The organism is Pseudoalteromonas sp. JC28, from assembly GCF_013319255.1.
GTDB lineage: Bacteria > Pseudomonadota > Gammaproteobacteria > Enterobacterales > Alteromonadaceae > Pseudoalteromonas.
The window spans coordinates 461,372-519,042 of the sequence record NZ_QOKX01000007.1; the positions used below are offsets into that span (position 1 = coordinate 461,372).

Sequence of the window (57,671 nt, forward strand, 5' to 3'; positions counted from 1 at the left end):
TGGTGTCAAACGTGTGATTAAAGCCTTTGAGTACATCTAAACAATAGCCATAAAAAAACCTGCATCCGCAGGTTTTTTTATTTTATCACTCGAAGGTGAGAACCTTTTTTCTTTTCAGGTTCCGGCTTAGTCTCTGGCGATTGTGAGACTTCCGTCTCTTCTACCAAATCAAACTCTTCATCTTCAAAGATTTCTTCTTCAGGTGTAAATACCGTGCCTTCACCATTTTCTCTTGCATAGATAGCCAATACCGCACCGTTTGGCACATATACCTGCATCGGTTGACCACCAAACCGAGCGTTAAAGCTCAGCGCTTGATTGTCCATAGAGAAATTCGTCACAGCAGACGGGCTTACGTTCAACACAATTTGCCCTTCTTGCACAAATTGTGTTGGAACCTGTACCGAGGGAAAGTCTGCGTTCACCACTAAATGCGGTGTACATTCGTTATCAACAATCCACTCGTAAAACGCGCGTAGTAAGTAAGGACGATTAGACGTCATTACGATCTGATCTCACGCTCTGCATCCGTTAGCGATGCTTGGAATGAGTCACGCTCAAATAAACGCAGCATGTATTCTTTTAGCTCTTTGCTACCAGCACCATTCAGCTCAATACCAAGCTGTGGTAAACGCCAAAGTAGTGGAGCTAAATAACAATCAACTAAGCTGAACTCTTCACTCATGAAATAAGGTGCTTCATTGAAGATAGGTGCTACAGCTAGTAGTGCTTCGGTTAACTCTTTACGAGCTTGTACAGCTTCATCACCACCCGCAGAGACCTTTTCAGCAAGTGAATACCAGTCAGTTTCAATGCGGTGCATCATTAAACGACTACGACCACGCATTACTGGATATACAGGCATCAGAGGAGGATGCGGGAAGCGCTCGTCTAGATACTCCATAATGATATTCGCTTGGTACAAGCCAAGCTCACGATCGATTAGCGTAGGAACAGTGCCATACGGGTTAATCTCGTGTAGAGCTTCTGGTAAGTTGTCCTTTTCAGCCTGGTGAATATCAACACTTACACCTTTCTCAGCAAGTACGATACGTACCTGGTGACTGTACATACAGTTTGACCCAGAAAAAAGTGTCATTACAGGGCGCTTATTGGCAGCAACGGCCATGCCTACCTCCATTAAAAAACTAAAAGTAATTAAATCACTTTAAACAGCAAAAGGGGCGAACGCCCCTATTGCAAAAATCACCTTTGAATATTCAAATTAATGAACATCTCTCCAGTATTCTTTCTTCAAGAAGAATGCCAGGATGAAGAAGATAACTAAGAAACCAATAACCTTAATACCAATAGCTTCTGACTCTAGGCGAGAAGGCTCACCTACATAAGCTAAAAAGTTTGTAAGGTCACGTGCTGCTTGGTCATATTCATCAACACTCATCTCACCGGTACCATCTGTTTCAGTGCCGACAACTTTAGTCACTGTGTGACCGTGTTCTTCCACTTCTTCAGTGATCGGTGTTGGCAAGCCTTGTAACTCTTGTAGTACGTGAGGCATACCGACCAATGGGAAAACAACGTTGTTCACACCAAATGGGCGAGACTCATCTTTATAGAATGACTTCAAGTAAGTATAGATGTAGTCCGGAGACTTAACACGAGAGATAAGTGTTAAGTCCGGTGGCGCAGCACCAAACCATTTTGCAGCATCATCTTTAGCCATAGAGTTTTTAATATGGCTACCTACTTTTGAACCATCGAAAATAAGCGTTTCTTGACCAATTTCAGTTGGAATACCGATGTCACGGAAAGTACGCTCATAACGCTGATATTGCATTTGGTGACAGCCAAGGCAGTAGTTCATAAATAACTTAGCGCCGCGCTGTAAAGATGCTTTATCAGTTAAGTCATTATTTGCTTCCATCAAAGGCACTGATGGGCCCGCTGCCATCGATAACGTTGGCAACAATGCGAATAAACCGATTACTAGCTTTTTCATCATTTCGTCAACCTCGTTGGTAGTGGCTTCGTCTTCTCGTTTTTACTGTAGAAGAATAGCAACACGAAGAACATAAAATAAGTTACTGTCGTGATTTGCGACAATAGCGTTTTAAAGTCAGTTTGCGGTGTTGCACCAATCCAACCAAGGATAACGAATGTGACAACAAACTGAGCAATGTTCAACTTATGGAAACCACAACGGTAGCGAATTGAACGAACCGAACCACGGTCAATCCAAGGCAGTAGTGCCAATGCTACGATTGAAGCGCCCATTGCTAGTACACCAATTAGCTTGTCAGGGATAGCACGAAGGATTGCGTAGAATGGCGTAAAATACCAAACTGGGAAAATGTGCTCTGGCGTTTTCAGCGGGTTTGCAGCTTCAAAGTTTGGCGCTTCAAGGAAGAAACCGTTCATTTCTGGTGCAAAGAATACAATTGCGCAGAAGAAAATTAAGAAGCCAGCAACACCTAAGACATCTTTTACTGTGTAGTAAGGGTGGAATGGAATTGCATCCACAATATCTTTTTTATCAGTGTAGTATTCATGGAATTTAAATTTAGGTTTGTCTTCCTCAGCTACAGAGCCTTTCTTGCGCTTGATCTCAACACCGTCAGGGTTGTTTGAGCCTACTTCGTGCAGTGCAACAATATGAAGGAATACTAAGATAACCAGTACTAATGGTAGTGCAATAACGTGTAGTGCAAAGAAGCGGTTAAGCGTTGCACCAGAAATAACGTAGTCACCACGGATCCAAAGTGTTAAGTCATCACCAATTACCGGGATTGCACCGAATAATGAAATGATTACCTGAGCACCCCAGAAAGACATCTGACCCCATGGTAATAAGTAACCCATGAAGGCTTCAGCCATTAGTGCTAGGAAGATAAACATACCGAACAACCACAGTAGTTCACGTGGCTTTTGATAAGAACCGTAGATCATACCGCGGAACATGTGAAGATAGACCACGATAAAGAATGCGGATGCGCCGGTAGAGTGTAGGTATCGTAATAACCAACCGTATTCAACATCACGCATGATGTATTCTACGGATGCAAACGCACCTTCAGCAGAAGGTACAAAGTTCATAGTTAGCCAGATACCCGTTACAATCTGGTTTACCAGTACTAAAATGGCGAGTGAACCAAACAAGTACCAGAAGTTAAAGTTTTTTGGCGCTGGGTATTGAGCAATGTGCATATTCCAGACGCGAGTCATCGGAATACGAGCATCGATCCAATCAACAACTTTGCCCACAACGCCCGTATTTGCTGCTTTATCTACATTAACAGACATTATGCAACCCCTTCTTCTTCACCTACCAAAATGGTAGTGTCGTCAATAAAGGTATACGGAGGGATCTCTAAGTTTAGTGGTGCAGGTACGTTTTGGAATACGCGCCCCGCCATATCAAACTTCGAACCGTGACAAGGACAGAAGAAACCACTATCAGTGCCTTCTACTTTTTCACCAAAGCTTCCGTTAAGGAAAGATGGTGAACATCCTAAGTGAGTACAAATCCCAACCGCGACGAAAAGCTCAGGTCGCTTAGAACGGAAACCGTTCTGCGCAGATGCCAACTGCTGTGGCTCTTCAGAGTTAGGATCACGAAGTTGGTCTTCGTGTTGCTTCATTTGTTCTAGCATTTTTGGTGTACGATTAACAATCCAAACTGGTTTGCCTCGCCACTCAACACGAATAAGTTGTCCAGACTCAAGTTTGCTGATATCTACTTCTACAGGCGCACCTGCAGATTTAGCTCGCTCACTTGGATTCCAGGACGCAATAAAAGGAACAGCAGCTCCAACCGCACCAACGCCACCTACAACAGAGGTAGCGATAGTTAAAAAGCGACGTCGGCTGTTGTCTACAGGCGCATTGCTCATCCACTTATCTCCACTTGATTCCCAACACTTGCTATATTGAGAACATCAGTTACAGCAGGTTAATTTAAGAAATTACAAAATAGACGCGATCATAAATAAATACCTTGATTAAAACAAGGTTATTCCAGATCCATGCCCGAATAAACCCGCAGAAAATCATCTATGATTACTTCGAGCATGAAACCGAGTATTTATGATATCGCATCTGACACAACAATATACTGACTAAGATCAACCCCCCGACTAAGGATACGCACCAAATCGCGTGACTGGATCTCAGGCCTTTCTACTTGCTTCGCCAATTGTAGCAAAAAAAACCGCCAAGTTACCGCTCGAATTGCACTAATTATTATATTTATTGAACTTTTTTAACTCGACGCGATATTTTTGAGCAAATAAGTAGGACAAAACGAATTAGATACCTCGTAAATACGAGAGATTGATGTGCACATAGGAGATGCTAAAAACAAAAAACCCAGCATAAGCTGGGTTTTTGAATTCTTGAAACGTAATAAATTAACGCTTAGAGAACTGTGTCTTCTTACGTGCTTTCTTAAGACCAACTTTCTTACGCTCAACTTTACGAGCATCGCGAGTAACAAAGCCAGCTTTACGTAGAGCTGGACGTAGAGACTCGTCAAACTCCATTAGTGCACGTGTGATACCGTGACGGATAGCACCCGCTTGACCAGTTGTACCACCACCTGCAACAGTGATGTATAGGTCAAACTTTTCTGTCATTTCAACTAGCTCTAAAGGCTGACGAACAACCATGCGAGAAGTTTCACGACCGAAGAACTCTTCTAAAGAGCGCTTATTGATTACGATGTTGCCAGTGCCTGGGCGTAGGAATACGCGAGCACTTGAACTTTTACGACGACCTGTACCGTAGTATTGATTTGCCATGATAGTGCTCCTTAAATGTCTAGAACCTGAGGCTGCTGCGCAGCGTGGTTGTGCTCGTTACCAGCGTAAACTTTAAGTTTACGGAACATTTCACGACCTAGAGGACCGCGAGGTAACATGCCTTTAACCGCTTTCTCGATGATCATTTCAGGCTTTTTAGCTTGAAGTTTCTCAAAGTTGATAGACTTAAGGCCACCTGGGTAACCAGAGTGAGCATAGTACATTTTGTCCTGAGTTTTGTTACCAGTTACAGTAACTTTCTCAGCGTTGATTACGATGATGTAGTCACCAGTGTCAACGTGTGGAGTATACTCAGCTTTGTGCTTACCGCGAAGGCGACGAGCGATTTCAGTAGCGATGCGACCTAAAGTTTTACCTTCAGCGTCAACTACGTACCAGTCACGTTTTACAGTTTCTGGTTTAGCAACAAACGTTTTCATTATAAAAATCCAAAGTTTTCAATTTTAAAACCACAGGCAGTCCTTGGACTACCGCTCTACTTGTATTTGCTTTAACCCCTTCGAGTTTAAGACTTTTATGCCGCTCAAGTCAGTGGCTAAGCCGACGAGGGCAATAGAACGCAACGTGGCAGGCCGCGGATTATAGCAAGCCTTCTGGGTGAAAACCAGCGCTTGGTGCTTTTTTCTACAAGAAAATCTGAAGAATTTCGAAAAAAATAGAAAAGGCAAAAAATCCAACGAAATGACGACGTGTGCGTGACAAGGACTCGTTCAAATAAGATGTTTACAAACACCCACACCGAACGAGTCCTCTTAACAAAAAAGTAATTGCCGTTAGGCTAAATGCTCTTTTGCTAAATATTCATGGGATTGCATTTCTTGCAAGCGGCTAATGCAGCGTTTGAACTCAAAATTCAATGTACCTTCGGTATAAAGTTCAGTAATCGGCGCTGCAGCCGAGATGATAAGCGTTACATTACGCTCATAAAACTCATCGACAAGCGCAATAAAACGCCTTGCCGCATCATCGTTTTGCTGACCCATTTGCTTCACATTAGATAGGATCACTGTGTTATATAAACGACTGATCTCCATGTAATCCACTTGCGAGCGAGCGGTTTCACATAGCGCTGGGAAATCAAACATAACAATACAATCAGACACTATTCGGGTTTGGATCATCCGACCTTCAATCTCAATAGCTTGCCCAGCTTTACCCGGCTCCGGAGAGAGTTTGTTAAAGTAGTCGAATAAGTTTTCATCCGCTTGTTTATCAAGTGGGCTGTGAAAAATTTCCGCTTGTTCCAACGTGCGTAAGCGATAGTCAATACCTGAGTCCACATTAACGACCTCAGTATTGGCTTTTACCAATTCAATGGCGGGTAAGAATCGCGCGCGCTGCAAGCCATTTTTATACAAATCGTCTGGCACAATATTCGATGTGGCCACTAACACGATACCGCGCGCAAACAGCGCCTGCATTAATCCACCCAGTAACATGGCATCAGTGATGTCTTGAACGAAAAATTCATCGAAGCAGATAATGTCAGTTTCAGATTTGAACGTATCAGCGATGCTTTCCAGAGGATCTTTCACTTCATTAAGCTTTTTCAGCTCAGCGTGAACACGATGCATAAAGCGGTGAAAATGCACCCGCATTTTGCGCTCCGTCGGCAACGCATCGTAAAAGGTATCAACCAGATAAGTTTTACCACGCCCTACTCCACCCCAAAAGTATAACCCTTTCACTTTTGACGGCTCAGCTTTACTAAACAAGCGCGAGAGAAAGTTTTGTTTGACTGGGGGCTGATTGATAAGGTCGTCATACAATCGCTGTAAATGCTTTACGGCATTTTCTTGCGCGCTGTCATATTGAAAATCATCACGTTGTAGATCTTGCTGATATTTTTCCCAAGGCGTCATCGACTTAAATATTTTTTTACGATTTGTTTGTAGGTTATATTAACACGACTGTATTCACAGCGTATATTTAACTCTAACAGAGTTTTAATTTTATTTGCCGTTGAGGCACACAGGGAGAAACCTATGACTACCGTTACTTGGCTTGGATTACTGATCATTGTTGCCATTGCTGCATTCTTTTTAGGTGGCTTTGTAACGAAAAAGCAGTTCAAACACGACGAACTGGAAGTGCAAGCACAACAAGCTAAACATGACCTTGAGCAATATCGTCAAGACGTATCAGATCACCTAGCTAGCACCAAAAAACTAGTAAATAAAATGCAGGATAGCTATCAACAGCTGCTTACCCATGTGGAAGAAACCAACCAACTACTGACACAGGATCGCCCATCTCATCCTGCGGATCCTTTTTTCTCGAAAGAAACCACAGAACAACTACAAGCTTCTCTTCAAGCACGCCCAGAGAGAAGACGTAAACAAGACCCAAGTTTTGAGGCACCACCAAGTGACTATGCCGAAGGTGAAACTGGGTTATTTTCTGGTCAAAAAAAAGAAAGTGAGCAAATTAAAGCCTCTTGATGAAACTTTTTGTTGACCCCATAGTCTTTAAAAGAAGTTATTGATTCTAGGGCCTATTGATCTTTCGAGTTTGCTTTTGCAGCAGTTTGATTGGTATTTATACAAGGCAGAGCCTGTGTAGCATAGTTTTTCTATGTAAGTCAGGCGATAACACAGTAGAAATGCCAATCAAGCGCTGCCCTTTGGGTTCCCCTGAGTGCGCTTTGTTCATTGTTGCTCAACTTTTGCTTAGATTACTAGGCGGCAAGTCGAGCGCCGCGACCAAAACACACTCAGAAGAACAAAAATCAAACAGCAAAGGTCAACAGGCCCTAATAAGAGGCTAGTTATCAGCCTCTTATGACTTATATTAACGCTAATAGCGGAGTACTTCACGACTATGAAATTTAAACTATCTTTGTTATCGGCCGCTTTACTTTCTTCTAGCTTATTGCTGTTACCGCAGCAAAGCATGGCCAAACTTCCTGTTGCCGTAGACGGCCAGCAATTACCAACGCTAGCACCTATGCTAGAAAAGGTCGCCCCGGGCGTTGTTAGTATCCAAGTAAAAGGTGCTAAAGAAGTGCGTCGCCGTGTCGACCCTTTCGACTTTTTCTTTGGACAACCGCAGCCTCGTAGCCAAAAGCGCCCTTTTAGCGGCCTCGGCTCAGGTGTCATCATCGATGCAGATAAAGGTTATGTCGTTACAAACAATCACGTTATTGATGATGCAGACGAAATGCTTGTCACCTTAAAGGATGGCAGAGAGTTTGAAGCTAAATTAATCGGTAGCGACGCCGAATCCGATATCGCATTACTACAAATCGACGGCGAAGACCTAACAGAAATCAAACTCGCTAATTCAGACAAGTTGAGAGTAGGTGATTTTTCCGTTGCTATTGGTAACCCATTTGGATTAAGTCATACCGTCACCTCAGGAATAATCAGTGCACTAGGCCGTAGCGGCTTAAATATCGAAGGCTATGAAGACTTTATCCAAACAGATGCGGCAATCAACCAAGGTAACTCAGGTGGTGCGCTAGTTAACTTAAACGGCGAACTCATTGGTATTAACACTGCTATTTTAGGCGCGTCTGGCGGTAATGTCGGGATCGGCTTTGCTATTCCATCAAACATGATGAAAAACCTAGTGGATCAAATTGTTGAGTACGGAGAAGTTCGTCGCGGTTCATTGGGTATTTTGGGTCGTACTTTAGATGCTGGTCTTGCTAAAGCACAAGGCTTTGATGTCAAGCGCGGTGCTTATGTCATGCGCGTGGTGGAAGATTCAGCAGCGGACAAAGCGGGTCTGAAAGCCAATGATGTCATTGTCAGCCTCAACGGCGACGACATTGAAAGCTTTAATGAACTCCACGGTAAAGTGGCTACCATGGGTGAAGGTCGTGAGGTACGACTTGGTGTCTACCGTGATGGCAAAACCAAGTTTATCGACGTAGAGCTTGGTGGTAAGCAAGAAGAACAGGCGAATGCAGAGGATGTACATCCAAACCTACGAGGCGCGGTACTAGAGAGTGGCGAGCGCAATGGCAATGAAGGTGTCGTCATTACCTCAGTAGAGCCTCGCTCACCAGCTGCACGTGTTGGCCTTGAAGAAGGCGATGTGATCATGCAAGTGAATCGCCAACGTGTCACTAGCGTTAAAGAGATGTCTAAACTAATTAATGGTATTAAAGGCAATATCGTACTAGGGATTAAACGCGATCGCGAGACGGTTTTCTACCTCATTCAGTAACGAAATCGACAAATATTAAAAATGAAACACAGCGAAACTTGTCGCTGTGTTTTTTTTTGTGTCATTATTAGCAGTATTAGATAACGATAAATATAAGCTCTTGTGTTCAAATTAATTAAATTCATTTTTCCACCGCTGCTTGCCGGACTTGGGATCGCTTTTATCATCATTTGGTTTAATCCTGAGCTGAGGGATAACTTGCCAAAACTTGAGGCCCCACATATTCAGGCCCATCATATGAGTTTTGCTGATGCTGTAGAAAAAACGGCTCCAGCGGTCGTAACGATTTTTTCCGAGGGCTTTAGCAATCAGCCAAGATACCAGCGCCAAAATACGGTTAGAGAGCTTGGCTCTGGTGTTATTATGAGCCGAGATGGTTACATACTGACAAACTATCATGTGGTGAACAATGCCGACCAAATCATTGTACTTCTTCCTGATGGCCGCCAATATAGCGATACGCAACTGATAGGCTATGACACCATCACCGATTTAGCTTTATTAAAAATTCCAGCCGAGAATTTGCCTGTCATTCCTATCGATCACGACTACTCACCACGTGTTGGGGATGTGGTGCTCGCAATTGGTAATCCGTTGAACATTGGACAAACCATTACGCAAGGCATTATCAGTGCAACAGGCAAACAGACACTCACGGAAAGCCAATTCAATAATTTGCTGCAAATGGATGCCGCGATTAATGTTGGTAACTCAGGTGGTGCCGTTGTCAATTCTAATGGCGCACTAGTTGGCATTACCTCTGCACAATTTCGCACACGTTTGAATATTGATATCCAAGGTATCTCTTTTGCGATCCCTTATGATCTTGCACTGGACGTGATGCATAAACTTATTATGGATGGCAGAGTGATCCGGGGCTATCTCGGCTTTAGAGGCACGCCAGTTGATAATACAGGTAAAAGTGTAACGGATCTCTACACACCAATTGTCGGCCTTGCTGTGAGCGAATTAGACCCGCTAGGTCCCGCATGGCAAGCTGGCATGAAAGAGCATGATATTGTGGTTAAAGTAGGTGGAGAGCCTGTGACTAATCCGCAAAGTACACTGAAGACGATAGGCAATACCGCGCCTGGCACTAAACTCGAATTTGAAGTACTCAGAGGTGGTCAGCGCCTCACTATTACGGTGGAAGTCGCTGAACTCGAAACAGGGTTATATTAGGCAAAAAGGTTAAGCAAAAAGCGTCCCGGAAGACGCTTTTCGTTTTTTACCAATTTGCTTAATTATGCTCAGGTTTTACGGCGTTTTATATTTGCACCTAAACGGCTTAGCTTATCTTCTATCTTCTGATAACCCCTATCAACGTGATAGATGCGATCTACGATGGTTTCGCCTGTTGCAACAATACCCGTTAGGATAAGACTCGCTGAAGCGCGTAAATCGGTTGCCATTACCTGTGCACCAGATAACGACTCTGTCTCACCACAGATTGCAGTGTTGCCTTCTAAACGAATATTCGCGCCCATACGCTGTAACTCTGGCACATGCATAAAGCGGTTTTCAAAGATAGTTTCTGTGATTGTCGCGCTACCTTCAGCTACCACATTTAATGCGGTAAACTGAGCTTGCATGTCTGTTGGAAAGCCAGGATGTGGCATGGTTTTAATATTAACGGCTTTCAAAGCGCGTTGACGCATATCCACATAAATACTGTCTTCACTTACCTCAACAATAGCATTGGCGGCACGTAGCTTTTCAAGCACAGGTTCAAGACTATGATAATCCGTGTTTTTACATAGTACTTCGCCTTTTGCCATTGCCGCAGCAACCAAAAAGGTCCCTGTTTCGATGCGATCAGGAAGGATTTTATGCTCACAACCATTAAGACGCTCAACGCCTTCTATCTCAATTCGGCTAGAGCCTGCACCATTGATCTTGGCACCCATGGCAACTAAGCATTCAGCTAAGTTAATAATCTCTGGCTCTCGCGCAGCATTATCTATCACAGTTTTACCATCGGCGAGGGTTGCAGCCATCAGTAAGTTTTCAGTAGCACCAACGCTGACGGTTTCCATAAAGATCTCAGCGCCCCGAAGACGACCTTCGGTTACCGCATGGATATAACCATTTTCAACTTTGATCTTGGCGCCCATCTTCTCAAGGCCTGAAATATGCAGATCGACTGGACGAGCACCAATCGCACAGCCTCCCGGTAGGGAAACTTGCGCTTGACCGAATCTTGCGACTAATGGGCCTAACGCGAGTACCGACGCACGCATCTGCTTAACGAGTTCATAAGGTGCAAGCACGCTATTTACCGTTGCTCCGTTGATTTCTAAGATATCGCCGTCCCACTCAACTTCAGCGCCCAGTGTTTTTAATAAGGCTTCAGTGGTACCTATATCGCGTAAGTGCGGTACATTAGAAAAACGGCTTTTACCATCGCCAAGCAGAGCGGCGAATAAAATAGGTAGGGCTGCGTTTTTAGCCCCTGAAATAGTGACTTCACCGGCTAAAGTGGTGCCACCTTGGATAACAAACTGATCCATTGCGGCACTCCGTTATTGTGGAAGAATAAATTTGCGCTCTTTTTGCCATTCATCAGGTGTGAATGCACGAATACTAACAGCATGCATAGTGCCGTCTTTAATAGTATCCATCAGTGGGCCGTAGATCAGCTGTTCTCTTTTCAGCCTTCTTAATCCGTCAAAACACGTTCCAACAGCAATGACTTCGTAGTGACTACCATTAGCTTTGACGATGATCTCGTCAAGCGATAGTGTATCTCTCAATAAAGTTTCGACTTGATTTGTTTCCATTAGACTCACTCAAATAGGGTTGTCACCTGTCCCAACTCCATTAAATTTTGTAGTTGCTCAGGCGTATTTTTCAGCTCGAGACGAATGTCGCGCTGTTTCAATTGACCTAAAGAGTGAATTAACCAAGCTAAGCCCGCGGTGTCAACCCTTGTCACCTCAGAAAGGTTAAAATAGACGGTTGATTGTGCATTTTTCAACACTTGAACGATGGTCGACTGTTTCAGTGCGCTTGGTAAACTCGCTCTCGTAAGCTCACCAGTTAACACGATTTCACCTTTACTTTCGGTGAATGAAATATTAGGCGTCACCATCATCCCCTCTAAATTGCACCGGAAGCTTGCTCTTCTTATCTAACAGTTGGATCACATGTTCAATACCTTGCTGACGCAAAATACCATGTAGCTCCGATTGTTTGGCATCTAGTAAACTAATGCCTTCCGCCATCATGTCAAAAGCACGCCAGTCACCGTCTTGCCCGCGTCTAACTTTAAAATCAATTTTGATATCAGGCTTACCTGATTCTACAATTTTGGTCTTAACAACCACCACAGCCTCATTCTCAAATGGGCGATGCTCACCAAATTCTACCTTTTGGTCTTTATATTGAGTAAATACACCAGCATAAGTCGCTACCAAGTAATTTTTGAATACCTCAATAAACTCTCTAATATGCTCGACAGCAGCGGCTTTCTCCTCTTTACTTTCAATGTTGCGAACCTTTTGAATATAAGAACCTAATACACGATACGCAGCATATTTGTAATCAATGTAAGGCAAGAGCTCTTCTTCTACGATAACGCGTAAGTGTTCTTTGTCTTTTTCAATGATATTTTGCTCTTTCGTAACACGCTGAAAAGTTTGCGCCGCAACTTGCTCTACCATTTTATAAGGATCGCTTGAGTCCACTTCTTTCGCCTGAACCAATGCGGTAGCCATCAATGCTACAAACAAAGTCAGACATTTTGCATAGATGTTTTTTAACATATTTACTCGCTCCCTTGATTAAATAGGAACTGACCAATTAGCTCTTCTAATACCAGTGCCGATTTTGTATCTGTGATCATGTCACCGTCTTTTAGCGCTTTTGTTTCCACACCAAAAAGAGACTCAAGATCAACGCTATCTTCACTCGTTACTTCCTGACCAAGACATTTTTGCTTCGCAGATTCAGCAGCAATAACCGGAGAAATACCTAAATACTGCTCACCTAAAATGCCCGACGTCAAAATCGAAACCGACGACGTATCGGAAAACTGACACTCGTAGTTTTTATCTAAACTCATTGAAACTACTGGCACGAACTCTTGTGGATGGATGTGAATTCCATCAACACGGCCAATCACAACCCCACCCACCTTAATTGGGGCACGAGTTTTCAACGAACCTATATTTTCGAACTTAGCATGCAAAGTGTAAGTTTCACCGTTGCCGCTTAAACCTGAGTTAGCCACCTTTAGCGCCAACATAACAAATGCAGCAATGCCCAATGCCACGAACAACCCAACTAAAATTTCTATTTTCCGTGTATTCATTTTTAAAACCTTTTAACTTGAGAACATAACCGCTGTTAATACAAAGTCAAAGCCAAGTACAGCCAGTGAAGAATGTACTACCGTCTCTGTCGTCGCTTTACTTATTCCTTCTGAAGTAGGAATACAGTCATAGCCTTTGTATAGCGCGATCCAAGTTACTAATAGTGCAAATACGAAACTCTTAATAAGACCATTTAAGATGTCTTGTTGAAACGACACTTGCGATTGCATAATTGACCAGAAGCTACCTGAATCTACGCCTAACCAATCAACACCGACCAAGTGTGCGCCTAAAATAGCGATCGCAGAGAATATCAGTGCGAGTAACGGCATACTAATAAAACCGGCCCAAAAACGAGGGGCAACCACGCGCTTAAGCGGGTCTATCGCCATCATTTCTAAACTAGATAATTGCTCCGTTGCCTTCATCAAACCGATTTCTGCAGTTAACGCACTGCCTGCACGTCCTGCAAATAAGAGTGCGGTTACCACAGGGCCCAGCTCTCTAAGTAAACTCAAAGCAACCAAAGGTCCAAGGCTATCTTCAGCGCCATACCCAACTAACACGGTATAGCCTTGTAATGCCAATACCATGCCGATAAATAAACCAGACACCATGATAATCAACAATGATTGATGACCAACCATGTAAAGTTGCTTTATCAACAGCGGCGTGCCTTTTCGGAAATTAGGTAAGCTACATAGCGCCCCAAAAAGCATTGTTGTGGCACGGCCAAGTGCGGCAAAACGGCTGAGGGTTTTGTGGCCTAGTTTTTGTAAAAAGTCGACCATACTCACTCTCCTTGCAACAGCGCTTGCTGATAATCTGGCGCTTTAAAGTGGAATGGCACAGGACCATCCGCAAGGCCTTGTAAGAACTGCTGCACTAATGGCGATTCGTGTTCAAGCATCTGTTCAGGGGTTCCCGTACCAATCACACCTTGTTCAGCAATAATAACGACGTGGTCAGCAATGCTCAGTACTTCGGTGACATCATGGGTAACTATCAGCGACGATAATCCCAACACTTCATTAAGCGACTTAATCAAGCGAACTAGAACACCCATGGAGATTGGGTCCTGACCTGCAAACGGTTCATCGTACATAATTAATTCAGGATCAAGTGCGATAGAACGCGCTAAAGCCGCACGTCTTGCCATACCGCCAGAGAGCTCTGCCGGCATTAAATCTTTTGCACCACGAAGACCAACCGCTTGAAGCTTCATTAGCACCACTAAACGGATTAGTTCTTCAGATAACTCGGTATGCTCGCGTAGAGGAAATGCCACATTGTCAAACACGCTCATATCGGTAAACAAAGCACCGCTTTGAAATAACATACTCATGCGCGTTCGAGCTTGATACAAAGCTGCTCGTGACATGTTAGGGATACTGTTTCCAGCAAAAAGAATATCACCGCTATCAGGCTTAAGCTGACCACCGATTAAACGCAGCATGGTGGTTTTACCAATGCCGCTCGGCCCCATTATTGCGGTAATTTTGCCTTTTGGTACGGAAAAGCTCATGTTTTTGTAGATGATCCTTTCACCCCGAGAGAAGGTTACATCCTTGATTTCTACAATTGACTGCGACAAGTCGCTCTCCAGATCCAGACTATATTCATCCAAGTATGATACTTTTTTTTCAAACAAGATGGAAAATCGTTTTGGTAAAATTTTGTAAGCAGTGAAATGTAACGGTTTGCTTATACTTTCCAGAGCGCTTTTGGTAGTATCTATCGAAATTTTAATCCTATTGGCTAGAGGTTCATGGTTTTATCGTTTGTTATTCTCATTCTTGGCTTTATTGCACTGGTTTGGAGTGCTGACCGCTTTGTTTTTGGTGCGGCCGCTCTTGCACGAAACTTTGGTGTACCAACATTAATTGTTGGTTTAACTATCGTGGCCATGGGTTCTTCAGCACCAGAAATGATGGTTGCTGCGCAAGCCGCTCTTGCAGATAAAACAGACACCGCCGTGGGCAATGCCATAGGTTCTAACATCGCCAATATCTTACTCGTTTTGGGTCTCACCGCGTTATTAAGGCCACTCTCCGTTGGCTCTGGTATTTTGCGCCGCGAAATGCCGCTGTTAGTCGTCGTTTCATTGGCAGCTTGGTATATCGTTAGTGATAACCACTTTAGTTTCGTAGAAGGTGTTTTGTTATTAGTCGGTTTCGCCGCTTTTCTTCTTGCACTTATCATTATCACCAAGCGTGGTGGTGGAGATAATGATGACCCATTTGTCAGTGAAGCCTGTGAAGAAGTGCCAAATAATATTCCAACTCAAAAAGCTGTTTTCTGGTTAATCGTGGGTATGATTTTACTACCTATTAGCGCAGACTATCTCGTTGGCGCTGCGGTTGATATCGCCAAATATTTTGGCATGAGTGACCTGCTAATAGGATTAACCATTATCGCCGTTGGTACTAGTTTACCCGAGCTTGCTGCTTGTGTTGCTGGCGTACTAAAGAAGGAGGACGATCTAGCGCTTGGCAATATTATTGGTTCGAACATCTTTAATATATTGGCCGTGCTATCCATTGCTGGGATCATTAACCCATCCGTCCTCGACGCCAATATTGCGTCACGTGATATATTTATTATGCTTGGCGCGACACTGCTGCTTATCCTAATGAGCCTCAGCTTAACAGGTCAGCGCCGCATCAACCGCTTGGAAGGTGGCATACTTGTCGCAAGCTTCGTCGGTTATATTTACTACATCATTTAAGGAAGCCTTGTGACAACGAACCCATTTATTGATTCTGCAAATCAAGTTTTTGCTACCGAACTTGCAGCAATAGAAGAAGTGCAACAGTTTGTTGATCAGCAATTTGTAAAAGCCTGTGAAATTATGTTTGGCTGTCAAGGTCGCATCATCGTGATTGGCATGGGTAAGTCCGGCCACATCGGTAACAAAATCGCAGCGACACTCGCAAGTACTGGCAGCCCCGCATTTTTTGTTCATCCAGGTGAAGCAAGTCACGGCGACTTAGGTATGATCACCAAAGATGATGTGGTACTGATGATCTCCAACTCAGGGGAAACCCAAGAGGTGATCTCAATCCTACCTGTAATTAAGCGCTTAGGGGCCCCCGTTATTTCCATGACAGGCAACCCAAGCTCTACAATGGCTCGTAATGCGACGGTTCACCTTTGTGTTAAAGTATCAAAAGAAGCCTGCCCACTAGGACTTGCACCCACGGCCAGCACCACAGCTACGCTAGTGATGGGTGATGCGCTCGCGGTTGCGCTACTTGAAGCCAGAGGCTTTACGGCTGATGATTTTGCACTTTCCCACCCTGGTGGTAGTTTGGGAAGACGTCTACTGCTAACCGTTGCTGATGTCATGCATCAAGGGGATGCAATCCCTATGGTCAATAGTCACTGCACAGTCAAAGAAGCTTTATTTGAAATGTCCGCAAAAAGTTTAGGTATGACGGCAATCGTAGATGAAAGCTCGCAATTACAAGGGATTTTTACCGATGGCGACTTGCGCCGTATTATCGAACAAAAGGTCGATATTCACACCACCCCAATCACGCAAGTGATGACGGCTAAAAGTACGACGGCACGCGCCGATATGCTCGCAGCTGAGGTACTCAATATTATGGAAACCAAACGGATTAACGGCTTGATTGTGGTGAACGAAAACAACATTCCAGTTGGCGCCTTGAATACGCAAGATTTACTTAGAGCGGGGGTGCTGTAATGCAATTTGAAGATTTATATCAGACGATTTCAACTGAAGCTTGGGAAAAAGCAAAACAAATCAAATTATTAATTTGCGATATTGATGGCGTATTCTCAGATGGCCGTATATACCTTGGTAACAATGGTGAAGAACTGAAAGCATTTAATACCAAAGACGGGTTTGGTATTAAGGCCTTGATTGATAGTGGTATCGAAGTCGCCGTTATCACAGGTAGACATTCACAAATAGTTCAGCAACGCATGACTAGTTTAAATGTAACTTATATTTACCAAGGTCAAGAAAACAAGTTAGTGGCATATGATGAACTGAAGACTAAGCTCAACCTTAATGATGACGAAATTGCATATATTGGTGATGATGGCCCAGATCTACCCGTAATGGAACGAGTTGGTTTTGCCGTTGCCGTCAATGATGCACATCCTCTTGTTAAACATATCGCCCATTACACGACCTTGATGCCAGGTGGCTTTGGTGCCGTGAGAGAACTAACTGATCTTCTAATGCTCAGCCAAAATCACTTATTGACTTCCAAAGGATCAAGTACATGACCGTATTGCGTGTCATCTTACTCATTGTTTTCGCTTCTTTAATGGTATGGATGTGGTCGCCCATGTTTAATCCATCAGAGGCGGATCCAGCAAAAGAAGATGAACCGTTAGCTAAACCCGATTATGTTGCAACCACGCTTCAGCAAACGACCTATAGTGAAAATGGCTTATTAAACTATCAGGTAACTGCTGATAAGATGGAGTTGTATCAAGATCTTGGCTTTAGTCACTTTGAAAAGCCCATTTTCACCTTATATAACGGTGAACAGAATTGGCAAATAAGCGCATTAGAAGCAACCCTATACGAAAACAACACCTTGATATTAGAGGGCAATGTGTTGGCAAAGAATTTAACGCCTAACGCCATGATCACGGATATCAATGCCGATAATGTAAGAGTTGAAATTAAGCAAAAATTGATGAAGTCGGAACACCCTGTCGTTATCAACGGTCCTAGTCTTAGGATCACAGGTAAAGGACTGCATGCGGATCTACAAAAGCAAGTGATCGAACTCATCAACCACACAAAGACAATTTATTATGACCAGTAAAATCATTAACAAACTAGTTTTCATCGGCTTGCTTGCAAGTTCTACTCTAGCAATTGCTGCAGAACAAAATGAAGTCATTATTGATGCTGGCCGTCAGCAAGCTCAACTGCAAAGCAACATCGGTATTTTTGAACAGAATGTTGTTATTATTCATGGCAACAGAAAGATAAATGCCGATCGCCTAGAGGTCCACCGTCGCGCGGAACTTGGCATTAACAAGCAACTGCTTGTGGCAACTGGCAGCCCTGCCACTTTTAGCGAACGTCAACCCGATGGCAACTTGCTAGAAGCCAAAGCAAATGAAATCCGTTACGACGTAGCGAAGGGAACCCTAGTGATTTCTGGTGATGCTGAAATCAATCAAACTGGGCAAAAAATCAATGCTCAAGTCATCACCTATGACATTGAAAAGCAATTGATCAGCGCTGAGCGCTCAGACCAAGAAGACTCTCGAGTAAGAACCATCCTTGTTCCTGTTGATGACAAAAAAGACGCTAAAGAGAAAAAAGCGCAGGAAGAAGGTAACAATTAATGAGCGAGCTCAAAGCAACTGGTCTAGCAAAGAGTTATAAGGGTCGTCAGGTCGTCAAAAATGTTGGTTTAAGTGTTCAGGCTGGCAGTATTGTAGGCTTATTAGGACCAAATGGTGCAGGTAAAACCACTACGTTCTACATGATTGTAGGGTTAGTACCAAGCGACAAAGGCTATATTCAGATTGATGACGAAGATATCACTTTGTTACCGATGCACAGCCGCGCACGACTTGGTATTGGCTATCTACCGCAAGAGTCTTCAATCTTTAGAAAACTCACGGTCTATCAAAATTTGATGGCGATTTTAGAAACTCGAAAAGACTTATCTAAAGTTGAAAGAGAAGCTGAACTAAACGAGTTACTGGATGAGTTTAATATTCAACACATTCGCGACTCACAGGGCATGGCATTGTCGGGAGGCGAAAGAAGACGAGTCGAAATTGCTCGCGCTTTAGCCGCAAACCCTAAGTTTATCCTGTTAGATGAACCTTTTGCTGGTGTTGATCCTATTTCGGTGTTAGATATAAAGACAATCATAGAGCACCTAAAAAACCGTGGTATCGGTGTGCTTATCACCGATCATAACGTTAGAGAAACACTGGACGTATGTGAAAAAGCCTACATCGTTTCACATGGTGAGTTAATCGCTGCAGGCACGCCAGAACATGTTTTGGCAGATCAAACCGTAAGAGATGTCTACCTAGGCGAACAATTCAAGCTATAGTTAAGACGTAGTATTAATAACTGTTAAAAAGGATTGTTAGAGATACATGAGGCAATCATTACAGCTGCGCATGGGGCAGCAACTTACAATGACTCCGCAACTGCAACAAGCCATTCGCTTGCTGCAGCTTAGTACATTGGATCTGCAACAAGAAATACAAGAAGCATTAGACAGCAATCCATTGTTGGAAGTGGAAGAAGGTGATAATACTGACGGCGAAAACGCTGACCAACACAGCCAAGAAAAGAGCCGTGCTGACGACAATCAAGATTCAGCCGATGAAACGCAGGTTAGTGACTATGAGATAGACTCAGATACCGCCATGAGCAAAGACACTGTGAGCGATGACCTTGCCATGGATGTCACTTGGGACGAGTATATGAGTGCAGCGCCTGCTGCAAGCTCAGGTCCACTTCCCGATGACGATAATGTTTATCAAGGGGAAACCTCTGAATCTCTCCACGATTATCTCATGTGGCAACTCGAACTGACACCATTTAGTCCAACAGATAGAGCTATTGCGATTGCGATTATTGAAGCGGTCGACCTGTCAGGCATTCTAACACTGTCTTGCGAAGACATTTTAGAAAGCATTAATGACGAGAATAGCGAAGAGCCTATTGAGCTAGATGAAGTCGAAGCCGTACTCAAACGCATTCAGCTTTTTGACCCTGTCGGTATCGCAGCGCGTAGTTTACAAGAATGCTTATGCATTCAGCTAAACCAATTCGCCCCAGATACCCCATGGATTGCCGAAACAAAAATGATCCTGACAGAGCATATCGACTTGCTTGCCAGCCGTGACTATCGAACTTTGGCTAAGAAAACGCGCCTTAAAGAAGCCGATCTCAAAGAGGTCATGACGTTAATACATAGCCTTAACCCAAAGCCTGCGGCAAGCATTATTCATGAAGAGCCTGAATATGTGATCCCTGACGTATCGGTGAAAAAAGTAAAAGGTCGTTGGGTCGTAGAGCTAAATCCTGATGCTATGCCTAAAATAAGAGTAAATGACCATTACGCTGCGATGTCTAGAACGGCGAAATCCAGTACGGATAGTCAGTTTATTCGCTCACATTTACAAGAAGCAAAGTGGTTTATTAAAAGCTTAGAAAGCCGAAATGATACTTTATTAAAAGTTACCAATTGCATTGTGCAACAACAACAGGCATTCTTTGAACATGGCCCCGAAGCAATGCGCCCTATGGTGCTAAATGATGTTGCTGAAATGGTTGAGATGCATGAGTCCACAATTTCCCGTGTGACAACACAAAAATACATGCATACACCTCGGGGAATATTTGAGCTGAAGTATTTCTTCTCTAGCCATGTAAGTACGGAAAATGGAGGTGAGTGCTCTTCTACAGCAATTAGAGCACTTATCAAAAAGCTGATAGCTGCAGAGAATACCGCGAAGCCATTGAGTGACAGCAAAATTGCAGATATCTTAGCTGAGCAAGGAATTAAGGTAGCGAGACGTACGATTGCAAAATATCGTGAATCCCTAGCCATTCCACCGTCAAATCAGCGTAAAAGCTTGATATAAGACGTAAAACCCAAGAAGGAAAAATGCTTATGCAACTAAATCTAACTGGTCGCCATGTAGAAATTACTGACTCATTAAGAGACTATGTCACCAACAAGTTTGCGAAGCTAGAAAGGCACTTTGATCATATCAATAATGTGCATGTGATCCTTGATGTCGAGAAACTAGTACAAAAAGCAGAAGCAACATTACACGTAAACGGCGGCGAGCTATTTGCATCAACAGAGCATCAAGATATGTATGCCGCAATTGATGGCCTTATCGACAAGCTAGATCGTCAAGTTATTAAACACAAAGAGAAGCTCACTCGACACTAAGATGAAATTAAGTGAATTAGTGAACAAGGACTGCAGTAAAGCTGCGGTCCTTTTTAATAGCAAAAAACGTATTTTAGAATACATCAGCGAACTGGCTCATAGCCAAATTCCAAATACCAGTCAGCATGCTATCTTGGACGCCTTAATGGCGCGAGAGAAATTAGGCAGCACAGGGATCGGTAAAGGCATTGCCATTCCCCATGGTCGACTTGAAGGTTTGGATAAAATCCTTGCAATGGTGCTTGTCAGCGAGCAAGGGATCCAGTTTGAAGCCATAGATAAGCAGCCTGTCGATATTTTTGTCGCGTTCATCGTACCTGAAGGTGATAATCAACAACACCTGAAGACCTTAGCGGCGATTGCTGATACACTCAAAGACAAGTCTTTTTGCAAAATGCTTAGGCAAGCAAAAAGTGATGATGAGTTATATGCAGTGATCCAAGGTGAACTTGATGAGTGATGAAGAAAAAGGACTCGAGCTTATCATTATCAGTGGCCGCTCAGGCTCTGGTAAATCTGTAGCGCTTCGAGTATTGGAAGACTTAGGCTACTATTGTGTGGATAACATTCCAGTCAATTTGCTGCCGTCTTTAGTCCGCAGTGTTTCGGACAATTATAATAAAATTGCAGTCAGTATTGATGTTAGAAACTTACCTAAAGAACAGGACGAGTTTAATGACATTCTTGAATACTTACCAGGCTTTGCCAAACCTACCCTGTTTTATTTAGACAGTGACGATCAAACCCTGATAAAGCGCTTCTCAGAAACACGACGTTTGCACCCTCTTTCACTGCATAATCTTCCATTAGATGTTGCGATAAAGAAAGAACGGGAATTGTTAGACGTGCTGATCACTCGCGCCGATTTTCTCATTGATACTACAGGCCTGAGCGTTCATCAACTTGCAGAAGATATCCGCGAAAAAATCTTAGGTAAAAAAGACAAACAACTCATTATTACCTTTGAATCTTTCGGCTTTAAACACGGCATCCCAAAACAAGCGGATTACGTTTTTGATGCGCGCTTTTTACCCAACCCACATTGGGAGCCTGAGCTTAAGCCGCTAACTGGCTTAGATCAGCCAGTCAAAGACTATTTGTCGAGTCACAGCATCGTGCAAAAGTTTACTTGGCAGATCCAAACCTTCGTACAAACTTGGTTACCACACTTAGAGCGTAACAATCGCAGTTATCTAACGATCGCAATAGGATGTACAGGTGGGCAACATCGCTCGGTATACTTAGCGCAAACCATTGGTGAACGTTTTGCTAAAACCCATCCCAACGTCAAAATTCGTCACCGAGAGCAAGAGGGTTAAATGTTAGAAGATACGTTTTTAATCCAAAACAAACTCGGCCTGCACGCTCGAGCAGCGACGGTTCTTGCGCAATTAGCAACCCAATTTGATGCCGAAGTGACCTTATATCAAGGAGACAAAAGTGCTGCTGCTGACAGCGTACTAGCGCTGTTGTTACTTGAAAGCAGCCAAGGGAAAGAAGTCCGAGTGGTTTGTGAAGGTCCTGATGCTCAGTATGCACTAGACGCCATTGGCGGACTGATAGAAAATAAGTTTAATGAATCCGAGTAATCGTCAGTAAAACAATAAGGCCTGATTCATTTACTCCCTGCTAATCTCCCCCTCCTCCGTAACCAAAGTGGTCTAATAAGTCTCTCATAATTAAGCGTAAACCTTGGTAGTTCCTAATAAACTGAGTTACACTGTAATACCAATTTAGGTTTCTTTCGTGCAGTAAAGCTAGTTGCCGGAAAATCCTACTTTATCGTTGCGTACACCTTTAACGTGTATTAACGATAGCAACCCACCAGCAGAAACAACACGAATAAAATTCAAATTAAGAAATTGATTTCTGCGATAAAATAAATGAATAGGGTTAACTTAGTCACGTTAGCCACCATTAATATCAAAAAGGATGCCTATGCCTGAAGTATTTGAACAAGACTACACACTGGAACAACTCCAAAAGGTAACTAACGCCTTAAACAGTGGTCAGTTTGTTCAAGTTAGGCGTATGCTCGCAGAAACAGCACCTTGTGACACTGCACTGCTTTTAGAATCATCCCCTCATAAAGTTCGCTCTATGCTGTGGCAGCTTGTTGACCCAGATATCCAAGGGGATGTCTTAGAGGAACTGTCAGAGGACGTAAGACTTGGGATCATCGCCCAGATGGAACCTGAGCTAATCGCCGCCGCTACAGAAGACATGGACGACGATGACCTTGGTGATGTCCTAAGAAGCCTGCCTGATACCGTCTACAAAGACGTTATCGGAGCGATGGATAGCCAAGATAGAGAACGTGCGACACAAGCTTTGTCCTACAAGGAACACTCTGCCGGTGCGCTAATGAGCACCGACACGGTCACTATTCGACCCGATGTTACCTTAGAAGTTGTATTTAGATATCTACGCCTTAAAGGCGAATTGCCAGACGGCACAGATGAGCTATATGTTGTCGATAAAGACAACTGTTTCTTGGGTGCCTTACCAGTCAATACCTTATTAACTAAGTCTCCTGACAGTATGGTTCGAGATTTGATGGATGAAGATAAGGAAACGATCCCTATCTCCATGGATGAGTCTGAAGTGGCGCAGCTTTTTGAGCGTCATAACTGGATCTCAGCTCCCGTCGTTGACGATAACGCCCATTTACTTGGTCGTGTCACCATTGATGACGTTGTTGACGTCATCCGTGAAGATGCCGAGCACAGTTTGTTAAGTATGGCAGGTCTTGAAGATGAAGAAGACACCTTTGCGCCAGTTCTAAAAAGTAGCCAGCGCCGCTCTATTTGGCTTGGGATTAACCTTTTAACCGCCTTGATGGCAGCGTTTGTCGCAAGCTTCTTCGAAGGTACCCTGGATATTTTACCTATTCTCGCGGTGTTAAATGGCATAGTACCAAGTATGGGTGGCGTTGCCGGTAGCCAAACGCTAACCCTAGTTATACGTGGTATTGCCCTTGGTCATATTAACCAAACTAACCAAAAGTTTTTAATGGGTAAAGAGCTGGCGATCGGCGCCTTAAACGGCGTGCTGTGGTCTGTCTTGATCGCTGGAGTTATTGCTATATGGCAGTGGGATTTTACACTCGGTGCTGTAATTGCCTTCGCAATGTTTATGAACTTAGTCGCAGCGGGTATCGCGGGTGCCAGTATTCCAATTATGTTAAAGAAAATGAATATCGATCCAGCGCTAGCTGGTAGTGTGGTACTAACAACCGTTACTGATATCGTAGGGATCTTTGCATTCCTTGGCACCGCAACTTGGTTATTAGTGTAGCAGTAACAGTGTCGAAACGGCGGGAAATGCTGGTTAAAACCAGCATTTCTTGAGCTGAGAGAGGGAGTTATTCGCCCGCTATTTGCATATTATTGAGTAGTATAGAGCCGGTTTGTACTGCGCCTCGGCATTCAATATCAGCGCCAACGCCTTCAATCCCCATAAACATATCTTTTAAATTACCAGCGATAGTAATTTCACTTACAGGATATTGAAGTTCTCCATTTTCGACCCAAAAACCAGCAGCTCCCCTAGAGTAATCACCAGTTACCGTATTAACACCTTGCCCCATAAGTTCAGTGACTAACAAACCAGTGCCCATCGACGCAAGTAGGCTGGTTAAATCGTCGTGTGTTGGTTTTACTAACCAGTTATGGATCCCACCTGCGTGACCTGTCGCTTGCATATTCATTCTACGTGCAGCATAGCTTGCCAATAAGTAAGTATTGAGCACGCCATCTGTGATAATTTCACGGTCGATGGTTTTTACACCTTCGCTATCGAAAGGACTCGAAGCAAGCCCTCTTAATAAATGTGGCTTCTCTTCAATGTTAACGCAGCGATTAAAAATTTGTGTGTCTAAAGAATCCAACAAGAAGCTAGACTTACGATATAGCGCGCCGCCACCAATACCTGACACTAAGTGCCCAAATAAGCTGTTAGCAATATCCGCTCGAAAAATAACAGGCACTTTGCGCGTTGACACCTTACGACTGCCTAATTTTGCAAGCGTTGATTGTGCCGCCTCTAAACCGACTTCTTCAGGGGATTTTAGCTCCGTGTGCACGCGAGATAACGCATATGCAGAGTCCCGTTGCATTTGCTCACCCTCTTTACCAATCACCATGGTGCTCAGGCTGTGTCTGGTACGTGGGAACCCTGCAATTAAGCCATGACTATTGCCATATACACGGATCCCTTGGTGGCTCGATAAGCTCGCGCCATCAGAATTCACGATTCGAGGATCGAATGCTAACGCAGCTTTTTCAGCAGTAATACATTGCTCAATGGCTTCATCAGGAGAAACTTGCCAAGGATGGAAAAGATCTAAATCTGCTGGTGACATCTCTAGCAAGGCTTTATCCGCCACACCATTCCAGGGGTCATCCGAGGTAAATCGAGCAATATCTACGGCCTTTTCAACCACAGAGCGTAAGGCGTCAGGACTCAGATCCGCGGTTGATGCTGAGCCTTTATGATTACCCACATACACGCTGATACCAAGACCACCATCTTGATTAAACTCAATGGTTTCAACCTCTCCCATTCGTGTACTTACAGACAGACCTGAGGTGCTAGACATCGCCGCTTCTGCCGAGGTTGCACCTAGTTTTTTAGCATGCGCTAACACATCGGCAACTGCATTTTTCACATCATCAATTTGATTATATATAGGGTGTTGTTGAGGTTGAGTCATAGATACCTTATCCGCTCGCTCGTCTAACTAAAACATATTAGTTAATATGCTATCACAGCTACTAACTATTGTAGTGATCAATTGTGGTATACTCTAATGTTAGAGACCTTAATATTTACTAGTATAGACAAGACCGATGGCTAAACACGAGCAAACGACCGAAGAAGAGATTATTTACGTTTCAAAAAGCGAGCTTAAGCGCGAAGCGCTTGAGTTGCATGAACTAGGCTGCGAAATTGCAGGGCTTGGCAAGAAGCAGCGTGAGAAGTTACCTCTAACGGACGAGCTTAAAGAGGCCATGACTGTTGCGGATAGGATCCGTGCTAAAACAGATGCTTACCGTCGTCATATGAACTACATTGCCAAGACATTGCGTAGTACTCCAAATGTCGAAGAGATTCAGGCTGCGATGGATTTGATGCTAAATAAGAACAATAAAGCAGACGTATTGCTGAACAAGATTGAGCTTATTCGCGATGAAGTGATTGCCAAAGGAGATAGCAAGATTAATGAGCTATTGGATAAGTATCCTGAACTTGAGCGTCAAAAAATGCGCCAGATGGCGCGCCAAGCAAGTAAAGAAGTAAAAGCTGAGAAGCCAGGCAAAGCCTACAAAGAGCTGTTCCAGTATTTAAAAGAAGCAATTATGCCGTAACGCAGTGTTCTGGTTCTGATACAACATAAAAAGGCGCTGATGCGCCTTTTTGCTTATTACTTTTTGCTTATGAATAGTTATCGCAGGTAGTATTACGCTGTACCACCGACAGTAATTTCGTCAATCTTCAAACTCGGTTGACCGACTCCCACAGGGACGCTTTGACCATCTTTACCACATACCCCAACGCCTCTATCAAGCGCAAGGTCATTGCCTACCATAGAGACCTTTTTCATCACCTCTGGGCCATTGCCTATAAGCGTTGCACCTTTAATTGGTTGGGTTATCTTACCATTCTCAATTAAGTAGGCTTCAGACGCTGAGAATACAAATTTACCGGAGGTAATATCCACTTGACCACCGCCAAAGTTACTAGCAAAAATGCCTTTATCTACGCTACGAATGATCTCTTCTTGACTGTGCTCACCCGCAAGCATGTAGGTATTTGTCATTCTCGGCATCGGCAAATGGGCATAAGACTCACGACGCGCATTACCTGTAGGCGCCACGCCCATTAAGCTCGCGTTTTGCTTATCTTGCATATAGCCTTTCAAAATACCATTTTCAATCAGTACGTTGTATGCCGCTGGCGTACCTTCATCGTCCACATTCAAAGAGCCGCGACGGTCGGCTATTGTGCCATCATCCACCACAGTACAAAGACTCGAAGCGACTTGTTCACCTATTTTGCCACTGAATGCAGAGGCACCTTTACGGTTAAAATCACCTTCTAGGCCATGTCCAACAGCTTCGTGTAACAAAACGCCCGGCCAACCAGAACCGAGCACCACAGGCATCGCACCTGCTGGTGCATCAATGGCTTCAAGATTCACGCGTGCTTGGCGCACAGCTTCTTTGGCAAACTGCATCCATCTCGGTGCACCGTCTACTAACTCTTTAAAGTAACCATAATCTAAACGCGCACCACCACCGGCACTACCACGCTCTCTGCGACCATTTTTCTCAAGGAGTACCGAACAATTTAAACGTATTAACGGGCGAATGTCGGTTGCAAATGTACCGTCGCTTGCGGCAATTAACACTTCTTCATATACCGCAGACAGCGAACTGACCACTTGCTGCGCCTCAGGCGCTAAATCGCGAATGCACTGTTCAAGCTCTCTAAGTAAAGCCACTTTATCCGCATCACTCATGCTGGTAATTGGCTGTGCTGGTTGAAATTGAATGGGTACTTTTACATCGCTAAATACTTGAACTTTACTGCTTTCGCCAGCTTGCGCAATGCTACGCGCAGCTTCTGCTGCTTTGGTTAACGCTTCAATATTGATGGCATCAGAATAACTAAAGCCAGTCTTCTCACCACTCACTGCACGCACACCAACACCACGTTCGATGTTGTAGCTGCCGTCTTTGACTATGCCGTCTTCCAGCACCCAAGTTTCGTGGTAGCTTGATTGAAAATACAGATCGGCATAATTTACTTTGTGCTGATGAATATACTCGAGAGTCTGTGATAATTGCTCACGTGTCAGCTGGCTATTGGTCAGTAAATTCTGCTCTACATTACTCATAAAAACTCACTTTTAAATCGGTTATGATCCGCAACCGGCATTTTTTGCCGGATCGAATCAAGAAACGCACTATCTAGCTGCTGTGAAATAGGTTCTAAATTCGCACCAGAGTCAATTAAGACTTCACCCCAAGGCGATACAATTAAACTGTGACCATAGGTTTCTCGGCCATTTTCATGACAACCAACTTGCGCGGCTGCAACTACATAGCATTGGTTTTCTATCGCCCTCGCCTGTAATAATGGCTGCCAGTGTGCCTTACCCGTTGCACAGGTAAAAGCACTCGGGACTAAAAATAGCTCAGCTCCCTTCGCTCTCATCATTTGGAACAAACCTGGAAAGCGCAGATCATAACACACGCTTAATCCAATTCTGCCAAATGGACTATCCACTACCACGACATCCTGTCCACGCTCTGTTCGCTCAGACTCTCGGTATTGTTTAGTTTTGTCACTCACATCGGCGTCAAACAGATGGATCTTATTATAGCGTGCTACGATTTCGCCACTCGAATCAAATAAGTAACTCGCAGCCAGATATTTATCGCTCTGGCTTGGTATCGCGATGGTACCTGCCGCCAACCAAATGTTATGTTGTTGACAAAGCGCTGAGAGCTCTTGGAGCAGTGCTTCGTTATGCTGCGCATATTCCCAAGCCTGTTGCGCATTGTCGCAAAACGCCAGCCAAGTTTCAGGTAAACACACTAAGGTTGGCTCTTCCACCACTAACTTAACCAGCTGACTTTTAAGGTAATCTATATTTGTTTGGGGTGCTTTAGCCGAGCACATTGGCAATGCAATCACCTTAGCCATTACCACTTTCCTTATTTTGCGACACAAGAGGTTGCTCACTATGCTTAAGTGTAGCACTTGGATGTGATTCTGAATTCATTGCTGGTGCTTCTTTACTGATATTCTCATCAGCTCCATCTGGCATAGCTTCTTCACTAAGAGGCACAACCGGTTTGGGTAACTCAATTTCTTTACTCTTACGATCAACCTCGGTAACCACCGGCTCTTGCATCGTTCCGGTGATTTTAAAATTAATCTCAGAGATCACTCGCGCCGAGTGGATAACCTTATCTAATGCCAGTGCAGCTAACCCCGTCACAGGGTTCACCGCCCATGCCATAATCACAGGTAAGCTCGACGTGACTTGTGGTGCGACGGCTAAATCATAATTAATTTCGTGAGTATTGAGATCGGCATAGCCACGTATCGTTAGATCCGCAGGCACGCCATCGAGCTTTGAATCTTCAGTGATCGCAATACCATTCGTTAGTTGTACCGAACCACTCATACTGTTATAGAAAAAACCTTTAGAAAACACATCTCTAAAGTCCAAGCGTAACTTTCTGATCAAAGAGTCCAAACTCAGCAATGAAAAGACACGTGCTCCTTTGTCGCTTATTTCTGCCAAGTGGCCCTCTCCTAAGCGCCAAGTCAACTCGCCTCCTAGGCTAGGTAAATCCATTTCGTATGGCGCGCCTTGCCAATTGAGGACAAAATCTATGTTGGCGCGGGAGTCTTTAATTGTCGAAGTAATATCAAACTCATCCGTTAGTTCACCAAAGTCATTGCTGTTTAACGCGCCACTTAGCGTCGTTTTACCTTGCTCAAACCGGCCACTGGCATTGAGTTTATGATCTTTTTTGTCAATCACTAACTCTGAAATATTGAGTCTATTACCATCCCCAAACAACGACATATTGACCTGATCTAACTGATATTCATCAACTTTACAGTCACCGCACACAAATTCGGTTGCAGGTAAGCTCAACAACCAATCTAATGAGTGAACGTCTTTTTCCACCGTCTCTTGAGCTTGCGGCTCCGACTTAGGTAAATTTAGACGTAAATAATCACTATTAATGTGAATAGGCCGGCTTGAGTTTGACGCTGGAATAGCCACTTGTGAGCGCATTTCTTTACTATTGATTTTAAGCTGCATCGCGCCGTCAATCGCGGCCATAGTAAAGTCAACATCATGGAAAGGGATCTCAGAGAATGTTACTTTTGAGAAAGAACCATTTACCTGATTCAGTGCTGGTAGAAATGCAGGGTCGGAACCTGAACTTGGCGCTTTGATAATGCGGTTGATCAGTGGTAACCAAGGCAACAGCTCGACTTCTTGTTGTTTGATTGTGATATCAAAACCGGATGCATTTAAGCCTTCATCTTTACTGCCAATTATCAGGTGTGCATTACGCATCGCACCGGATCCATTTTCAACGATGCCATTAAAATACAATTGATTATCTAGGCTTGCCGTAACAAGATTCGAAATATCATCCCCTAATACTGTGCCGCTTAGCAGTTTAGCTTGATCAGCAGGTTTGCCGAATGGATCGGGTAAGTGACTCGCGATCCCCCGTAAGTCACTAGCAAATTTGGCTTTATAGTTAAATCCTGCATTGGCAAAATTAAGGATAAGCTCAGTGCTCAGCACGCTATTGCCTTCAAAGTAGCCGTCAATAATTCCATTTGCGTGCGGTTGCAGTTGCTCAACCCCAGCTTCAAGACTGACCTTGGTCGTGACTTGATAATTTTGCTTATCTCCGCTTCCTGATAAGTCCAACGACAGGGGCATGTCCAGCCACTTAGCGGTCAAATTATTCACTTTGATAGTGTCATCATCGAAGCTAACCACACCTTTCACTTGCTGTAATTGCATCCCAGGCTTTGCCAAAAAAACAGGATTGTTGTCTAGGTAGATGTCACCTTTAGCATGTACGGCACCTGATTTCAGGTCGACGACCAATTGCACATCCCCTTTTGCATCATCTTTACCTTGAACAATATCTAATATATTCGCGAGTGGATCTGCGAGCGGCGTTGCCGCAAAGAAAGGCTGTAGCGTGCTCGCTTCTGTGGAGTGACTAATATCAACAGTCAGCACATCAGCGTGATTTAGATCCGCAATACTCACAATGACACCCTCATCAATACTTTGATTAACAAGTTCTCCACGGTGTGCGTAGATATCCATTCTTTCGTTTTCGAAGTGTAGTGTGACATCCCCTGAAGTAACGCTAGGCCAATCCGGTGCAAAACCAAAAGTAATATCATTCAAACGTGATTTAACTTCAAACTGACCTTGCTTATCAGCGAATGGAAATTGTGAAAGCGCCCCACTCAGTAAGACTTGAGTCTGCAAGTGCTGACCACCTTGGATCCCTGCTTCTAAATAGTCAACTAAGCTTTTACGCATAATACTGACAGGAAAGTACTGTGAAGCGATTTCACCACGCCCACCGAGTAGCTCCGCATATAAATCAAGCCGAGGGTCATCTGATAACTGCAAGGAAAATTCTGTAGCTAACGCTACGTCTTGATTACTAAGCCAAAAGTTGGGACTGGAAACTTGCCAGCCTTGTGCTTGTTGATTGCGAATATAGACATCACCACTGAGCTGCTGGAGCTTAATATTATCTTTGAAGGTCTCTTTGGATAGTAATTCAGTTTGTTCAGCACTTAAATTGAGCCTAACTTGCTCATCAGTCGCACTCACCTCTAATCTGGTACCATAAATTCCCGGGATCCCATGAAATGGCTCAAAAGCTATCTCTTCAATAACTCCCCATGCCGCAAAAGCGTTATTAGTACCAAGACTGAATTTCGCTGCGCTCAGTTGACCATTGGGATTCATGCCATACAGCAAATCTCGTCCAGGGAATTTAGCAAGTTGTGCTAACTCAGCTAAAAAGTTGGCGTTAATATCCTTTAACCAAAAGGTCTTGTTATCTTTATGCCATTTCGCTTCAAATAAAATAGGAGCAAGCGCTTCTAGATTGCGACTAAACTGGATACCACTACTTTGCACCCACCAACCTTGCTGATCTGGCTTTAACAGAAATTGCGCATCGTCTAATACCAATGAGCGCTGATTTTCGTCTTCTTGCCAAGTCAACGTACTGGGTTTGATATCCACTGTAATATCTTGCAACGTACCTTGCTCAAAGCCTAGCCATAGCTGAGCATTGATGTCTGCTTTAAGATCAGGATGTGCTAAGGTGATAAGCTCTTCTAACCAATCGACCGGATTAACCTTATCCGCGGATACATAGATATTCCCCGCCAATTCACGTAGCTTTCGCCCCGACAAAGAAAGACGAGCGTTAAACTGGCCTTGAGAAAACCCAGGTAATGCGATTTCTCCTGCCCCCTCATGTAATGCACTAGAGTTTTGCCACACCAAATCTTTCAATAATAAACTGTGGGTCTTACCACTAGAAAAGGTGATATTAAGACGACTGTTTTGCACCGCAAAATGCCCAACATCACCTAAGAAAAGGCTTTCAATTAATGCTTGCTGCTCAAAAGCACCTTGATCTTGAGCCGCGCTTAATTTGCTCAGATCTATATCGGCCTCAAACCCTTCCAGTACAAAATAGTTAGATGCGATCTGCATTTGTCGTACAGACTCAAATACATTGAGCTGCAAAGAGGTTTTGGCAATATTAATGGAGATTGGCGAGTCTTTATTGTCTTTAAAAGAGAGCGATTCCAACACCAGAGCAGGCCCATTGCCTTCCCAACTCGCACTGATCTGGCCAATACTAATATCAACATTCAGTTGCTTTTGGATCAGCGCTTCGATGTTACTTCTATAATCATTAACATAGGGCAAGGCGTACTTCAGCGCAGACACCAGCACCGCGAGTGTCACTAAAGTGATCGCAAATATTTGCCACGCTTTACGCAGGCAGAAAAAACAGACGGCCTTAGCCTGCATGTACCGCTACCCTTTACATCATTACTACGTCAAACTGCTCTTGGCTATATAAGCTCTCAGTTTGAATGCTAACCTGCTTACCAATAAATAATTCAAGCTCAGCTAAATTATGATACTCATCGTTGATCAAGGCTTCGCTCACCGCTGGCGAGGCATAAACCATAAACTTGTCGGCATCATAAGCACGATTCACACGCACGATTTCCCGTAGGATCTCATAACAAACGGTTTCGACCGTTTTTAGTGAACCACGACCGGAGCAAGATGGACACACATCACAAAGAATATGCTCTAGACTTTCGCGCGTGCGCTTGCGGGTCATTTCTACAAGACCAAGTGCAGAGAGTCCATTGATATTGGCTTTCGCTCGGTCTTTAGACAACGCAGTTTCTAAAGAGTGCAATACTCGGCGTTTATGCTCGTCAGATACCATATCAATAAAGTCGATAATAATGATACCACCAAGGTTTCGTAACCTTAGTTGCCGCGCAATTGCTGACGTTGCTTCAACATTGGTATTAAAAATCGTCTCTTCGAGGTTACGATGGCCAACGAACGCGCCAGTATTGACATCAACCGTTGTCATTGCTTCTGTTTGGTCAATGATAAGGTAGCCACCAGACTTTAACTCAACCTTTCGATGTAGTGCCTTTTGGATCTCAGTTTCAACATCAAACAAGTCAAAAATGGGACGCTCACCTGGGTAATACTCAAGTGCACTTGCGAGCTGGGGAACAAACTCTTCAGTGAAAAGTTTTAGCTCTTGGTAAGTTAACTTTGAGTCAACACGGATACGCTCCATGTCCTCACCAACATAATCACGCAAGGTGCGAAATGCTAAGGTAAGATCCTCATGCAAAATTTTTGCTTTGCTCGTTTTGCGGCGGCGAGTTACAATTTTCTGCCAAAGCTTTTTCAAAAACTCCGCATCATGCTGTAACTCTGCTTCCGAAGCGCCTTCAGCAGCGGTACGAACGATAAAACCACCGTTTTCGTCATTATATTGTGCAACGATCTCTTTTAACCGGTCACGCTCTTGTTCGGTTTCAATACGTTGACTCACTCCCACATGCGTCGCATCAGGCATAAACACCAAATAACGTGAGGGAATAGTGATATCCGTTGTCAGTCTAGCGCCTTTTGTGCCAAGCGGATCTTTGACTACTTGTACCATAATGAACTGGCCTTGTTTCACCAGCTCACGAATGTCCTGCACTTTCTTAACTGGGGACTCGGCCACCCCCTCTTCAATAGAAGCGCTGTTCACGATATCTGACGCATGTAGGAATGCCGCTTTTTCCAAACCGATGTCCACAAAAGCAGCCTGCATACCAGGAAGAACTCGGCTTACTTTGCCAAGATAAATATTACCGACGATGCCTAGGTTACCGATCCGTTCAACTTGAACTTCTTGCAGCACCCCATTTTCGATTAAGGCTACGCGACTTTCACTTGGGGTGACATTGATTAGTAGTTCGCTACTCATATTTTATTTTAAAAACCGTTGAATTAATTCGTCTGTCTCATATAAAGGTAAGCCGACAACTGCAAAATAGCTACCTTGGATCTCAGTTACAAAGCGTCCACCTACCCCTTGGATCCCATAACCACCCGCTTTATCTTGCGGCTCGTTGGTGTCCCAGTAGGCATCAATTTCAGTTTCGCTCAGCGTTTTAAAAGTCACATTGGTCACAATCACATCGCTCAGTACTTTGCTTGTATCTGCAAGTGCAATCGCCGTCATCACCTGATGCGTATTACCAGAAAGACGCTGCATCATCGCTTTGAAATCCGCTTTATCACGAGGCTTACCAAGCGCTTCTCCGTCAATGACAACCACAGTGTCACTGCCAAGAACCGGCTTGTCGGTATACCCTAGCGCCACACCTGATTGCGCTTTTAAACACGCTAAACGCTCTACAAGCTGTAATGCGCTTTCATCGTCTAGCGGACTTTCATCAGCATCAACACTAAATTGCTCGAACGAATAGCCCAGCTGAGAAAGTAGCGCTTTGCGACGTGGAGAAGCCGAAGCTAAATATAAAGAGATAGACATTATCTGATCCTAAACTGTCTACGATATTTTCTCAGCAGTGGGAATATCCACAACCAGCACACCATGCCCGTAACCGCAGGCCACAGATAATGCGGGTTAAAGTAGATATCAAGCAAGAAATGATTAAGCCAAAATTGTAACAAATGATAGAGCGCGAGAAATAGCCCGATCAGCACTGCTTGCTGCCAGATGGAGAAATTACGAATTTTCTGAAAGTTGCTGGCGGTAATATAAATACAAATGGAATAGGTCAACGAGTTCACCCCGAGTGGTGCGCCCATCGCTAAGTCTATTATCAGGCCAGTCATCCAAGCCCAACCAATATTCACACGGTGAGGAACGGCCAAAGACCAGTACATCAACACCAATAATACCCAGTCAGGACGAAATGGTTCAAGTGAAAAAGGCAACGGCATAAGTGCCATGATTAACGCAACAAAGACACTCAATGCAATCAATAAGTTGCTATGTTTACTCATGATTTATTGCCTCTTGGCTGCGTTTACCTAACACCACGAGTAAGCGAATGCGATCTAGTTGTGCAATCGGCTCTGCCTGTACTTGTGCAAATGGTAGGCCTTCGTCTCGGTCTATCTCAGTAACTACAGCCACCGGATAGCCTTCAGGGAAAGTACCACCAAGCCCGGAAGTGACCAACACATCGCCAATGCGAATATCCATGCTATGCGGTACATGAGCAAGGCGAACATTATTGATTTTACCCGTCCCCTCAACCACAGTGCGAACGTCATTACGCAATATTCTGACCGGTGTCGCATGGGTGGTATCTGTCATAAGCAGCACTCTTGAGGTCGTTGTACCGACTTGAGTTAGCTGCCCAACAATGCCCATTTCGTCAATAACAGCCTGCCCTTCGCTTATCCCATCAATAGTACCGCGATTAATCACCACCTGATGACTATAAGGGTTCGAATGAACAGACAACACTTGAGATATTAAACGTTGATTGGTTTCCCTAGCCGAAGCACCTAATAAGGCGCGCAATTCTTGATTTTCTTTTTGCAAAAACTGAAGTTGCTGTAATTGCTCACTCTGTATTAATTGTTTTTCTCTGAGTGCTTGGTTTTCTTGTTGCAGCTTTTCTCTGGTATTGAGACTTTTCAGGCCCAAGTTGAACGCTTCATAAGGAATGTTAGCAACGTACAGTAGCGGACTGACCAAAGTGTTTAAACTGGTTCGCACCATAGTCCCACCAACTGTGTAACGGTCACCAATGATCAGAATAATACTAAGCACAACTGCGACAGAAAGTCGCAGTTGTAAAGGAACGGTTCGGCCAAATAATAAATTCATCAGTCGTAACTAAATACGTCACCACCGTGCATGTCTATCATCTCTAACGCTTTACCACCACCTCTTGCCACACAAGTTAATGGATCATCGGCAACCACCACTGGAATACCGGTTTCTTCCATCAACAAACGGTCTAAGTCTTTGAGTAATGCGCCACCACCTGTTAATACCATGCCGTGGGCAGAAATATCAGAGGCAAGCTCTGGTGGCGACTGCTCTAGCGCAACCATTACTGCACTTACAATCCCCATCAAAGGCTCTTGTAACGCTTCTAGGATTTCATGCGAATTGAGTGTGAAAGAGCGTGGTACCCCCTCAGCTAAGTTACGGCCGCGAACCTCAATCTCAATCGGTGTTTCACTCTTAAACGCTGAGCCTATTTCATGTTTGATATGCTCAGCCGTCGCTTCACCAATTAGACTTCCGAAGTTACGACGTACATAGTTAATAATCGCTTCATCAAACTTATCACCACCGATACGTACTGAAGACGAATAAACAACACCATTTAGTGAGATAATCGCCACTTCCGTCGTACCACCACCGATATCAACAACCATTGAACCCGTTGCTTCAGATACTGGTAAGCCAGCACCAATTGCAGCAGCCATTGGCTCTTCAATTAAGTACACTTCACGTGCACCAGCACCCATTGCGGATTCACGGATAGCACGCTTTTCAACTTGCGTTGCACCACAAGGTACGCAAATAAGTACACGAGGGCTTGGACGCATGAAGTTATTATTGTGCACCTGTTTGATAAAGTGCTGTAACATTTTTTCTGTTACATAGAAGTCTGCAATCACCCCGTCTTTCATCGGGCGAATAGCTTTGATGTTACCCGGCGTTCGACCTAGCATTTGCTTAGCCGCAGTACCCACTGATGCAACGCTTTTTGGGCCACCAGCTCGCTCCTGACGAATTGCCACCACCGATGGCTCATTCAGTACGATGCCTTCTTCTTTTACATAAATAAGTGTGTTTGCCGTCCCTAAATCGATAGAGAGATCGTTAGAAAATAATCCGCGTAATTTTTTAAACATGAGGCTGGGTGACCTTTCAGAATTCTGTCAAACAAAGCAGCATCACCTGCTGCTCTTAATTTACTACTTATCGCTCTCGAACAAGTCGAAAACCTATATAATTCGCTCTAAAATCTGGCGCTAACGCTAAGCGAGTTGACACTCGAGCCAAACTCGGCGCGAAGTTCCATGCACCGCCACGCACTGTAACATCGCTCTGAGAAGCACGCTTTTGCGTCCACTCCCAAACGTTTCCTACAGTATCATATAAGCCATAGCTATTCGGTGAAAATTGGGCAACTGGTGAAGGACTTTTATTAGACCACTCACTGCCACACCAACCACAATTAGCTAGGTTTCTTCCGATTTCATTACCCCATGGGTACTCAGATGCAGTGCCTGCACGCGCCGCATATTCCCATTCAACTTCATTGGGTAATCTAAATTGCTGCCCTTTTTCACCAGATAACCAGTTGGCATATGCTTTGGCATCGTCATAGGCAACACACACAACGGGAAAATTATCTGATTGCTCGTAACCTGGGTTTTCCCAATTATATTCAAGCTCCCAAACCGGTTCGCCATTTTTATAGTATGCGCAGCCTTTACCTTGTTCGGCTAAGGTTTTATATCCTGTGCTTTGCGCAAAACGGCGAAAAGCCGCCACTGTAACCTCAGTGCTCTGCATGGCATATGAATGGCTCAACACTTTTTCAACAACGGGACGCTCATTTGGTAAACCATTACCCGTCAGGTCGCCCATTTTAAAAGTGCCCGCAGGGATAATAGCGAGCTTATTTTCAGTGGTTGCTACGGCGACCACTTGTACTTGTTGCGCTTCAGGCTCAGGCTTTTTCGTTACAACAGACGTTACCGATTGGCGTTTCTTCACCAATTTCGCATTAATGGTTTGCGCAGCTCGTAGGTTAATGCGTGCTTTATAAGGTTCATAACCTAATTTCCGGATCTCAACATCATAAAATCCAGCAGGAATTGCTACTGTCGTTTTTGTCGCGCCGTAACTGACTCCATTAATAAATACTTCGTCGTCGTAAACATTTGATCTTAAAGTTAACTCGACTGTTTTATCAGCCGTTTGTGACTTTTTTACAAGAGGGGTCTCCACGACGGGCTGCTTTGTAATAGTCGCAACTTCAACCGGCTCACTTTGTTCGTCCGAAAAAGTCAGTTGGTTATCACTGTAGACTGTCGAGTAGTTCGACTGGTAATTTACGGCAAGCGGAGTGCCATACTCAGCACAATAACGATTGTCTAAGCTCAACAAGTTACATAAGCGGCTGCTATTTACATCACCACGCATCGTCACACTGAGGTTAACGTTGTAGTTGCCTTGTCCACTAAACCCACTATTTACAACATGGCTGCTAACCACTTGAACCTGCGCGCCAGCCATATTGCGTTTTGGCTCAACAACACGACTCTCGGTTAGGTTTGCAAAAATCTGGTCAATAAAGCGCTTGGTAGCTTTTTGAAGCCCCATTTGCTGACCACGCTGCTCACAAGCCGCCAAGGTCTCTGTGCGTTTACAGTTAATCGTGTGATCTACTTCTAGTGTACCTTCACGAGTAAACTCATTACGTAGTCGCTCTACTCGCGCTGTGCCAAGCTGATCTTTTAAGTTTTCAAGCGTATTTACTAAGGTGTGCTTAGTCACACGGACTTGCTCAATATCTTTACGTTGTGATGCGATCGCCGCAATTTGCATCGCAATGTCTTCTTTGTTCTGCTTGTGATCTGTCACAGCTTGTTGATACCGCGTTTGCGCAGAAGAAATATCAATGGAAGGATCATCAATTAGCCGACGATACAACTCATTCATTGCATCTAGGGCCTGATTTTTTTCTTTGTCTAACTCACCTGAACGTTTTCTCAATAACTCAAGTTGAGACTGCAGACGCGTTTCCTCTGCTAGGTGTTTTTCTAAAACGACCGAGTATCTGTCTAATTCGCTTTGCTTGTTAGACAATTCAGACTCGATGGCAGTGACCGTTGCAGTATCTTGCGCCATAGCGCTTTGAGCAACAGTACCCATGGCCAGGATCGAGGCCGAGACAATAAAAGTTAAAGGAGCAATTCGCATATGTTCCATTCCCAACAGCGGCAATTGTTTGGTCTTGTTATTTCTTATAGTTAGGGCTCTATGCTATGTACTTACAAAGTAAAACACAAGCTTTGCACAATTAATATCTGAGTTTACAACTATTAACCAGCGTCTTGCCAGTTTTTAGCTGAGATTTTGTCTATTTTTCTCTAACATCGCGATGTGTTACTAATTCAAGTCCAAAATAGAAGATAGGTAATCAAGGATGTATGATAACCTCTGGAGTGAAACGCTCGGGTTATTTATTATATGTGCAAAATATCAGACTGATTTCATCATGCAAACCATCACCAATATCGCCGAGTCACCGATCCAAACTATTCACCACCCGACATTGGAAAAATACGGTTTAACGTTGCAGGTTAAGCGTGATGACTTGCTCCACCCGGTGATCCAAGGAAACAAATGGCGTAAGCTAAAATACAATATACTCCACCTAAAGCAAGCTGGCCTTGAAGAGTTAGTCACTTTTGGTGGGGCGTTTTCCAATCACTTATATGCTACTAGCATGGCGTGCAAACTTTTCGCAATCAAAGGTCACTTAATTGTTAGAGGCCCAGAGATTGACTGGCGCAATCCAACGCTAAAAATGGCAAGCGCTTGCGGGCTAACACTTCATCCCGTGAGTCGAGTCGAATATCGGCAAAGAAATCAGCCTGAATACATTCAAACTCTGCAAGCCAAGTTTAATAATGCTTATCTCATACCAGAAGGCGGCACTAATGCACTTGCACTGCAAGGCGTTGAAGAGTTAGCGCATTCCTTGCCTCAAAGTGATTATGTCATGACGGCTGTAGGTAGTGGCGGCACAGTGGCAGGACTAATCTCGGGATTACCTGATCACACGCAGGTTCTAGGCGTTACGGTACTAAGAGGTGCTGAATACCTAGCACAGGAGATACATGAATTAATCACAGCTCAGCGCTGCGCGCCATGGCAGCTACTCCATGATTTTCACCACGGAGGTTACGCCAAGACTACACCTGAATTGCTGAGTTTTTGTCATGAAATGAAGGTAAAATATCGTTTGCCTCTTGAGCCTATTTATACTGGTAAACTGTTTTACGCCATTTTCACTTTGGCTCAACAAGGATACTTCAAAAGAGGCAGTGTGATCACCGCAATCCATACCGGCGGCTTACAAGGATTAGATGGTTTGAGATATTTGACTAATAAAAAGTCGGCCTAATCAGCTCATGCGGTTAGCGTTTTAGTGAATATCAGCGAGCTGTTGTAACGGTGCGGAAAAATAATGCCCTTGGGCCCCTTTCACTCCAAGCCCTTTGATACAACTCAATTCAGCAACGGTTTCAACCCCCACTGCATACACGGGAATACCCAAGCTTCTTGCTTGAGCGACTATTTGCTTAACTGTGCGTTTACGATACGCAGACTTTTCAATGCCGTGTACCAGCTCGCAGCTGAGCTTGATAGCTTTTACCAACTCGGCAAGCGGTGTGCGCCCTAGCGTCAGAGCCTGTGTAACGTTATCCAAATAAATATCGCACCCAAGTCGATTCAACCTATCAAAAGCCGCCTGCAAACGTTCTCCATGTTGATAGACCTCTTCTATGCTAAGTTCAAACCCAATTGCCGCCCCGCTATGAGATGCAATGAGCTGCCCCTCGAGCCACTCAATAAACTGACTATCCACCCAACTCGAAATATGTAAGTTAATGCTTACCTTACCAAAACTCCTTTCCTGCTCATAAACAGACAACACCTGCTTCACTATCGCTCTATCCAGAAACTGAAATTGCTCTGAGGTATAAAGGTGTTGCATCACCTGCTTGGCCGAAATTCGCCCCATTTCTTTGTGAGTCACTCTTAGTAGCGCTTCGCTTACAATTACGTCTTCGGCTAAAAAGTCGAACAACGGCTGGAAGAATAAGGAAAACTGTCCGGCTTTCAAATAACTCAGCAAAGCTTCACCGTCTTCGTTAAGGCGTTTTGCCAATAACTCTGTGAGATGCACTAGATGAGTATGTTGCCACACTTGATTTTGCGCAATTGAGAGCGCTGATTTTGCGCTTTGATAAACCTGTGTTTGTTGTTTATTTTCCTGATAAAAACAAGCGCCAAGCTTCACTTTGCTGCGAGATAAATCTCCCCGAAACTCTAGTAGTACTCGATAAACGATTTCGTGCATTTGCTTTGCCAAATCCATACCTTTAGTCGCCCCAATCTGCTTTACTGTCACGGCTAATGCCCCTGAAGCCAGATATTTAACTGCCACAGTCCCAAACTCTCCAACGCCTTTAACCAGCGCAAGCTGAAAATGTAACTGCAGATCAACTTCTTTAGGCGTACTGCACTGCCAATGGATTAACGCAAATAATGCATACTGCCCTTCTGGAGCGGGGGCTGGTAAAGCCACAGGCTTTTGCGCATGTGAGGTAGACTCAACCTTACCGTATAAAAACCACCACCGATGTACGAATAACACCAGTCCAATTGACAATAAATTGAAAAATATCAATATATATCCATGACTTATCCATATAGATTCATGGTACAAGGTAACGGTTTGGTCATTGGCAACAAATTGGTGCTCTTCTGCATTCGCAACAGGTAACAATGAAAAACCATACTTCGTAGCTATTTCACTTACTCCCGCAGCAAAAGCTTCAGCTGATAGCTGAGAAATTTCAGCCGCGGCTTCTTCGCCTTGCGTGTGAACCTGAAGGTGCAGTAAATGATTAAGAAGGAAATTTAGACACAACAACACCGCCAAACTTACCGCGACTAGCTTTTTTTGATACTGACGACGAAATCCATCTAACAGCTGAATTGGCATAATGTTTTTATTGGGTGGAAAGATAACTGAAGTGTTGTTCAAAATAGTGCAAAACTCAAGCGAGATGCGGCTTTTAATTGTACAGAAAGGATAAGCAACTGAGCCAAAACTAGAAATGCGTTAAGTTTAATAATCGTACAAGATGGTAAGCTTTATCTAAGCTTACTCTTCACTATTCTCTTAGAGATATTTATACCAGTAAAAAAACAAAAACCCCAGCATGATGCTAGGGTTTTCGTAGATGCTTCTTTACACTGTAAAGGTTGGAAGACTAGAACGGAATGTCATCATCAAAGTCAATTGGTGGCTCCATAGGATTTGAGCTACCACCTGATTGACCATTGTTTTGGTTCTGTTGTGGTGCAAAGCCACCTTGAGACTGGCCACCAAATCCAGAAGACTGCTGAGAATTCTGTTGCGATTGCTGTGGTGCGAATCCACTTTGCTGCTGGTTTGACTGGCTTTGCTGTGGCTGCGAATATTGCTGCTGAGGCGCTTGATTATAGCTTTGCTGGCCATAATTATTTTGCTGCTGTTGACCACCTTGGTACTGGCCGCCACCTTGACCCTGCTGCTCGCCACGGCCACCTAGCATTTGCATTTGGCCACCCATGTCCACCACGATTTCCGTTGTGTACTTTTCTTGGCCGCTTTGATCTGTCCACTTACGAGTCTGTAGACGACCTTCAATGTAAACCTGCGAGCCTTTTCTTAAATACTCACCCGCAACTTCCGCAAGTTTGCCAAACAACACAACACGGTGCCATTCTGTGCGCTCTTGCAATTGACCGGTGTTTTTATCTTTCCAGCTATCCGTAGTTGCAATGCTGATGTTAGCCACGCCGTTACCGTTTGGCATATAGCGAACTTCAGGATCTTGGCCCAGATTACCTACCAAAATTACTTTATTAACACCACGTGCCATGGCATTGTCTCCTCACACTATGACAAGCCCAGCACTTGCTTGGCTTGCTTCAAATCAAAAATTTTATCATCTACTTTTAGGTAGCTACGATTCTCATCTCTCACTACCGTGGCCTCAAGTACCCCAGGTAATGAAACCAATTGGTCTGCCAATTCCGTCGCTTGTTGCTCATTTTCTACAGCAGAAACTAAGCTGATTGCTTTGCTCTTAGGTGGCACTTGCATACCCCATGCGATAACAAACCATATTACCCCAATAATGGCCGTTGCCGCAAATATCGTATCGACCGCAAAATTTTGCGCCAAAATACCACCTAAAGCACCGCCTATAAATGCACCAAGAAACTGGCCAGATGAAAATACTCCCATCGCCGATCCCTTTTGGTTTGCTGGAGCTATACGAGAAACCAACGCAGGCATAGTTGCTTCGAGAAAATTAAAGGCAATAAAATAGACCAGCATTGCACCTGCGATCACCCAAAGTGAATCTACAAAGCAATACAAAGTAACCGAGCTTACCACTAGCATTGCAATAGACAGCAAGAATGTCTGCTTTTCTTTTTGTTTGCGGATCGCCACTATCATCATCGGTGCCATCAAAATAAAGGCGAGTAAAAATACCGGAATATAAAGTTGCCAGTGCCTATCTGCAGCAAGACCATCACGGATCAACTGACCAGGCAAAGCTACAAAAATTGTAGTCAGCGTCAAATGCAATAGCAACACCCCAAGGTCAAGCCTCAGTAACTGTGGGTTTTGCACCAAGCGACGAATATCTGCAAAGCTTGCAATTGTGTCGCCTTTAGGGGCTTTATTTACCGCATTTGGCACCATAAAGGTAATGATAGCGATACCTACAATTGCTAATACCGCCGTCAACCAGAAGATCCCTGCGATACCAAAAGACGCTGCAATCATTGGTCCTAATAACATGGCTACAGCAAAGCTCATACCAATGCACATGCCAATGACCGCCATTACCTTCGGACGCTGCTCGTCACGGCTCAAATCCGCAGCAAGCGCAAGTAAAGCACTTGCAATCGCGCCCATGCCCTGTAGGGCTCTACCAAATGTCACCCAATAGATTGAATCCGCTAATGCCGCGATAACGGATCCTAATGCAAATACCAACAACCCACCAATGATGATTGGCTTACGACCGAACTTATCAGACAACCAACCCATAGGTATCTGGAGTACAGCTTGAGTCAAACCATAAGCACCAATAGCCAAACCAATCCACAGTGGCGAGACATCCTGTAAAGACTGGCCGTAAACAGCTAACACAGGCATCAGCATAAACAAACCAAGCATGCGGAAAGCGAAAACGCCAGCAAGAGAAATCGCGGCGCGCTTTTCAGTTGGATTTAAAGAGTCATTAGACATAAGGCGGTATTCATCACTATCGAAAATCACGCGCAAGTTTAACAAACTCTTTTCTTAACTTACACTAGCGCGAACGGATCTTTGCAATGCGATTGTTACCATCATGAATTTGAACGACTTACTTCGAGAGAAAAAAGCGCTAGTTGGTGCCGTACTTGGCCGTGATCTGATCTAATTTTCCGCTACGTTTAACCCGTTCAAATGCTTGACTCAAACGCTGCAAACGCTCGCTCGAGGTGCGTGCCTTGCTAAAGGCAAAATATACTGGGTTTTCGTTAATAACCAACGGGCTAATCGCAAACTTTTCAAAATCAGGGTTATTTTTACTTTGATACAGGATGTTGAATTTTTCTTCTAAAAACCCTGCTATCCGTCCTTTTTTGAGCAAATTCAATTTTACCTGATTGTCGGGTACATAAATAAATTGTGTTTCACTGTCGGTACGACGCGCAAGGCGAGCTGTAAACGCCTCACCGTAATAAGCATTACGCTGAATAGCGATGGGCTTTGACAGATGGAATAACGACTCAAGTGAGTCAAGCTGATGAGGCTCGCCTGAGTTCATTGCAAAAACAATCGTTTCCATTCGTTGAGGACCAATAAAATGCGCAAACTGTTCACGTACCGGTGTTTTTGTGACGCTCAAAATAAGATCGATATCGCCCTCCTCTAAAAGCTTCAGCGCCCGACCCCAAGGAATACTTACGAAACGATAGCTACACCCTGCTTCATCCAACAAGGCTTTAGCGAAATCAACATCCATACCGTGCCAAACAAGGTCGTCATTTAACTTAGACTGCGCAGCATAATTCTCAAACCGTACCACCAGCTCACAGGCGAAGACATTTTGGCAAAGCAGCGCCAAAAGCAATAAAAGTCGATACAAAATCAATATCCCAAGTTGATCGGTTTAATAAGTTTAGTTCGTTTAGCAGAGATAACTTAATTTTGTATTCGGGATGCGGTAATCTGTTCACTTCACATCATGCTTTGACTGATCCAGGTTTCAATTTAGTGGATTAGTATCGCGTACTCAGTACAGCGCACGAAAAAACACAAGGGTCGTATGGATAAAATAGAAGTTAGGGGTGCCCGCACCCACAATTTAAAAGACATTTCACTCACCATTCCAAGAGACAAGTTGATAGTGATCACGGGTCTTTCTGGCTCAGGGAAGTCGTCTTTAGCATTTGACACTTTATACGCAGAAGGCCAGCGTCGTTATGTTGAGTCTTTGTCTGCGTACGCGAGGCAGTTTTTATCGCTGATGGAAAAACCAGATGTGGATCACATTGAGGGCTTGTCTCCCGCGATTTCCATTGAACAGAAGTCGACTTCTCATAACCCACGCTCAACCGTGGGAACCATTACCGAAATATACGACTATTTAAGGTTACTCTTTGCCCGAGTGGGTGAACCGAGATGCCCTACGCATGATTTACCGTTAGCCGCACAAACCATCAGTCAAATGGTTGATACTGTGTTAGCGCTACCCGAGGGTAGCAAACTCATGCTGCTTGCACCGGTGGTGAAAAACCGTAAAGGTGAGCACGTAAAACTGCTAGAAGAGCTTGCGAGCCAAGGTTTTATTCGTGCACGTATTGATGGCGAGGTGTGCGATCTCTCAGATCCACCAACGCTAGAGTTACAGAAAAAACATACCATAGAAGTCGTGGTGGATCGTTTCAAAGTCAAAGCAGGGCTTGAGCAGCGGTTAGCCGAATCTTTTGAAACCGCGCTTGATTTGGCTGATGGCATTGCGCAAATCGCCTATATGGATGATAGCGACGCAGACGAACTGATCTTCTCGGCCAACTTTGCCTGTCCAACTTGTGGCTATGCCATGAGCGAACTTGAACCACGACTGTTTTCTTTCAATAACCCTGCAGGTGCGTGCCAAAGCTGTGATGGTTTGGGGGTAAAGCAGTATTTTGATCCCAAACGTGTAGTGCAAAACCCAGAACTAAGCTTGTCTGGCGGTGCAATCAAAGGGTGGGATAAACGCAGTTTTTACTATTTTCAGATGCTAAGTTCGGTTGCCGAGCAATATGGATTTGATTTAGAAACGCCATTTCAGGATCTGCCGAGTAAATTTCAAAAAGTGGTTTTAGAAGGCTCAGGCAAAACTAAAATCGCGTTTAAGTATCGTAATGACAGAGGCGATCTTATCACCCGCAATCACGAGTTCGAAGGCGTGTTAAACAACATGAATCGCCGTTATCGGGAAACGGAGTCCAGTTCAGTAAGAGAAGAGCTTGCCAAATATCAAACCAGCCAAGCGTGCCCAAGTTGCCATGGCTCACGCCTGCGCGAAGAAGCTCGCCATGTATTTATCGGCTCGACCAACCTGCCAACTGTAACAACGATGAGTATTGGCGAAGCTAGTCAATTTTTTATCGACTTAGTACTCACAGGTCAAAAAGCACAAATTGCGGACAAAATACTCAAAGAGATCCGTGACCGTTTATCTTTCTTGATCAATGTTGGCCTAAACTATCTCTCTTTGGAGCGTAGCGCTGATACTTTATCTGGCGGTGAAGCTCAGCGGATCCGTCTTGCAAGCCAAATTGGCGCCGGCCTCGTGGGGGTAATGTACGTATTGGATGAGCCTTCAATTGGTCTACATCAGCGCGATAACGACCGTTTACTTAAAACACTCACGCACTTAAGAGATCTTGGCAACACCGTGATTGTGGTAGAGCACGACGAAGATGCCATTCGTGCAGCCGATCACATCATCGATATCGGTCCAGGCGCCGGCGTACACGGCGGCTATGTCGTCGCTGAGGGAACTCGCGATGAGATAATGCAAAGTAAAGACTCATTAACTGGTCAATATCTCAGTGGCGAGAAATGCATTGAAGTTCCAGCGCAACGTCATCAATGTGATGACAAGTGGCTTGAGCTTAAAGGCGCGACGGGCAACAACCTAAAAAGTGTCGATTTAAAAGTACCAGTTGGTCTAATGACCTGCATAACAGGGGTATCTGGTTCTGGTAAATCTACCCTCATTAATGACACCCTATTCAAGCTTGCTCATCAGGAATTAAACGGTGCAACAACGCAAGAAGCTGCACCATATGAATCAGTTCATGGGCTAGATCACTTCGATAAAGTTATCGATATTGATCAAAGTCCTATCGGTCGCACACCACGTTCAAACCCAGCAACTTATACAGGGATCTTTACCGCTATCCGCGAATTATTTGCAGGAACACAAGAATCGCGTTCACGCGGTTATAAGGTTGGCCGCTTTAGTTTTAACGTTAAAGGCGGTCGCTGTGAGGCCTGTCAAGGCGATGGAGTTATCAAGGTTGAGATGCACTTCCTGCCGGATGTCTATGTTCCTTGCGATGTCTGTACTGGTAAGCGCTATAACCGTGAAACACTGGAAGTACTGTATAAAGGTAAAAATATCCACGAAGTGTTGGAAATGACAGTTGAGGACGCCCGGGAATTTTTTGATAAGATTCCCGCAATCAATCGCAAACTACAAACTTTAATGGACGTTGGCCTCTCCTACATTCGTTTAGGGCAAGCCGCCACGACTTTGTCCGGTGGTGAAGCGCAGCGTGTTAAGCTCGCTCGTGAACTATCAAAACGAGATACCGGCAAAACACTCTACATTCTCGATGAGCCAACCACAGGTCTGCACTTCCATGATATTCAACAGCTACTCGCGGTATTACATCGTTTGCGCGATCATGGTAATACAGTGTTGGTTATCGAGCACAATCTAGATGTCATCAAAACCGCAGACTGGATTGTGGACTTAGGTCCAGAGGGGGGAGCTGGAGGTGGTCAAATACTCGTCTCAGGTACGCCTGAAACGGTGGCTAACTTTGCAGCTTCGCATACAGGTAAGTACCTTAAGCCCTTATTGTCTTAATTTCTAAAAGTCTCTATTATTGGTGCATAATAATTACAAATTCATTTATTATGCATCAACTTCTCGCGCCAAAAAACTTAACCGCGTACCTAGCAAGGCTGCGCTTTTCCATCGGCCAATTTTGGCAAAGCCTAACACTGGCTCAACGCTATTATTTAGTTAGTTTTATCATTTTTATGTTCAGCTTGAGTGAAACTGAAGATGATAACTTCACCGCTTTTTTGATCTTAATAACCACAGTAACGGCGCTATGTTATGAATTCTGGCCAAGGATCATGACCTTTTGGGAAAGTGTGCCAGGTAAAGCACTGATACTGTTATTTTATGCCTTTATCGCTAACTTTGTGTTAGTGCAAGCTGATGGCCGTATCAATGATTTAACTGGGGTCAGCACGGATAATTTCCCTTACACACATAATTTGAGTGTGTTGTTATCGTTACCTACTTGGTTTTTTATTACCAGTACCTTCTTGTTGATTCTCGCGCAACTCTTTATGACATGCTATGTCGTTGTACTTTTCCTGCTTAAACCATTACGTATAAAGCCTTTTTGGCATCAGAACCACTATCGTTATCCAGCAACAACAGCAATCATCAGGTTGATCATGTGTTTTGTTTTATTGGCTTTCTTGGTGCTCGGCATCGCTAAATCAGGTGCTTCAACCGCATTTACTGGGTTTTCTTCTGATTTCAAAATAGATGAGGACGGAATTTCTTTCCATGCCAACGCGAAAGAATCACGCTCAGCAAACTCCGAAGAAGAAAACGAAGGAGCATCGGAAACTCAACCACAAGTGGCCGACATGAGTGGTGATACTCCACAACAAGATGAAGCACAGTCCACTGCAGATGAGCCGGAGTCGTTAACCGTATCTATTAATAACAATTCTAACCCAGATTTACATGAGCAAGGCAAAAACTATAACGATGTGCTTAACCAAATATTGGCTTACTTTATCTTTCGCTTTGAGTCTGACGGAAACTCACGCTGTGAACATAGCGAAGGCAGTAATATTGTTGAATTAAACGATTATGAGATCTTAGAGATCATGCCGGATAACGCCGCGGAATACGGCTACACCTATACAGTAAAGCCTTGTATTTCAGCGGCAATTGGTCACCAGTTTAAGCCGCAGCAACCATAAAAGTGCCTAGCGCATCGCGCTCTTGCTGACTCAGCGGTTGAGATTGCTTAACCGCAAAGTCATATCGCACCATAATGGTTTTACCTTCAGCACAGCATTCTCCATGCTGCCAAGCCTGCTGCAAAATCACAAATGAGCTGTTGCCGATATGTTCAACAGCCGTTTTTATTTCGACTTCCTGACCATAAAATAGCTCCCCTTTAAAGGTGACTTCGACTTTGGCAACAATCAATTTCCACTCTTTTGGATTTAAATCTGGTGTAAATATTTTGAAAATAGGTGTGCGCGCGGCTTCAAACCACACAGGGAGTACGGTATTGTTGATATGTCCAAGCACATCTGTGTCACAAAAACGCGGCATAAGCTTTTCAGACAGCATAATAACTCCAATAAAAACTAGGGAAAAACATGAGTGATTTTATTCGCGTTTACGATAACGCACTCAGTTCAGACTTTTGCGATGAATTCGTAAAGACCTTCGATCAAAGCCCACATTTAAAACAGGGGACTACGTCTGGTGGTGTCGACTTGAGTAAAAAAGTCAGTCACGACCTTTATCTAAATTCCTACCCTGACTATGCCAAACAGTTACAGCACATTCAACAGGTTACGGCAAAGCACTTATTTGAGTACCTTGAAGAACATTTCTTTATGATCATCGGTGCATTTGGACTTAAAGTGTATCACCCCAAAACTGGTGAACCTGTCGATCTCACTGTGGATAACTTTGAAGAAGTCGGCAAGCCACAACTCCCGGTCCTTGCTCAACAGCTATTTCGTTTAGGCGCTATCCAAGCTCAACGCTATCAAATAAATAAAGGCGGCTACCCCTACTGGCACAGCGAAGTCTACCCTCAACATGACCATAATGAAGCCTTACACCGAGTGCTGTTATTTATGTTCTACCTTAATGATGTCGAGGAAGGTGGCGAGACCGAGTTTTATTATCAGCAGCGTAAAATTGCCCCAGTAAAAGGTTCTATGGTGATAGCACCAGGGTATTTTACACATACACATAGAGGCAATATTCCGGTTTCTAATGATAAGTATATACTCACTTCGTGGGTGTTATTTAATAGAGCAGAGCAACTCTATGGTACGCCCAAATAAGCTATCTCTATACTTCAGGGGCTGTTGAACTCAAGCATAAAAGATAACAGCCCCCACAGAACTTATTTAACCTGAGGTTTGGATAAGGAATGGACTAACTCACTGTTTTTTAATCACCTTAAACTATCTTCTTATCTAGCCAGAGAGTTTTGGGGATAACTCCGCTTCCGCGTCCTGCTCTCGCTAAGGTACCTACATCCTGTAGGCAAGGCGAATTTACGCACCAATAGCTGGCTATTGGAAGTGAATTCAACGCAGTTAGCGCTAAAACTGGCTGCTAGAAAGGCATTAATTATCCGCAGCTCAGGTTATTTAGCTTTGGTAAATTCAGCCCACTCTATCAGCATGGGTAAAAAATCTTCATAGCCACACACCGCCATCATACCCGATTCATCTAAAGCCAGCGCGTCTTCTTGGTATTGCGCTATGTCATCACTTTCATGAAACAGAGCGTGGCTTTCAAATAATGCTTCTTGCGGCGTGAATGTGGCGCGGATCTCTTTTCCAGCCAACACAAGCTCTTCTTTTTGATTTGGCAGGTTTTCAAGCTGTGTCAGCAGGCTGACAATACGCTCATGTGCAAGCTCTTCGCTCAGCCACCGACCTATCAACGCATGCTCGTCATTTAAGCGAGCTCGAAACCCAGAAAGTGGGTCACGAATAAACTGGTATTCCATCTTTACTTCTTAACTAAATCACCTTGTTTTATTATACCTAAGTGGCGTCCGCTAAGCATTCATTGATAGAATTACCTTTTAACCACTCGATTGTTGGTCAACGCATGTCGCCTGTTGAGATCTTATTTCCTCTCACCTTTATCGTTATTTCTGGGTTTTTGAGTGCAAAGATTGGCTTTATCGCCATCAATCAGCTTGATGGCTTGCGTACTTTTATCTTTAATTTATGTATTCCTGTACTGTTATTTAGCAGTATGGTGCAAGCAGATCTGAAAAGCCTCGCGACGGGTCCCTTGTTATTATCCTTTTATCTCCCAGTCGCTCTGACTTATGCAGGCTTATACCTATTTCTCTTTAAAGCGCAACATCGTTCAAAAACAGACAGTGCAGCATTAGCATTAAGTGGCACCTACTCTAATACCGTGTTAGTCGGATTACCGATTATCTTAATGACACTCGGTGAGCAAGCCGCTGCCATGGTATTTATGATTATTACATTCCACAGTGCAATGCTGTTTTTTATGACTTTTTTACTGGCAGCAAGACACAAAAATAAGGTGGATATTGTGAAACCCCTGCTGCTCAATCCAATAGTGATAAGTATTTCGAGCGGTTTGATATTAAACATTGCAGGGTTAAAACTACCAAGCTTAATACATGAAAGCTTTAGTTGGTTGGCAAAACCAGCCATTCCAGGGGCGCTATTTATTCTGGGTGCGAGCTTGGTACAGTATGGCGTGTGGGGAAAGTTACAGGGTACAATATGGCTAAGTGCAGTAAAACTGATACTACTACCGGGATTGGTTTATCTCTTTGCCACTTATTTAGGATTGGCAACTCAACAAGTTCAGGTGGTGACTTTAATGAGTGCCTCTCCGCTGGGAGTCAATGCCTATCTTGTTGCTAGACAGCTCGACAGCCAACAAGCAACGCTTGCGGCTACCGTTGTGCTGTCTACTGTGCTGAGTATGATCAGCCTGACTGGGTGGTTATACTTTTTGGTATAACCGTTAATACCTAGGCGGCGTATACTTAGCAGCATCAATAATAGCCCACAAATGGAAAACGGCTGCAATCACAGGTGGAACCAATAAAAACCACAGTGCATACCCACCTACAACAACAATTGCGAAGATTAAAGCCGCCAATATACGACCTTGAACCAACTGACCAAGGCCAGGGAAAAAGACGTTACAAATCGCTGCAATTACATTACCACCAGAACCTTGTCCAGACATAGTTACCTCTCTTAGTTACTTAAAGTCTTTCTTTTTAATATATCAGATTTCATGCCAATCCTAACGCTTTGATTTTAAAAGAAACCAATGAAACTCATTATTTTCTGTTCACTATAAGTTAGCCTAAACCACTAACTTTTAGCTTAAAGTTTAGCTATATTATTATGCGTAATTCAATCACTTTGATTTACATAAAATAATAATGAAAACAGGATGTCTTATGCTTGGCAAGTTTACCACCCCGCTAACAAAATTAGTCGACAAGTATCTACCCGATCCATTTGTGATTGTGCTTTTACTCACTTTTTTGGTGATGGTACTCGCTACATTGTTTACTCCAGCAACACCTGTCATGGTGCTTGAGGCATGGGGTAATGGCTTTTGGAAGCTGCTTACTTTTGCGATGCAAATGTTGTTAGTTTTATTATGTGGTCACATGCTTGCTGTTACCCCTCCAATAGCGAAAGCGCTAGACCGTATCGCAGGCCTAGCTAAAACTCCTTCTCAAGCAATTATACTCACCACCTTTGTTGCGATGAGCGCCAGCTGGATAAATTGGGGGTTTGGCTTAGTAGTCGGGGCTTTGTTCGCAAAGGCCATCGCTCGAAAAGTGAAAGTTGATTATCGCCTGTTAGTGGCTAGTGCTTACTCTGGTTTTGTTGTTTGGCACGCAGGCCTATCAGGCTCAGTCCCCCTGACTATCGCAACTCCGGGGCACTTTAGTGAAAAGAGCATCGGTATTGTTACCACTTCAGAGACAATCTTTGCGCCATTTAACCTGCTCATCGTACTCAGTATTTTTATCGTTTTACCACTTATAAATAAACTGATGCTTCCCAAAGATGATGACGCAGTTATTGTTGATAAAGAAAAGCTCATTGAACAAAGTAATGATATCAGTAACCGCAATACTCCGGCTGCAAAATTAGAAAATGCCTCATGGCTTGGCATGTTAGGAGGAGCAATCGGTCTTAGCTACTTGGGCTTTTACTTTATATTTAATGTAGGCACATTGACATTGAATATCGTCATAGCCCTGTTTTTGTTCTTAGCTATGCTGCTACACAAGACCCCTGCTAATATTCTCAATAGTCTACAACAAGCAATTCAAGGTGGTGCCGGTATCGTGATACAGTTTCCTTTTTATGCTGGGATCATGGCTATGATGGTCGAAACAGGACTAGCGCAACAAATATCTCAAGGATTTGTTTCTATTAGCAGTCAATGGACATTACCGCTGTGGAGCTTTTTAAGTGCAGGCCTTGTGAATATATTTGTGCCTTCAGGCGGCGGTCAGTGGGCGGTACAAGCACCAATAATCATTCCCGCAGCAGAAGCGCTTAATGCAGACATAGCCAGAGTCGCGATGGCAATTGCTTGGGGTGATGCTTGGACTAACCTGATCCAGCCTTTTTGGGCACTACCGGTACTTGCAATTGCAGGCCTTAAAGCCAAAGATATTATGGGATTTTGCCTAGTACAATTGCTGGTAACGGGTGTAATTATCGCAACTTTATTGTTGCTCCCCCTGTAAGAAGGTGCATAATGCACCTTCTTACACAGATTAACTTGATAAAATTTTCATTGGTAAGCTTAGGATTGGATTCTCTGAATCAGCAAAATGCATCATTACCGCAACATGACCTGTAATAACAACTATATACATAATGGCGCTGACCACTTGCCCATATCGGTCAAGGGGTAATAAGTGACTATAATTACGGCCACGCCACTCAATCAGGATTTCAAAACTACCAATCAAAATGAATATCACCAGTAAGATTAAGCCAAAGGTGTAACTTATCCAAAGGCCGAATAATACTCCTGACATACACGCCAATAACCCCACCCAAGAGCGCATTGAAAAGCTTATGCTTTTTAGAACATGCCCACCATCTAACGGCAAAATAGGTAGTAAATTGAATAAGTTCAACAGCGCACTTAATACTGCAACACCAGCAAAGATTTCCATCTCTGTCGCGTAATACAACACCACTCCAAGGATTGAGGTTATCAAGCCAAATGCCGGTCCCATCAACGAAATAACTACATCTTGCCAGCGGGTCGTGATCTTATCATCACTTACAGCCAGGCCACCAACGAAAGGGATCAAATAGATACCTTTTGTTTTAATCCCAAAATAGCGCATAGCGCGGACGTGGCCATATTCATGAACGACTAAGCAAGCCACAAGCATAAGCGCAAACTGCCAAGAAAATAGCCATGCGTATCCTGCCACGGATGCACCAGCCAAGGCAGCTTTAACCACCTTTGCACTTTTAAATAACTTTAAGCCCAATGCTGCCAAACCAAATAAGCTGCGTTTTTCTTTAGGTGTTTCAGTGCTCACTTCGAGCCACTGAAGCTCAGCTCCATTTACTGCAATACCAAGTAATCCCTGAGGTAACTGCTCTGTATTTACCGCCAGTGCTTGTCCATCAATGGTCGCGAAAATGCCATTATGTTGCTCTTCAAAGGTAATCGCTTGCTGCTCGACAAAAAGCTGTACTACTTGTTGTTGGTTAAAAAAGATAGATACCGCTTTGTCCGCTAGCGAAAGCTCGACTCTATTCATATTCAGATCCAAAGGTCATTTGGGGCATTATCGCTAAAAGCGTCCGCTTCATAAAGTGCTGCCGGAATCTGAATTAGAAAAATGCAGGTAAAGTGTCATTATTGCGCTTCAAATTGAGTAAAAATCACCTTTTAAAGCATTTTGAGATTTGAGCACTTTAAATTATTTGTACTAGACTTTAAGGAGGTAAGGTATACGAAGGAATTGTTAATGTCATTAGCAAAACATCGGATAATGGTAGTAGATGATTCACCCGCGATCCTCGTCGTAATGCAAGCTATTATGACTGAGCTTGGTATTGAGCATGTCACAACCTGCTCAAGTGCGGTGAATGCTGTAGAAAAAATACGGCAGACTCCTCATCAATTTGACGCCATTTTTACAGATCTCAATATGCCCGAAATGGATGGTATGGAGTTTATTCGCCAGCTAGGAGAGCTAAGGTTCTCTGGCGGCATTATTATTATTTCCGAAATGGACGAGAAGATTATTGATCTAGCAACCAACCTTGCCAGACAGTCCAATGCACACCTTATCGGCAATATTTCCAAGCCCGTACAATTGGTTGATGTCGAGCGCATGCTCAAAAAAATGGAGACGTATACCACTGTTAAACGTAGCCGTATTGAAAAGGTAACCGAAAGCGATCTTTTGCATGCCATTAGTCACAATGAAATTACGCCTTACTATCAGCCAAAGGTTCACCGTGGTGACAAAAAGATAAAAAGTGTCGAAGTGCTTGCCCGTATTGTGTCTAAAAATACCGAGCAGGTCATTTTACCAGACCATTTCATTGGCGTGGCCGAAGATACCGATCTAATCAACATCATTACTTTCCAGCTTTTTGAAAAGGCAACGGACGAGTTTAAAGCAATCAAATCTGAACTCAATTACCCGATTAAACTGGCTTTTAATTTATCACCTGTGCAATTAAATGATTTAAGCTGTCCAGATAAATTGGCACTTATTTTAGAAATAAACCGTTTAAAGCCTAGTGATATCATTTTAGAAATTACTGAAAACCAACCGATGAATCAGTCTATTCAACTGGAAACAATGAACCGGTTACGGATCCGGGGGTTTGATATTTCGTTAGACGACTTTGGTACTGGATTTACCAATATTCAGCAGTTAAAGTCTTTGCCGTTTACTGAGATCAAAATCGACCGCTCTTTGATAACCCATGTGGAATCCGATCGCTTTTCACAGGTACTTATCGACAGCTTAATCGACATCGCACAAAATCAACAGTTAGACATAGTAGCTGAAGGTATAGAGCGGATTGAAGAGCTACAATACCTTGACCGCTACAAGCATAGCCTGTTAATGCAGGGCTTTTTAATCAGTAAACCTAAACCACTAACAGACCTAGTCGGGTGGATACACTCTTGGCAGCGTATGATTAATTCGAACCCTTAACCTCTGGAGAGGCAGTTTCCTCTCCGCCGCTTTGCGTTTCAGACACATCTTCAGCTTCGTCGCTGTCTTCAATCAAATTATCATGATTATCAACGCGCTCTCGCCACTTTTGCTTAGCAGCAGCTTGCATATTGGTGGTTTGCTCTCGCTCATCAACAATATCCATTCCCATTAATGATTCAAGCAAATCTTCTAATGTCACTATGCCTTGTACATCGCCATATTCATCAATGACAAGCGCAATGTGTAGACGCTTTGCCAGTAACGCTTTGAATAACTCTGGCGCAGCTAGTGTTTCCGGTACGGTATAAAGAGGGCGAGATAGCTTACCAATTTTATATTCTTCTCCAAGCCTATGATAAGCAAGCATAATATCATTCTTGTGTACAAAGCCGATGATGTCATCTGTGTTTTTATCGAATACCAACACCCGAGAAAAAGCAACCGAACCATGCTCAGACAAATACTCGTGCACTGTCATATCTTTATGCACCTTAAATAACACCGTTCTTGGTGTCATGATGCTTTCTAGTTTGGCGTGGCGAAAACGCAACAAGCTGCGAATAGTTTCAGTTTCATCTTGGTGCAACGCGCCTGCTTCAGAGCCTATCTCCGCCATTGCTTCGATTTCTTGACGAATGTAGTGGGCTTCGTCTTCTTTACGACCTATCACTTTTGTAAGTTGGTCAGACATCCACACGAATGGCTTCAATATTCGAACTAGCCATACCAACACACTTGAAACGATAGGTGTTAACCCGCGCCAATAAGTCGCCCCTAAAGTCTTCGGAATGATTTCTGACAGTACCAAAACCAGTAGCGTCATCACTGCCGAGGCTATACCGACAGCTGCATCTGAAAATACCACAGCAGCTTGTGCGCCAACCCCTGCAGCACCGGCGGTATGCGCAACGGTGTTTAACGTTAGAATGGCAGATAAAGGCTGATCAATATTGTCTTTAAGGCGTTGAACTCGCGATGCTAATGCATCATTGTCTTGCTTTAAGATCCCTATATGGCTTGGCGTAATACTAAGTAGCACTGCTTCCATCACCGAACAGATAAAAGAGATAGCTATTGCCAAAAACATGTAGGTTAATAATAAAACCAAGTAAATTCTCCTCTTTATTCAACGCTAAGTGTTTGCTTAACCGCATACGTTATGTT

At 43.9% G+C, this 57,671-nt stretch carries 58 protein-coding genes (1 of these 58 cut by a window edge); 24 read left to right on the plus strand and 34 right to left on the minus strand.

Annotated features, from left to right (window positions below; genetic code table 11):
- A protein-coding gene (gene dolP / locus DS891_RS17480; protein WP_017219053.1) for a division/outer membrane stress-associated lipid-binding lipoprotein crosses the window boundary here: on the plus strand, positions 1-40 show its final stretch. The gene continues 527 nt to the left of window position 1, outside the view; 40 of the gene's 567 nt are visible here — the last part of the coding sequence; the start codon falls outside the window, past its left edge; the stop codon is at positions 38-40.
- Between the two features lie 37 nt (positions 41-77).
- Here the strand turns inward: dolP and DS891_RS17485 are convergent, their stop codons facing one another.
- The 8 genes from DS891_RS17485 to zapE form a co-directional block, all read right to left on the minus strand.
- Positions 78-503, minus strand: a complete 426-nt coding sequence (locus DS891_RS17485) for a ClpXP protease specificity-enhancing factor (RefSeq protein WP_010605921.1) — start codon at positions 501-503, stop codon at positions 78-80.
- Positions 503-1,129, minus strand: a complete 627-nt coding sequence (sspA, locus tag DS891_RS17490) for a stringent starvation protein SspA (RefSeq protein ID WP_010605922.1) — start codon at positions 1,127-1,129, stop codon at positions 503-505. Before sspA ends, DS891_RS17485 begins: the two co-directional genes overlap by 1 nt.
- Positions 1,130-1,225: 96 nt before the next feature.
- On the minus strand, positions 1,226-1,963 hold the full coding sequence (locus DS891_RS17495) for a cytochrome c1 (protein WP_029215832.1): 738 nt from the start codon (positions 1,961-1,963) through the stop codon (positions 1,226-1,228).
- Complete coding sequence (locus DS891_RS17500) at positions 1,960-3,261, minus strand: cytochrome b N-terminal domain-containing protein (RefSeq protein WP_017219050.1); 1,302 nt, start codon at positions 3,259-3,261, stop codon at positions 1,960-1,962. The genes DS891_RS17495 and DS891_RS17500 overlap by 4 nt, the downstream gene beginning before the upstream one ends.
- On the minus strand, positions 3,261-3,851 hold the full coding sequence (petA, locus tag DS891_RS17505) for a ubiquinol-cytochrome c reductase iron-sulfur subunit (RefSeq protein WP_010376697.1): 591 nt from the start codon (positions 3,849-3,851) through the stop codon (positions 3,261-3,263). The genes DS891_RS17500 and petA overlap by 1 nt, the downstream gene beginning before the upstream one ends.
- Positions 3,852-4,367: 516 nt before the next feature.
- Positions 4,368-4,760, minus strand: coding sequence for a 30S ribosomal protein S9 (gene rpsI, locus DS891_RS17510; RefSeq protein WP_161796706.1), 393 nt, complete (start codon positions 4,758-4,760; stop codon positions 4,368-4,370).
- A gap of 8 nt (positions 4,761-4,768) precedes the next feature.
- Entirely contained in the window at positions 4,769-5,197 is a 429-nt protein-coding gene (rplM, locus tag DS891_RS17515) for a 50S ribosomal protein L13 (protein WP_010376694.1), read from the minus strand.
- 354 nt (positions 5,198-5,551) lie between these two features.
- Positions 5,552-6,640: a cell division protein ZapE gene (gene zapE / locus DS891_RS17520; protein WP_174170495.1), complete on the minus strand. Its 1,089-nt coding sequence runs from the start codon at positions 6,638-6,640 to the stop codon at positions 5,552-5,554.
- 123 nt (positions 6,641-6,763) lie between these two features.
- Here zapE and DS891_RS17525 point away from each other — a divergent pair, with 123 nt between their 5' ends.
- The 3 genes from DS891_RS17525 (at position 6,764) to DS891_RS17535 (ending at position 10,133) form a co-directional block, all read left to right on the plus strand.
- Complete coding sequence (locus DS891_RS17525; protein WP_010376689.1) at positions 6,764-7,219, plus strand: YhcB family protein; 456 nt, start codon at positions 6,764-6,766, stop codon at positions 7,217-7,219.
- A 379-nt stretch (positions 7,220-7,598) separates the two neighbouring features.
- Positions 7,599-8,951, plus strand: coding sequence for a DegQ family serine endoprotease (locus DS891_RS17530; protein ID WP_102055985.1), 1,353 nt, complete (start codon positions 7,599-7,601; stop codon positions 8,949-8,951).
- A 102-nt stretch (positions 8,952-9,053) separates the two neighbouring features.
- Positions 9,054-10,133 (plus strand): trypsin-like peptidase domain-containing protein, encoded by a 1,080-nt coding sequence (locus tag DS891_RS17535; RefSeq protein WP_174170496.1) that lies wholly within the window; start codon positions 9,054-9,056, stop codon positions 10,131-10,133.
- Positions 10,134-10,201: 68 nt separating this feature from the next.
- On the opposite strand, the gene murA is transcribed toward DS891_RS17535, so the two are convergent.
- The 7 genes from murA to DS891_RS17570 are packed head-to-tail and all read right to left on the minus strand — an operon-like array spanning position 10,202 to position 14,858.
- Positions 10,202-11,461 carry a UDP-N-acetylglucosamine 1-carboxyvinyltransferase gene (gene murA / locus DS891_RS17540; RefSeq protein ID WP_010376684.1) on the minus strand — a complete coding sequence of 420 codons (1,260 nt, stop codon included), beginning with the start codon at positions 11,459-11,461 and terminating at the stop codon, positions 10,202-10,204.
- A gap of 12 nt (positions 11,462-11,473) precedes the next feature.
- On the minus strand, positions 11,474-11,731 hold the full coding sequence (locus DS891_RS17545) for a BolA family protein (protein ID WP_010605927.1): 258 nt from the start codon (positions 11,729-11,731) through the stop codon (positions 11,474-11,476).
- Positions 11,732-11,736: 5 nt separating this feature from the next.
- Complete coding sequence (locus tag DS891_RS17550) at positions 11,737-12,042, minus strand: lipid asymmetry maintenance protein MlaB (RefSeq protein WP_010376680.1); 306 nt, start codon at positions 12,040-12,042, stop codon at positions 11,737-11,739.
- Positions 12,029-12,715 (minus strand): phospholipid-binding protein MlaC, encoded by a 687-nt coding sequence (locus DS891_RS17555; protein ID WP_010605928.1) that lies wholly within the window; start codon positions 12,713-12,715, stop codon positions 12,029-12,031. Before DS891_RS17555 ends, DS891_RS17550 begins: the two co-directional genes overlap by 14 nt.
- A 2-nt stretch (positions 12,716-12,717) precedes the next feature.
- Positions 12,718-13,263, minus strand: a complete 546-nt coding sequence (mlaD, locus tag DS891_RS17560) for an outer membrane lipid asymmetry maintenance protein MlaD (protein WP_010376676.1) — start codon at positions 13,261-13,263, stop codon at positions 12,718-12,720.
- A 12-nt stretch (positions 13,264-13,275) separates the two neighbouring features.
- Positions 13,276-14,055, minus strand: a complete 780-nt coding sequence (gene mlaE, locus DS891_RS17565; protein ID WP_010376675.1) for a lipid asymmetry maintenance ABC transporter permease subunit MlaE — start codon at positions 14,053-14,055, stop codon at positions 13,276-13,278.
- A 2-nt stretch (positions 14,056-14,057) separates the two neighbouring features.
- Complete coding sequence (locus DS891_RS17570; protein ID WP_010376674.1) at positions 14,058-14,858, minus strand: ATP-binding cassette domain-containing protein; 801 nt, start codon at positions 14,856-14,858, stop codon at positions 14,058-14,060.
- A gap of 174 nt (positions 14,859-15,032) precedes the next feature.
- On the opposite strand from DS891_RS17570, the gene DS891_RS17575 reads away from it, so the two are divergent.
- The 12 genes from DS891_RS17575 to mgtE all read left to right on the plus strand — a co-directional run bounded on the left by DS891_RS17575 (position 15,033) and on the right by mgtE (position 24,492).
- A complete protein-coding gene (locus DS891_RS17575) occupies positions 15,033-15,992 on the plus strand; it encodes a calcium/sodium antiporter (protein WP_010605929.1) in 960 nt (319 codons plus the stop codon).
- A 9-nt stretch (positions 15,993-16,001) separates the two neighbouring features.
- Positions 16,002-16,973: a KpsF/GutQ family sugar-phosphate isomerase gene (locus DS891_RS17580; RefSeq protein ID WP_010605930.1), complete on the plus strand. Its 972-nt coding sequence runs from the start codon at positions 16,002-16,004 to the stop codon at positions 16,971-16,973.
- Positions 16,973-17,524 carry a 3-deoxy-manno-octulosonate-8-phosphatase KdsC gene (gene kdsC, locus DS891_RS17585; RefSeq protein WP_010605931.1) on the plus strand — a complete coding sequence of 184 codons (552 nt, stop codon included), beginning with the start codon at positions 16,973-16,975 and terminating at the stop codon, positions 17,522-17,524. Before DS891_RS17580 ends, kdsC begins: the two co-directional genes overlap by 1 nt.
- A complete protein-coding gene (gene lptC / locus DS891_RS17590) occupies positions 17,521-18,075 on the plus strand; it encodes an LPS export ABC transporter periplasmic protein LptC (RefSeq protein WP_010605932.1) in 555 nt (184 codons plus the stop codon). Before kdsC ends, lptC begins: the two co-directional genes overlap by 4 nt.
- The gene (gene lptA / locus DS891_RS17595) at positions 18,065-18,607 is read left to right on the plus strand and encodes a lipopolysaccharide transport periplasmic protein LptA (protein ID WP_010605933.1); all 543 of its coding nucleotides are present in this window, start codon (positions 18,065-18,067) and stop codon (positions 18,605-18,607) included. The genes lptC and lptA overlap by 11 nt, the downstream gene beginning before the upstream one ends.
- Positions 18,607-19,332 (plus strand): LPS export ABC transporter ATP-binding protein, encoded by a 726-nt coding sequence (lptB, locus tag DS891_RS17600; RefSeq protein ID WP_010605934.1) that lies wholly within the window; start codon positions 18,607-18,609, stop codon positions 19,330-19,332. The genes lptA and lptB overlap by 1 nt, the downstream gene beginning before the upstream one ends.
- A gap of 46 nt (positions 19,333-19,378) precedes the next feature.
- Positions 19,379-20,878, plus strand: a complete 1,500-nt coding sequence (locus tag DS891_RS17605; protein ID WP_102055981.1) for an RNA polymerase factor sigma-54 — start codon at positions 19,379-19,381, stop codon at positions 20,876-20,878.
- Between the two features lie 29 nt (positions 20,879-20,907).
- Complete coding sequence (hpf, locus tag DS891_RS17610) at positions 20,908-21,195, plus strand: ribosome hibernation promoting factor (RefSeq protein WP_010376661.1); 288 nt, start codon at positions 20,908-20,910, stop codon at positions 21,193-21,195.
- Position 21,196: 1 nt separating this feature from the next.
- A complete protein-coding gene (ptsN, locus tag DS891_RS17615) occupies positions 21,197-21,655 on the plus strand; it encodes a PTS IIA-like nitrogen regulatory protein PtsN (protein ID WP_010605936.1) in 459 nt (152 codons plus the stop codon).
- On the plus strand, positions 21,648-22,514 hold the full coding sequence (gene rapZ, locus DS891_RS17620) for an RNase adapter RapZ (protein ID WP_010605937.1): 867 nt from the start codon (positions 21,648-21,650) through the stop codon (positions 22,512-22,514). The genes ptsN and rapZ overlap by 8 nt, the downstream gene beginning before the upstream one ends.
- Complete coding sequence (locus DS891_RS17625; RefSeq protein ID WP_010376658.1) at positions 22,515-22,784, plus strand: HPr family phosphocarrier protein; 270 nt, start codon at positions 22,515-22,517, stop codon at positions 22,782-22,784. It begins immediately after the preceding gene.
- A gap of 349 nt (positions 22,785-23,133) precedes the next feature.
- A complete protein-coding gene (mgtE, locus tag DS891_RS17630) occupies positions 23,134-24,492 on the plus strand; it encodes a magnesium transporter (RefSeq protein WP_174170497.1) in 1,359 nt (452 codons plus the stop codon).
- A 67-nt stretch (positions 24,493-24,559) separates the two neighbouring features.
- Here the strand turns inward: mgtE and pmbA are convergent, their stop codons facing one another.
- Positions 24,560-25,909, minus strand: a complete 1,350-nt coding sequence (pmbA, locus tag DS891_RS17635; RefSeq protein ID WP_174170498.1) for a metalloprotease PmbA — start codon at positions 25,907-25,909, stop codon at positions 24,560-24,562.
- A 136-nt stretch (positions 25,910-26,045) separates the two neighbouring features.
- Between pmbA and yjgA the strand changes: the two genes are divergently transcribed.
- The gene (yjgA, locus tag DS891_RS17640) at positions 26,046-26,564 is read left to right on the plus strand and encodes a ribosome biogenesis factor YjgA (RefSeq protein ID WP_174170499.1); all 519 of its coding nucleotides are present in this window, start codon (positions 26,046-26,048) and stop codon (positions 26,562-26,564) included.
- A 92-nt stretch (positions 26,565-26,656) separates the two neighbouring features.
- On the opposite strand, the gene tldD is transcribed toward yjgA, so the two are convergent.
- The 9 genes from tldD to DS891_RS17685 form a co-directional block, all read right to left on the minus strand.
- Positions 26,657-28,096 carry a metalloprotease TldD gene (tldD, locus tag DS891_RS17645; protein WP_174170500.1) on the minus strand — a complete coding sequence of 480 codons (1,440 nt, stop codon included), beginning with the start codon at positions 28,094-28,096 and terminating at the stop codon, positions 26,657-26,659.
- Entirely contained in the window at positions 28,093-28,908 is an 816-nt protein-coding gene (locus tag DS891_RS17650) for a carbon-nitrogen hydrolase family protein (RefSeq protein WP_174170501.1), read from the minus strand. Before DS891_RS17650 ends, tldD begins: the two co-directional genes overlap by 4 nt.
- Entirely contained in the window at positions 28,901-32,830 is a 3,930-nt protein-coding gene (locus DS891_RS17655) for a YhdP family protein (protein ID WP_174170502.1), read from the minus strand. The genes DS891_RS17650 and DS891_RS17655 overlap by 8 nt, the downstream gene beginning before the upstream one ends.
- 13 nt (positions 32,831-32,843) lie before the next feature.
- On the minus strand, positions 32,844-34,316 hold the full coding sequence (rng, locus tag DS891_RS17660) for a ribonuclease G (RefSeq protein WP_010376650.1): 1,473 nt from the start codon (positions 34,314-34,316) through the stop codon (positions 32,844-32,846).
- A gap of 3 nt (positions 34,317-34,319) precedes the next feature.
- On the minus strand, positions 34,320-34,886 hold the full coding sequence (locus DS891_RS17665) for a nucleoside triphosphate pyrophosphatase (RefSeq protein WP_174170503.1): 567 nt from the start codon (positions 34,884-34,886) through the stop codon (positions 34,320-34,322).
- Entirely contained in the window at positions 34,886-35,368 is a 483-nt protein-coding gene (gene mreD / locus DS891_RS17670) for a rod shape-determining protein MreD (RefSeq protein ID WP_026001073.1), read from the minus strand. The genes DS891_RS17665 and mreD overlap by 1 nt, the downstream gene beginning before the upstream one ends.
- Positions 35,358-36,200: a rod shape-determining protein MreC gene (mreC, locus tag DS891_RS17675; RefSeq protein ID WP_174170504.1), complete on the minus strand. Its 843-nt coding sequence runs from the start codon at positions 36,198-36,200 to the stop codon at positions 35,358-35,360. Before mreC ends, mreD begins: the two co-directional genes overlap by 11 nt.
- The gene (locus DS891_RS17680; protein WP_010376642.1) at positions 36,200-37,243 is read right to left on the minus strand and encodes a rod shape-determining protein; all 1,044 of its coding nucleotides are present in this window, start codon (positions 37,241-37,243) and stop codon (positions 36,200-36,202) included. The genes mreC and DS891_RS17680 overlap by 1 nt, the downstream gene beginning before the upstream one ends.
- A 67-nt stretch (positions 37,244-37,310) precedes the next feature.
- On the minus strand, positions 37,311-39,323 hold the full coding sequence (locus tag DS891_RS17685) for a formylglycine-generating enzyme family protein (RefSeq protein ID WP_010605945.1): 2,013 nt from the start codon (positions 39,321-39,323) through the stop codon (positions 37,311-37,313).
- A 298-nt stretch (positions 39,324-39,621) separates the two neighbouring features.
- Between DS891_RS17685 and DS891_RS17690 the strand changes: the two genes are divergently transcribed.
- Positions 39,622-40,533 (plus strand): 1-aminocyclopropane-1-carboxylate deaminase/D-cysteine desulfhydrase, encoded by a 912-nt coding sequence (locus DS891_RS17690; RefSeq protein ID WP_010605946.1) that lies wholly within the window; start codon positions 39,622-39,624, stop codon positions 40,531-40,533.
- 21 nt (positions 40,534-40,554) lie between these two features.
- Here DS891_RS17690 and DS891_RS17695 read toward each other — a convergent pair whose 3' ends face one another.
- From DS891_RS17695 to DS891_RS17710, 4 genes are all read right to left on the minus strand, one after another.
- On the minus strand, positions 40,555-42,141 hold the full coding sequence (locus DS891_RS17695; protein ID WP_174170505.1) for an EAL domain-containing protein: 1,587 nt from the start codon (positions 42,139-42,141) through the stop codon (positions 40,555-40,557).
- Between the two features lie 271 nt (positions 42,142-42,412).
- Positions 42,413-43,066 (minus strand): single-stranded DNA-binding protein, encoded by a 654-nt coding sequence (ssb, locus tag DS891_RS17700; protein WP_174170506.1) that lies wholly within the window; start codon positions 43,064-43,066, stop codon positions 42,413-42,415.
- Between the two features lie 17 nt (positions 43,067-43,083).
- Positions 43,084-44,451: an MFS transporter gene (locus DS891_RS17705; protein WP_039492994.1), complete on the minus strand. Its 1,368-nt coding sequence runs from the start codon at positions 44,449-44,451 to the stop codon at positions 43,084-43,086.
- A 139-nt stretch (positions 44,452-44,590) separates the two neighbouring features.
- The gene (locus tag DS891_RS17710; protein ID WP_010605950.1) at positions 44,591-45,337 is read right to left on the minus strand and encodes an ABC transporter substrate-binding protein; all 747 of its coding nucleotides are present in this window, start codon (positions 45,335-45,337) and stop codon (positions 44,591-44,593) included.
- Positions 45,338-45,517: 180 nt separating this feature from the next.
- On the opposite strand from DS891_RS17710, the gene uvrA reads away from it, so the two are divergent.
- Complete coding sequence (uvrA, locus tag DS891_RS17715) at positions 45,518-48,340, plus strand: excinuclease ABC subunit UvrA (RefSeq protein WP_174170507.1); 2,823 nt, start codon at positions 45,518-45,520, stop codon at positions 48,338-48,340.
- A gap of 50 nt (positions 48,341-48,390) precedes the next feature.
- Entirely contained in the window at positions 48,391-49,485 is a 1,095-nt protein-coding gene (locus tag DS891_RS17720; RefSeq protein WP_174170508.1) for a hypothetical protein, read from the plus strand.
- Here the strand turns inward: DS891_RS17720 and DS891_RS17725 are convergent.
- Positions 49,466-49,864: a thioesterase family protein gene (locus DS891_RS17725; protein ID WP_010605953.1), complete on the minus strand. Its 399-nt coding sequence runs from the start codon at positions 49,862-49,864 to the stop codon at positions 49,466-49,468. The genes DS891_RS17720 and DS891_RS17725 overlap by 20 nt on opposite strands.
- Before the next feature lie 29 nt (positions 49,865-49,893).
- On the opposite strand from DS891_RS17725, the gene DS891_RS17730 reads away from it, so the two are divergent.
- A complete protein-coding gene (locus tag DS891_RS17730; RefSeq protein ID WP_088531994.1) occupies positions 49,894-50,595 on the plus strand; it encodes a 2OG-Fe(II) oxygenase in 702 nt (233 codons plus the stop codon).
- 308 nt (positions 50,596-50,903) lie between these two features.
- Here DS891_RS17730 and DS891_RS17735 read toward each other — a convergent pair whose 3' ends face one another.
- Complete coding sequence (locus tag DS891_RS17735) at positions 50,904-51,272, minus strand: YacL family protein (protein WP_010376624.1); 369 nt, start codon at positions 51,270-51,272, stop codon at positions 50,904-50,906.
- 62 nt (positions 51,273-51,334) lie between these two features.
- On the opposite strand from DS891_RS17735, the gene DS891_RS17740 reads away from it, so the two are divergent.
- Positions 51,335-52,279 carry an AEC family transporter gene (locus DS891_RS17740; RefSeq protein ID WP_254605922.1) on the plus strand — a complete coding sequence of 315 codons (945 nt, stop codon included), beginning with the start codon at positions 51,335-51,337 and terminating at the stop codon, positions 52,277-52,279.
- 3 nt (positions 52,280-52,282) lie between these two features.
- Here the strand turns inward: DS891_RS17740 and DS891_RS17745 are convergent, their stop codons facing one another.
- On the minus strand, positions 52,283-52,510 hold the full coding sequence (locus tag DS891_RS17745; RefSeq protein WP_010376621.1) for a hypothetical protein: 228 nt from the start codon (positions 52,508-52,510) through the stop codon (positions 52,283-52,285).
- Between the two features lie 220 nt (positions 52,511-52,730).
- On the opposite strand from DS891_RS17745, the gene DS891_RS17750 reads away from it, so the two are divergent.
- A complete protein-coding gene (locus DS891_RS17750; protein ID WP_174170509.1) occupies positions 52,731-54,044 on the plus strand; it encodes a short-chain fatty acid transporter in 1,314 nt (437 codons plus the stop codon).
- A gap of 30 nt (positions 54,045-54,074) precedes the next feature.
- On the opposite strand, the gene DS891_RS17755 is transcribed toward DS891_RS17750, so the two are convergent.
- Entirely contained in the window at positions 54,075-55,085 is a 1,011-nt protein-coding gene (locus tag DS891_RS17755; protein WP_174170510.1) for a metalloprotease, read from the minus strand.
- A gap of 210 nt (positions 55,086-55,295) precedes the next feature.
- Here DS891_RS17755 and DS891_RS17760 point away from each other — a divergent pair, with 210 nt between their 5' ends.
- A complete protein-coding gene (locus tag DS891_RS17760) occupies positions 55,296-56,504 on the plus strand; it encodes an EAL domain-containing protein (protein WP_045990536.1) in 1,209 nt (402 codons plus the stop codon).
- Here DS891_RS17760 and DS891_RS17765 read toward each other — a convergent pair.
- A complete protein-coding gene (locus tag DS891_RS17765; RefSeq protein WP_174170511.1) occupies positions 56,488-57,615 on the minus strand; it encodes a hemolysin family protein in 1,128 nt (375 codons plus the stop codon). The two genes, DS891_RS17760 and DS891_RS17765, sit on opposite strands and share 17 nt — an antisense overlap.
- Between the last annotated feature and the right edge of the window lie 56 nt (positions 57,616-57,671).

What these genes read in the sequence shown, in the direction of transcription:
- DS891_RS17485 (WP_010605921.1), bottom strand. Translation starts at nt 503, where the DNA reads ATGACGTCTAATCGTCCTTACTTACTACGCGCGTTTTACGAGTGGATT.
- sspA (WP_010605922.1), bottom strand. Translation starts at nt 1,129, where the DNA reads ATGGCCGTTGCTGCCAATAAGCGCCCTGTAATGACACTTTTTTCTGGG.
- DS891_RS17495 (WP_029215832.1), bottom strand. Translation starts at nt 1,963, where the DNA reads ATGATGAAAAAGCTAGTAATCGGTTTATTCGCATTGTTGCCAACGTTA.
- DS891_RS17500 (WP_017219050.1), bottom strand. Translation starts at nt 3,261, where the DNA reads ATGTCTGTTAATGTAGATAAAGCAGCAAATACGGGCGTTGTGGGCAAA.
- petA (WP_010376697.1), bottom strand. Translation starts at nt 3,851, where the DNA reads ATGAGCAATGCGCCTGTAGACAACAGCCGACGTCGCTTTTTAACTATC.
- rplM (WP_010376694.1), bottom strand. Translation starts at nt 5,197, where the DNA reads ATGAAAACGTTTGTTGCTAAACCAGAAACTGTAAAACGTGACTGGTAC.
- zapE (WP_174170495.1), bottom strand. Translation starts at nt 6,640, where the DNA reads ATGACGCCTTGGGAAAAATATCAGCAAGATCTACAACGTGATGATTTT.
- DS891_RS17525 (WP_010376689.1), top strand. Translation starts at nt 6,764, where the DNA reads ATGACTACCGTTACTTGGCTTGGATTACTGATCATTGTTGCCATTGCT.
- DS891_RS17530 (WP_102055985.1), top strand. Translation starts at nt 7,599, where the DNA reads ATGAAATTTAAACTATCTTTGTTATCGGCCGCTTTACTTTCTTCTAGC.
- murA (WP_010376684.1), bottom strand. Translation starts at nt 11,461, where the DNA reads ATGGATCAGTTTGTTATCCAAGGTGGCACCACTTTAGCCGGTGAAGTC.
- DS891_RS17545 (WP_010605927.1), bottom strand. Translation starts at nt 11,731, where the DNA reads ATGGAAACAAATCAAGTCGAAACTTTATTGAGAGATACACTATCGCTT.
- DS891_RS17550 (WP_010376680.1), bottom strand. Translation starts at nt 12,042, where the DNA reads ATGGTGACGCCTAATATTTCATTCACCGAAAGTAAAGGTGAAATCGTG.
- DS891_RS17555 (WP_010605928.1), bottom strand. Translation starts at nt 12,715, where the DNA reads ATGTTAAAAAACATCTATGCAAAATGTCTGACTTTGTTTGTAGCATTG.
- mlaD (WP_010376676.1), bottom strand. Translation starts at nt 13,263, where the DNA reads ATGAATACACGGAAAATAGAAATTTTAGTTGGGTTGTTCGTGGCATTG.
- mlaE (WP_010376675.1), bottom strand. Translation starts at nt 14,055, where the DNA reads ATGGTCGACTTTTTACAAAAACTAGGCCACAAAACCCTCAGCCGTTTT.
- DS891_RS17575 (WP_010605929.1), top strand. Translation starts at nt 15,033, where the DNA reads ATGGTTTTATCGTTTGTTATTCTCATTCTTGGCTTTATTGCACTGGTT.
- kdsC (WP_010605931.1), top strand. Translation starts at nt 16,973, where the DNA reads ATGCAATTTGAAGATTTATATCAGACGATTTCAACTGAAGCTTGGGAA.
- lptC (WP_010605932.1), top strand. Translation starts at nt 17,521, where the DNA reads ATGACCGTATTGCGTGTCATCTTACTCATTGTTTTCGCTTCTTTAATG.
- lptA (WP_010605933.1), top strand. Translation starts at nt 18,065, where the DNA reads ATGACCAGTAAAATCATTAACAAACTAGTTTTCATCGGCTTGCTTGCA.
- lptB (WP_010605934.1), top strand. Translation starts at nt 18,607, where the DNA reads ATGAGCGAGCTCAAAGCAACTGGTCTAGCAAAGAGTTATAAGGGTCGT.
- DS891_RS17605 (WP_102055981.1), top strand. Translation starts at nt 19,379, where the DNA reads ATGAGGCAATCATTACAGCTGCGCATGGGGCAGCAACTTACAATGACT.
- hpf (WP_010376661.1), top strand. Translation starts at nt 20,908, where the DNA reads ATGCAACTAAATCTAACTGGTCGCCATGTAGAAATTACTGACTCATTA.
- ptsN (WP_010605936.1), top strand. Translation starts at nt 21,197, where the DNA reads ATGAAATTAAGTGAATTAGTGAACAAGGACTGCAGTAAAGCTGCGGTC.
- rapZ (WP_010605937.1), top strand. Translation starts at nt 21,648, where the DNA reads ATGAGTGATGAAGAAAAAGGACTCGAGCTTATCATTATCAGTGGCCGC.
- DS891_RS17625 (WP_010376658.1), top strand. Translation starts at nt 22,515, where the DNA reads ATGTTAGAAGATACGTTTTTAATCCAAAACAAACTCGGCCTGCACGCT.
- mgtE (WP_174170497.1), top strand. Translation starts at nt 23,134, where the DNA reads ATGCCTGAAGTATTTGAACAAGACTACACACTGGAACAACTCCAAAAG.
- pmbA (WP_174170498.1), bottom strand. Translation starts at nt 25,909, where the DNA reads ATGACTCAACCTCAACAACACCCTATATATAATCAAATTGATGATGTG.
- yjgA (WP_174170499.1), top strand. Translation starts at nt 26,046, where the DNA reads ATGGCTAAACACGAGCAAACGACCGAAGAAGAGATTATTTACGTTTCA.
- tldD (WP_174170500.1), bottom strand. Translation starts at nt 28,096, where the DNA reads ATGAGTAATGTAGAGCAGAATTTACTGACCAATAGCCAGCTGACACGT.
- DS891_RS17650 (WP_174170501.1), bottom strand. Translation starts at nt 28,908, where the DNA reads ATGGCTAAGGTGATTGCATTGCCAATGTGCTCGGCTAAAGCACCCCAA.
- DS891_RS17655 (WP_174170502.1), bottom strand. Translation starts at nt 32,830, where the DNA reads ATGCAGGCTAAGGCCGTCTGTTTTTTCTGCCTGCGTAAAGCGTGGCAA.
- rng (WP_010376650.1), bottom strand. Translation starts at nt 34,316, where the DNA reads ATGAGTAGCGAACTACTAATCAATGTCACCCCAAGTGAAAGTCGCGTA.
- DS891_RS17665 (WP_174170503.1), bottom strand. Translation starts at nt 34,886, where the DNA reads ATGTCTATCTCTTTATATTTAGCTTCGGCTTCTCCACGTCGCAAAGCG.
- mreC (WP_174170504.1), bottom strand. Translation starts at nt 36,200, where the DNA reads ATGAATTTATTATTTGGCCGAACCGTTCCTTTACAACTGCGACTTTCT.
- DS891_RS17680 (WP_010376642.1), bottom strand. Translation starts at nt 37,243, where the DNA reads ATGTTTAAAAAATTACGCGGATTATTTTCTAACGATCTCTCTATCGAT.
- DS891_RS17685 (WP_010605945.1), bottom strand. Translation starts at nt 39,323, where the DNA reads ATGCGAATTGCTCCTTTAACTTTTATTGTCTCGGCCTCGATCCTGGCC.
- DS891_RS17690 (WP_010605946.1), top strand. Translation starts at nt 39,622, where the DNA reads ATGCAAACCATCACCAATATCGCCGAGTCACCGATCCAAACTATTCAC.
- DS891_RS17695 (WP_174170505.1), bottom strand. Translation starts at nt 42,141, where the DNA reads ATGCCAATTCAGCTGTTAGATGGATTTCGTCGTCAGTATCAAAAAAAG.
- ssb (WP_174170506.1), bottom strand. Translation starts at nt 43,066, where the DNA reads ATGGCACGTGGTGTTAATAAAGTAATTTTGGTAGGTAATCTGGGCCAA.
- DS891_RS17705 (WP_039492994.1), bottom strand. Translation starts at nt 44,451, where the DNA reads ATGTCTAATGACTCTTTAAATCCAACTGAAAAGCGCGCCGCGATTTCT.
- uvrA (WP_174170507.1), top strand. Translation starts at nt 45,518, where the DNA reads ATGGATAAAATAGAAGTTAGGGGTGCCCGCACCCACAATTTAAAAGAC.
- DS891_RS17720 (WP_174170508.1), top strand. Translation starts at nt 48,391, where the DNA reads ATGCATCAACTTCTCGCGCCAAAAAACTTAACCGCGTACCTAGCAAGG.
- DS891_RS17725 (WP_010605953.1), bottom strand. Translation starts at nt 49,864, where the DNA reads ATGCTGTCTGAAAAGCTTATGCCGCGTTTTTGTGACACAGATGTGCTT.
- DS891_RS17730 (WP_088531994.1), top strand. Translation starts at nt 49,894, where the DNA reads ATGAGTGATTTTATTCGCGTTTACGATAACGCACTCAGTTCAGACTTT.
- DS891_RS17735 (WP_010376624.1), bottom strand. Translation starts at nt 51,272, where the DNA reads ATGGAATACCAGTTTATTCGTGACCCACTTTCTGGGTTTCGAGCTCGC.
- DS891_RS17745 (WP_010376621.1), bottom strand. Translation starts at nt 52,510, where the DNA reads ATGTCTGGACAAGGTTCTGGTGGTAATGTAATTGCAGCGATTTGTAAC.
- DS891_RS17750 (WP_174170509.1), top strand. Translation starts at nt 52,731, where the DNA reads ATGCTTGGCAAGTTTACCACCCCGCTAACAAAATTAGTCGACAAGTAT.
- DS891_RS17755 (WP_174170510.1), bottom strand. Translation starts at nt 55,085, where the DNA reads ATGAATAGAGTCGAGCTTTCGCTAGCGGACAAAGCGGTATCTATCTTT.
- DS891_RS17760 (WP_045990536.1), top strand. Translation starts at nt 55,296, where the DNA reads ATGTCATTAGCAAAACATCGGATAATGGTAGTAGATGATTCACCCGCG.